Annotated in this window: 47 protein-coding genes, 1 tRNA gene and 2 riboswitches; of the genes, 30 read left to right on the plus strand and 18 right to left on the minus strand. The window is 71.5% G+C overall.

The window, feature by feature from the left end:
• Positions 1–178 precede the first annotated feature (178 nt).
• The 3 genes from AB0B66_RS04565 to AB0B66_RS04575 form a co-directional block, all read right to left on the minus strand.
• Positions 179–1204, minus strand: a complete 1026-nt coding sequence (locus AB0B66_RS04565; RefSeq protein WP_360522782.1) for a lactonase family protein — start codon at positions 1202–1204, stop codon at positions 179–181.
• 148 nt (positions 1205–1352) lie between these two features.
• Positions 1353–2357 (minus strand): ATP-binding protein, encoded by a 1005-nt coding sequence (locus AB0B66_RS04570; protein WP_360522973.1) that lies wholly within the window; start codon positions 2355–2357, stop codon positions 1353–1355.
• A 1-nt stretch (position 2358) separates the two neighbouring features.
• Positions 2359–3063: a response regulator transcription factor gene (locus AB0B66_RS04575; protein ID WP_360522785.1), complete on the minus strand. Its 705-nt coding sequence runs from the start codon at positions 3061–3063 to the stop codon at positions 2359–2361.
• A 113-nt stretch (positions 3064–3176) separates the two neighbouring features.
• Between AB0B66_RS04575 and AB0B66_RS04580 the strand changes: the two genes are divergently transcribed.
• On the plus strand, positions 3177–3734 hold the full coding sequence (locus AB0B66_RS04580) for a DM13 domain-containing protein (protein WP_360522788.1): 558 nt from the start codon (positions 3177–3179) through the stop codon (positions 3732–3734).
• Positions 3735–3746: 12 nt separating this feature from the next.
• Here the strand turns inward: AB0B66_RS04580 and AB0B66_RS04585 are convergent, their stop codons facing one another.
• Positions 3747–4670 (minus strand): DUF1835 domain-containing protein, encoded by a 924-nt coding sequence (locus tag AB0B66_RS04585; protein WP_360522791.1) that lies wholly within the window; start codon positions 4668–4670, stop codon positions 3747–3749.
• Between the two features lie 159 nt (positions 4671–4829).
• Between AB0B66_RS04585 and AB0B66_RS04590 the strand changes: the two genes are divergently transcribed.
• The 9 genes from AB0B66_RS04590 (at position 4830) to AB0B66_RS04630 (ending at position 15454) form a co-directional block, all read left to right on the plus strand.
• Complete coding sequence (locus tag AB0B66_RS04590) at positions 4830–5267, plus strand: hypothetical protein (protein WP_360522794.1); 438 nt, start codon at positions 4830–4832, stop codon at positions 5265–5267.
• Positions 5268–5384: 117 nt separating this feature from the next.
• Complete coding sequence (locus tag AB0B66_RS04595) at positions 5385–5882, plus strand: helix-turn-helix domain-containing protein (protein WP_360522797.1); 498 nt, start codon at positions 5385–5387, stop codon at positions 5880–5882.
• Between the two features lie 734 nt (positions 5883–6616).
• On the plus strand, positions 6617–7804 hold the full coding sequence (locus AB0B66_RS04600) for an ROK family transcriptional regulator (protein WP_360522800.1): 1188 nt from the start codon (positions 6617–6619) through the stop codon (positions 7802–7804).
• A 25-nt stretch (positions 7805–7829) separates the two neighbouring features.
• A complete protein-coding gene (locus AB0B66_RS04605; RefSeq protein ID WP_360522803.1) occupies positions 7830–9392 on the plus strand; it encodes a sugar ABC transporter ATP-binding protein in 1563 nt (520 codons plus the stop codon).
• 169 nt (positions 9393–9561) lie between these two features.
• Entirely contained in the window at positions 9562–10542 is a 981-nt protein-coding gene (locus AB0B66_RS04610) for an ABC transporter permease (RefSeq protein ID WP_360522976.1), read from the plus strand.
• Positions 10543–10677: 135 nt separating this feature from the next.
• The gene (locus AB0B66_RS04615) at positions 10678–11733 is read left to right on the plus strand and encodes a substrate-binding domain-containing protein (protein ID WP_360522806.1); all 1056 of its coding nucleotides are present in this window, start codon (positions 10678–10680) and stop codon (positions 11731–11733) included.
• A gap of 53 nt (positions 11734–11786) precedes the next feature.
• On the plus strand, positions 11787–12992 hold the full coding sequence (locus AB0B66_RS04620; RefSeq protein ID WP_360522809.1) for a Gfo/Idh/MocA family oxidoreductase: 1206 nt from the start codon (positions 11787–11789) through the stop codon (positions 12990–12992).
• Positions 12993–13108: 116 nt separating this feature from the next.
• Positions 13109–14113: a sugar phosphate isomerase/epimerase family protein gene (locus AB0B66_RS04625; protein WP_360522812.1), complete on the plus strand. Its 1005-nt coding sequence runs from the start codon at positions 13109–13111 to the stop codon at positions 14111–14113.
• 456 nt (positions 14114–14569) lie between these two features.
• Positions 14570–15454 (plus strand): phytoene/squalene synthase family protein, encoded by an 885-nt coding sequence (locus AB0B66_RS04630; RefSeq protein ID WP_360522979.1) that lies wholly within the window; start codon positions 14570–14572, stop codon positions 15452–15454.
• Here AB0B66_RS04630 and AB0B66_RS04635 read toward each other — a convergent pair.
• The 3 genes from AB0B66_RS04635 to AB0B66_RS04645 all read right to left on the minus strand — a co-directional run bounded on the left by AB0B66_RS04635 (position 15436) and on the right by AB0B66_RS04645 (position 17749).
• A complete protein-coding gene (locus AB0B66_RS04635; RefSeq protein ID WP_360522815.1) occupies positions 15436–15915 on the minus strand; it encodes a hypothetical protein in 480 nt (159 codons plus the stop codon). The genes AB0B66_RS04630 and AB0B66_RS04635 overlap by 19 nt on opposite strands.
• A gap of 140 nt (positions 15916–16055) precedes the next feature.
• Positions 16056–16835 carry a peptidoglycan DD-metalloendopeptidase family protein gene (locus AB0B66_RS04640; protein WP_360522818.1) on the minus strand — a complete coding sequence of 260 codons (780 nt, stop codon included), beginning with the start codon at positions 16833–16835 and terminating at the stop codon, positions 16056–16058.
• A gap of 41 nt (positions 16836–16876) precedes the next feature.
• Entirely contained in the window at positions 16877–17749 is an 873-nt protein-coding gene (locus AB0B66_RS04645; protein WP_360522821.1) for a M23 family metallopeptidase, read from the minus strand.
• A 189-nt stretch (positions 17750–17938) separates the two neighbouring features.
• On the opposite strand from AB0B66_RS04645, the gene AB0B66_RS04650 reads away from it, so the two are divergent.
• On the plus strand, positions 17939–19969 hold the full coding sequence (locus AB0B66_RS04650; protein WP_360522824.1) for a BTAD domain-containing putative transcriptional regulator: 2031 nt from the start codon (positions 17939–17941) through the stop codon (positions 19967–19969).
• Positions 19970–20174: 205 nt separating this feature from the next.
• On the opposite strand, the gene ftrA is transcribed toward AB0B66_RS04650, so the two are convergent.
• Positions 20175–21158, minus strand: a complete 984-nt coding sequence (gene ftrA, locus AB0B66_RS04655; protein ID WP_360522827.1) for a transcriptional regulator FtrA — start codon at positions 21156–21158, stop codon at positions 20175–20177.
• Between the two features lie 95 nt (positions 21159–21253).
• Here ftrA and AB0B66_RS04660 point away from each other — a divergent pair, with 95 nt between their 5' ends.
• From AB0B66_RS04660 to AB0B66_RS04670, 3 genes are all read left to right on the plus strand, one after another.
• Positions 21254–21730 carry a rhodanese-like domain-containing protein gene (locus tag AB0B66_RS04660; protein WP_360522982.1) on the plus strand — a complete coding sequence of 159 codons (477 nt, stop codon included), beginning with the start codon at positions 21254–21256 and terminating at the stop codon, positions 21728–21730.
• Between the two features lie 176 nt (positions 21731–21906).
• Positions 21907–22097, plus strand: a riboswitch (cobalamin riboswitch).
• Between the two features lie 297 nt (positions 22098–22394).
• Entirely contained in the window at positions 22395–24812 is a 2418-nt protein-coding gene (locus AB0B66_RS04665) for a ribonucleoside-diphosphate reductase subunit alpha (protein ID WP_360522984.1), read from the plus strand.
• 17 nt (positions 24813–24829) lie between these two features.
• Positions 24830–25825 carry a ribonucleotide-diphosphate reductase subunit beta gene (locus AB0B66_RS04670; protein WP_360522986.1) on the plus strand — a complete coding sequence of 332 codons (996 nt, stop codon included), beginning with the start codon at positions 24830–24832 and terminating at the stop codon, positions 25823–25825.
• 35 nt (positions 25826–25860) lie between these two features.
• On the opposite strand, the gene AB0B66_RS04675 is transcribed toward AB0B66_RS04670, so the two are convergent.
• Both AB0B66_RS04675 and AB0B66_RS04680 read right to left on the minus strand, forming a co-directional pair.
• On the minus strand, positions 25861–26583 hold the full coding sequence (locus tag AB0B66_RS04675; protein ID WP_360522830.1) for an HD domain-containing protein: 723 nt from the start codon (positions 26581–26583) through the stop codon (positions 25861–25863).
• A gap of 124 nt (positions 26584–26707) precedes the next feature.
• Positions 26708–27598, minus strand: coding sequence for an MHYT domain-containing protein (locus tag AB0B66_RS04680; protein ID WP_360522833.1), 891 nt, complete (start codon positions 27596–27598; stop codon positions 26708–26710).
• Between the two features lie 144 nt (positions 27599–27742).
• Between AB0B66_RS04680 and AB0B66_RS04685 the strand changes: the two genes are divergently transcribed.
• From AB0B66_RS04685 to AB0B66_RS04700, 4 genes are all read left to right on the plus strand, one after another.
• A complete protein-coding gene (locus tag AB0B66_RS04685; protein ID WP_360522836.1) occupies positions 27743–28357 on the plus strand; it encodes a thymidylate kinase in 615 nt (204 codons plus the stop codon).
• An 84-nt stretch (positions 28358–28441) separates the two neighbouring features.
• A complete protein-coding gene (locus AB0B66_RS04690; protein ID WP_360522989.1) occupies positions 28442–29320 on the plus strand; it encodes a MurR/RpiR family transcriptional regulator in 879 nt (292 codons plus the stop codon).
• Positions 29313–30239 carry an N-acetylmuramic acid 6-phosphate etherase gene (locus AB0B66_RS04695; protein WP_360522839.1) on the plus strand — a complete coding sequence of 309 codons (927 nt, stop codon included), beginning with the start codon at positions 29313–29315 and terminating at the stop codon, positions 30237–30239. Before AB0B66_RS04690 ends, AB0B66_RS04695 begins: the two co-directional genes overlap by 8 nt.
• Before the next feature lie 666 nt (positions 30240–30905).
• Positions 30906–31838 (plus strand): sigma-70 family RNA polymerase sigma factor, encoded by a 933-nt coding sequence (locus AB0B66_RS04700; RefSeq protein ID WP_203698535.1) that lies wholly within the window; start codon positions 30906–30908, stop codon positions 31836–31838.
• Between the two features lie 162 nt (positions 31839–32000).
• Here AB0B66_RS04700 and AB0B66_RS04705 read toward each other — a convergent pair whose 3' ends face one another.
• Positions 32001–32981: an NlpC/P60 family protein gene (locus tag AB0B66_RS04705; RefSeq protein WP_360522842.1), complete on the minus strand. Its 981-nt coding sequence runs from the start codon at positions 32979–32981 to the stop codon at positions 32001–32003.
• A 9-nt stretch (positions 32982–32990) separates the two neighbouring features.
• Positions 32991–33163: riboswitch (cyclic di-AMP (ydaO/yuaA leader) on the minus strand.
• 461 nt (positions 33164–33624) lie between these two features.
• On the opposite strand from AB0B66_RS04705, the gene AB0B66_RS04710 reads away from it, so the two are divergent.
• Positions 33625–34128, plus strand: a complete 504-nt coding sequence (locus AB0B66_RS04710) for a DUF6232 family protein (RefSeq protein WP_360522845.1) — start codon at positions 33625–33627, stop codon at positions 34126–34128.
• A 67-nt stretch (positions 34129–34195) separates the two neighbouring features.
• On the opposite strand, the gene AB0B66_RS04715 is transcribed toward AB0B66_RS04710, so the two are convergent.
• Positions 34196–34930, minus strand: coding sequence for a PIG-L deacetylase family protein (locus tag AB0B66_RS04715; RefSeq protein WP_360522848.1), 735 nt, complete (start codon positions 34928–34930; stop codon positions 34196–34198).
• A 46-nt stretch (positions 34931–34976) separates the two neighbouring features.
• Entirely contained in the window at positions 34977–35855 is an 879-nt protein-coding gene (locus tag AB0B66_RS04720; RefSeq protein ID WP_360522851.1) for a helix-turn-helix transcriptional regulator, read from the minus strand.
• A 176-nt stretch (positions 35856–36031) separates the two neighbouring features.
• Here AB0B66_RS04720 and AB0B66_RS04725 point away from each other — a divergent pair, with 176 nt between their 5' ends.
• Together AB0B66_RS04725 and AB0B66_RS04730 are read left to right on the plus strand one after the other, a co-directional pair.
• Positions 36032–36229, plus strand: coding sequence for a DUF397 domain-containing protein (locus AB0B66_RS04725; RefSeq protein WP_360522854.1), 198 nt, complete (start codon positions 36032–36034; stop codon positions 36227–36229).
• Between the two features lie 187 nt (positions 36230–36416).
• Positions 36417–36614 carry a DUF397 domain-containing protein gene (locus AB0B66_RS04730; protein WP_360522857.1) on the plus strand — a complete coding sequence of 66 codons (198 nt, stop codon included), beginning with the start codon at positions 36417–36419 and terminating at the stop codon, positions 36612–36614.
• A 6-nt stretch (positions 36615–36620) separates the two neighbouring features.
• Here AB0B66_RS04730 and AB0B66_RS04735 read toward each other — a convergent pair whose 3' ends face one another.
• Entirely contained in the window at positions 36621–37388 is a 768-nt protein-coding gene (locus AB0B66_RS04735) for a serine/threonine-protein kinase (RefSeq protein WP_360522860.1), read from the minus strand.
• 66 nt (positions 37389–37454) lie between these two features.
• On the minus strand, positions 37455–38075 hold the full coding sequence (locus tag AB0B66_RS04740; RefSeq protein ID WP_360522863.1) for a thermonuclease family protein: 621 nt from the start codon (positions 38073–38075) through the stop codon (positions 37455–37457).
• Positions 38076–38329: 254 nt separating this feature from the next.
• Here AB0B66_RS04740 and AB0B66_RS04745 point away from each other — a divergent pair, with 254 nt between their 5' ends.
• Genes AB0B66_RS04745 through AB0B66_RS04765 form a run of 5 tightly spaced genes read left to right on the plus strand, consistent with a single transcriptional unit; the run spans position 38330 to position 42906 of the window.
• Positions 38330–38743: an organic hydroperoxide resistance protein gene (locus AB0B66_RS04745; protein WP_360522866.1), complete on the plus strand. Its 414-nt coding sequence runs from the start codon at positions 38330–38332 to the stop codon at positions 38741–38743.
• A gap of 4 nt (positions 38744–38747) precedes the next feature.
• Positions 38748–39218, plus strand: coding sequence for a MarR family transcriptional regulator (locus AB0B66_RS04750; protein ID WP_360522869.1), 471 nt, complete (start codon positions 38748–38750; stop codon positions 39216–39218).
• On the plus strand, positions 39215–40207 hold the full coding sequence (locus tag AB0B66_RS04755) for an NADP-dependent oxidoreductase (protein ID WP_360522872.1): 993 nt from the start codon (positions 39215–39217) through the stop codon (positions 40205–40207). The genes AB0B66_RS04750 and AB0B66_RS04755 overlap by 4 nt, the downstream gene beginning before the upstream one ends.
• A 59-nt stretch (positions 40208–40266) precedes the next feature.
• The gene (locus tag AB0B66_RS04760; protein ID WP_360522875.1) at positions 40267–41214 is read left to right on the plus strand and encodes a hypothetical protein; all 948 of its coding nucleotides are present in this window, start codon (positions 40267–40269) and stop codon (positions 41212–41214) included.
• Between the two features lie 3 nt (positions 41215–41217).
• Entirely contained in the window at positions 41218–42906 is a 1689-nt protein-coding gene (locus AB0B66_RS04765) for an insulinase family protein (RefSeq protein ID WP_360522878.1), read from the plus strand.
• 48 nt (positions 42907–42954) lie between these two features.
• Here AB0B66_RS04765 and AB0B66_RS04770 read toward each other — a convergent pair whose 3' ends face one another.
• The 3 genes from AB0B66_RS04770 to AB0B66_RS04780 all read right to left on the minus strand — a co-directional run bounded on the left by AB0B66_RS04770 (position 42955) and on the right by AB0B66_RS04780 (position 45053).
• Positions 42955–43812: a DUF4190 domain-containing protein gene (locus tag AB0B66_RS04770; RefSeq protein ID WP_360522881.1), complete on the minus strand. Its 858-nt coding sequence runs from the start codon at positions 43810–43812 to the stop codon at positions 42955–42957.
• Between the two features lie 92 nt (positions 43813–43904).
• A tRNA-Arg gene (locus AB0B66_RS04775) sits at positions 43905–43981 on the minus strand.
• 127 nt (positions 43982–44108) lie between these two features.
• Positions 44109–45053, minus strand: a complete 945-nt coding sequence (locus AB0B66_RS04780; RefSeq protein ID WP_360522884.1) for an alpha/beta hydrolase — start codon at positions 45051–45053, stop codon at positions 44109–44111.
• 166 nt (positions 45054–45219) lie between these two features.
• Here AB0B66_RS04780 and ssb point away from each other — a divergent pair, with 166 nt between their 5' ends.
• The 4 genes from ssb to AB0B66_RS04800 all read left to right on the plus strand — a co-directional run bounded on the left by ssb (position 45220) and on the right by AB0B66_RS04800 (position 49700).
• Complete coding sequence (gene ssb, locus AB0B66_RS04785; RefSeq protein WP_360522887.1) at positions 45220–45873, plus strand: single-stranded DNA-binding protein; 654 nt, start codon at positions 45220–45222, stop codon at positions 45871–45873.
• A 97-nt stretch (positions 45874–45970) separates the two neighbouring features.
• Entirely contained in the window at positions 45971–47509 is a 1539-nt protein-coding gene (locus AB0B66_RS04790; protein WP_360522890.1) for a cobyric acid synthase, read from the plus strand.
• A gap of 142 nt (positions 47510–47651) precedes the next feature.
• Positions 47652–48200 carry a hypothetical protein gene (locus tag AB0B66_RS04795; protein WP_360522893.1) on the plus strand — a complete coding sequence of 183 codons (549 nt, stop codon included), beginning with the start codon at positions 47652–47654 and terminating at the stop codon, positions 48198–48200.
• 126 nt (positions 48201–48326) lie between these two features.
• The gene (locus tag AB0B66_RS04800; protein ID WP_360522896.1) at positions 48327–49700 is read left to right on the plus strand and encodes a dipeptidase; all 1374 of its coding nucleotides are present in this window, start codon (positions 48327–48329) and stop codon (positions 49698–49700) included.
• Positions 49701–49873 lie beyond the last annotated feature (173 nt).

Consider the following 49873-nt stretch of genomic DNA (forward strand, 5'->3'; position numbering starts at 1 on the left):
TGGGTTTATTGGTCGGGGTTACACCCCGCGGAGTGTACCCTGGCTCATCTCATCGGAGGACGCTACCCCCACCCCGCCCTTCATCGACGTTGGCCTATCACATCGAATCGGAGTACCGGAAATTCGATGTGATAGGCCAACGTCGATGCCAATCCCCGGGCCGGGACGGCCCACGTGGTCAGGCGCGGCGCGGGGCGGGCAGGACGCAGGACGGGTTCGGCACCGAGACGGTGTCGCCGGTCGGCGACGGCAGGCCGGTGGCCGGGTCGCGGCGGTACCCGCGCACCGTGTCGCCGTCCTGGTCGGCGACGTACACGAAGTCCCCGAGCAGCGCGAAGTGCCGCGGCCAGCGGCCGGTGGGCACGTCCGCGACCGGCCGCAGCGCGGTTCCCTCCACCGCGAACACGGTGAGGCAGTCCGCACCCCGGTTCGCGACGTAGAGGAAGCGCCCGTCGGGCGAGCACTCCAGGTGGCTCGGGTAGTTGCGCTCAGCCGGCTCGCCGGCCGTCGCCGCGACACTCGACACCGGCCGCAGCAGCCCGTCGGCGACCTCGCAGACCACGACCGTCGAGTCCAGCTCACCCGCGACGAACACCAGCCCGGAAGGGTGCACGGCCAAGTGGCGCGGCCCCATCCCGGCGACCAGCGGCGAGGTCGCCACGGGCCGCAGCCCGGCGGGCTCGACGGCGTAGCTGCGCACCTCGTCGGTGCCTAGGTCGGTGACGTGCAGCAGCCCGTCGGGGGCGAGCACCGCCATGTGCGCGTGCGGTCCCTCCTGGCGCTCCGGGTCCGGGCCGCTGCCCTCGTGCGTGATCAGATGGTGGTACGGCAGCAGCGCGCCGTCGGCGCCGATCGCGAACACGGCGACGGAGCCGCCGCTGTAGTTGGCCGCCACCACGAACCGGCCCTGCGGGTCGACGGCCAGGTGGCAGGGGTCCGCGCCGCCACTGGGCTGCGCGCCGAGCAGTTCGAGCCCGTCTGCGGTCACGGCGTACGACAGCACCTGCGCGGCGGATTCGCTGGCCGCGTACAGGTGGGTGCCTTCGGGGTGCCAGGCGAGCCACGACGGGTCGACCGCCGCGACGGGCGGACCCGCCGGTTCCAGCCGCCCGGTGTCCGGGTCCTGCCGCCAAACGGTGATCGCCTGCGCGGTGCCGGCCTTCGCCGTGTAGGAGCCGATGTGAACCAAGGAAACCGAAGGCATGCCAGGCAGCCTAATGCGCGATCCACCACCCGAATCGGGCCCGTCCCGCAGACCGGACGCCACGCCCTGCCCTGCAGTTTCGGGGAAACTGCCGGAACGGCGGGCTCCATTCGTGCAGTTTCCCCGAAACTGCAGCGACCGGCGGTCGTCAGGCCGCCACGGCCGGCAGGTGGACCTCGAACCGGCAGCCGGCGGCGGTGTTCGCCACGTCCACTCGGCCGCCGTGCGCGTCGACGAGTCCCGCGACGATGGCCAGGCCGAGCCCGCCCCCGCCGCCGTCGGCGTCCGGGGTGCGTGCCTTCGCGCCGCGGAACGCCACGTCGAACACGCGGGGAAGGTCGGGCTCGGCGATGCCGCCGCAGGTGTCGTCGACGGCCAGCCAGCCGCCCTCGGCGTCGCGGCCGCCGGTGACCGTCACGGTGCCGTCCGGGGGTGTGTAGCGCACCGCGTTGAGCACCAGGTTCGCCACGATCCGGGACAGTTCACGCTCGCCCGCCCGCACCACGGGCCACTCGCCCTCGGCGAGCAGGCGTACGCCCCGCGCGGCGGCGACCGGCGCGGCCGCGGCGACCGCGTCGGAGACGACCTCACCCAGTGGCACGTCCACGGGGGACAGCTGCAGCGCCCCGGCATTGATCCGCGACAGCTCGAACAGGTCGTCGACCAGCGCCGCCATCCGGTCGGTGCCGGTACGGATCCGGCGGTGGTATTCGGCGACCGTGGCCGGATCGCTGACCACCCCGTCCTCCAGCGCCTCGGCCATGGCCCGCATACCCGCCAACGGGGTGCGCAGGTCGTGCGACACCCAGGCGACCAGGTCGCGGCGGCTCGCCTCGACCTGGCGCTCGCGCTCGCGGGCATCGGCCGCCCACATCGCCGAGCGGGCCAGCCGCCACGCCACCCAGCCGCCGATCCCCAGGCTGACCAGCCCGGACAGCGGCACCACGACGAGCAGCACGTGCAGGTCGTGCGGGGAGATGAACATGCCCTCGGCGACCGCCAGCACCCCGGCCAGCATCGCCAGCACCGTGGCCACCAGCAGCACGCACACGTTCAGCGTGATCGAGCGGCGGTGCAGCAGGCGCAGCAGCAGGGCCGCGGGCAGCCAGACGACCGCCGCGCCGGCCAGCGCGGCGAGCAGGATCAGCAGCAGGTCACGCACCGGCGTCCGCCCGCACCGGCTCGTACCGGTAGCCCACGCCCCAGACGGTGTGGATGCGCCGCGGCGCGGCCGGGTCGGGTTCGATCTTCTCGCGCAGCCGTCGCACGTGGACGGTGACCGTCGACTGGTCGCCGAAGGTCCAGCCCCACACGGACTCCAGCAGCTGCGCCCGGCGCAGCGCCTCGTTCGGGTGCGCCATCAGGAACGCCAGCAGGTCGAATTCGCGTACGGTCAGCGCCAGTTCGCGGCCGGCGAGGTGCGCGGTGCGGCGTACCGGGTCGACGACGAGGTCCCCGTCGGTCAGCACGGCCACCGGGGCGGTCTGCGGGCCGGTGCGGCGCAGCACGGACTGGGCGCGCAGCACCAGTTCCCGCGGAGAGAACGGCTTGGTCACGTAGTCGTCCGCGCCGACCTGCAGCCCGGCGATGCGGTCGACCTCCTCGCCGAGCGCGGTCAGCATGATGATCGGCACGCCGGGGCCGGGCTTGGCGCGCAGCCGCCGGGCCACCTCCAGCCCGTCGAGCACGGGCAGCATCAGGTCCAGGATGATCAGGTCGGGCCGTTCCCGGGCGTACGCGTCGAGCGCGGCCTGCCCGTCGGCGGCCAGCACCACCCGGTGACCGGCGTGCTCCAGGTAACGGCGTACCACGTCGCTGACGGTCGGGTCGTCGTCGACGACGAGCACACTGGTGGCCATGCCGCGAGCGTACGTCGAGATCATCGTCGGTGCCCGGACGCCGCCGCCGTCGGAACCTTACGATCCGCGAACGTGGGGTCCCACCGGCGCCGTGCGGGCCTTAGCGTCAGGGCATGACGAGGATGTTCGGCAAGCCCGCCGTCTGGGCGGTGGCCGCGGTGCTGGCCGTGGGCCTGGCGTTCGGTCTGTACTGGTTCCAGCCCTGGAAACTGCTCACCTCGAAGACCGTCAACGACGCCGCCCCGGCGGTGGTGTCCGCGAGCGCGACGCCCTCGCCGGCCTCCTCCCCGGCCGCGGGCGTGCCCTCGCCGTCGGCCGTCGCGGTGCTGCTGGCGGAGGGCAAGCTGGTCACGCACGAGCACGACAGCTCCGGGACCGCGCAGCTGGTCAGGCTGCCTGACGGCCGCCACCAGGTGATCCTGCGCGACCTGGCCACATCGGACGGCCCCGACCTGCGGGTATGGCTGACCGATCAGCCCGTGCTGCCCGGCCGTGCCGGTTGGCACGTCTTCGACGACGGCAAGCACGTCGAGCTGGGCCGCCTCAAGGGCACCCACGGCACCCAGGTCTACGCCGTGCCCGCCGACGTCGACCCGACCGCGCTGCGCAGCGTCACCATCTGGTGCGCCCGCTTCAAGGTCTCCTTCGCCGCCGCCCCGCTGGAGGCGTGAACCTGTCAGGCCTCAGGCCGGGACGGGCCGGGCCGCGTCGGGGTCCCACCGCCAGCCGGGCAGCAGCACCCCGCCGACCCAGCGGGGGAAGGTCTGCCAGCTCGCGTCGCCGTGCAGGATCCGCTGGCCGTACGCGGTGAGCTGGTACTCGCCGCCGCGCAGCGCCAGCGCCGGGCGCTCGGCGTCGTGCAGCCGCCGCAGCACCGGCAGCAGCATCACGTCACCGAGGTACGGCAGCGGGTCGGCGTCCTGGTGCGCCCGGTAGACGGCCGCGAACGGCAGCGGCCCGGGGCTGACCGCGCGCAGGCACAGCCGCTCGGACAGCGACAGCCCGTCCGTGGTCCACGGCAGCTCGACGAGGTGCCGCCGGACCGCCCGGGACAGGTACGGCAGCGCCTCGTCCGTGATCCCGGCCAGGGTGAGAGGGTCCGGCACGGCGAGCGCGGCCCAGGCCCGCTCGGCCGCGGCGAACTGCTCGGCGGTGACCGGCCGCTCCCGCCCGGCGAGTGTCGCCAGCTGCGGTGCGGACAGCTGCCCGAACCCGATGAACGGGTCCTCGCCGGGGAACGCGTCGATCGACATCAGGCGCAGCCGCCCGTGCAGCGCGGGCCGGTGGGCGAGCAGTGCGAGCAGCCGGATCAGGATCGCCTGGTCGAACCAGTCGTGCTCGAACCACAGCAGCACCCGGTCGTACGCGTCCAGGGTGTCGAGGGCGGCCCGCTCCTGCGACAGGCGCTCGCGCACGGGTCCGGCGTCGAGGTCGTACGCCCCGGCGAGCCAGTCGGCGCGGATCGCGTCGAACTCGGCCGGGTCAGCCGTGCGGGGGACGGGACCCTGGCACACCGGGTCCGTGAACGGCACGAAATCACCGGGGAAGCCGGCCGGTCCGAGGGTCTCCCGGAGGTCGTCGCCGCAGCGTACGTGGACGGTGCGCATGGCCGTCAGTCTAGGTGCGACAGCGGCCGGTGACCGGTCGACCGGCGGGACAGCCAGGTGTTACCAGCGGTATGACCCATCGACATATGCGCGCTTAGGAAACTATCATTAGTCATGGCGCGAACTCGTACGGTGACAGGTGCCGGGATCATCGCAACCGTGGCGCTCGTCCTTCTGTTCGGTAATCAGCCCTTCGTGGAGTGGGTGTCGAGGCACACCAGCTCCGACAGTGCCTGGGGCTGGTTCCTGCGTGTGCTGACCTGGCCCCGGTGGGCCTTCGGTCCCGTCGACGGATCCAGCAGCGCGATGCGCCGGCTGCTCGCCGACGATCTGCGTGCGCTGTTGCTGATCCTCTTCGTGGCACTCATCCTCGGAGTGGTCAGCAAGGCGGTCACCGGTGGCGCCGGCGGCTTCCTGCTCGGCTGGTCGGCTCTGATCTTCGGATCGGCGCTGGCGGCCTTCATCACCGCGTTCATCATCAGCGACCCGACGTTCGTGGGTGCGCTCCAGGCCGCCGCGGCGGGCTCGGCCTACGGGCTGTTCGTCGGCTGGGTGGTCGGCGCGCTGACCGGCACCGCCAAGGGCGCCGGCTCCTAGCGTCCTGCTCCACCGTGTGGTGCCCGCGGCCGAGGCGGGCACCGCACGGGACGGCCGGGAACGTGCACGTTGTTCATAAAATTGTGAATACTCCTAAGCTTGTTATGATCGTCCTTGATGAGCGACAAGGTTGACGCGGTCGCGCCGCGTGATGAGGACGGTGTGCGCCGGTCGGTGGAGCACATGGCGATGATGCTGGCCGACATGGGCTTCCCCAGGATGCCGTCCCGGGTGCTGATGACCATGATGAGCGCCGAGGAGACCTCGCTGACCGCCGGTGACCTGGCCGAGCGCCTGGGCGTCAGCGCCGCCGCCATCTCCGGTGCGGTCCGATACCTGATGCAGATGGGCTTCGTCGTACGCGAGCCCGCGCCCGGTTCCCGCCGCGACCGCTACCGCCTGCCCGACCAGCCCTGGTACGGCGTGACCACCGCCAAGCGCGGCTTCTACGGCCAGTTCTCCGACGAGGCCGACGTCGTCATCGAGGCAGCCGGCGGCGCGCGGACGCTGGCCGGCGAACGCATGGCCGACCTGCGCGACTTCTTCCGCTTCGTGGAGGAGCAGGTAGGCGGCGCGATGCAGCGCTGGCAGGAGCAGCGCCTCCCACGCGCCTGACCCGAATCCCCGCCCCACCTGCGCCGCGCGCGGATTCGCGCCGCCGGCACATACTCCATGATCGCTCGACTTGCCAGGCAGGTGGGCGAAAGGGCGCTCAAGATACGCACAGGTGCCTGGCAAGTCGAACGGTCATGGTAGGGAGCGCGTCCTCATAAAAGGTTCGCACCGTGAGGGCGGGCGACTTTTCTCGGTGACGGACGTGAATCCGGCTCGTTCACCCGCGCGGTCGGCCGGTCCGGCGGGGTCGGACGGGCCTCCGTCGGTCGAGCGCATCGACTGTTCCGGCTAAGCGCGAACGCTCCCGCGAGGCCGTCGCTGCAGACCTCCCTTCCGCCCGCCTCCGACGCCTTCGAGGCGGAATCCGCCGAGCGCGACCGTGTACGACGCCGAACACGGTAGCGGTCGTGGTACGCCGATCCGCTGCCGTGCGGCCCGCCACGGTCCTGGCCGGATGGCATCCCACCTGCGACGACGCCACCTTTCGCCGGCCGTGCCCAGATCGGGGCCGCAAGTCTGACGGACTCGCGGTCCGGAGACCGTTATGAGACCGCGACTTTTTAAGACTTGCGCAGTAGAGGAGGGGGTGTTCTGGATGGTCATGGCTAACTTCTGCTAGATCAAACAAAAGTTTCGCGGATTCGGCGAGAAGCTATGGACACGATTGTCGAAAGCTCGTAACCTGTGCGACACACCACATCGGTGGAGTCCTATCAGGTCGGAGGAACGAGCGGATGAGCCTCGCGCGGACGCTCTGGGACCCGCTGCACGTCAGAGTGCTGCGGCTGCTGCGAGACGAGGGTGCGCTGTCGCGCGCCGAACTCGCCGACCGGCTGGACATCCCCCGTCCGCGACTGCTCGGCGAACTCGACCGCCTCGTCGCCGGCGGCCACGTCGCCGAGGCGGGCCCGGCCGAGTCGCGCGGCGGCCGCCGGTCCACACTCGTGGAACTGAACCCGGGCATGCGCTTCGCGGGTGTCGACCTCGGCGCGACGTCGATCGACGTCGAGGTGACCAACGGCCGGCTGGAGCCGGTCGCGCACTACAGCGAGCCCGCCGACATCCGCAGCGGTCCGAAGGTCACCCTGCAGCGGGTCAACGAGCTGCTCGCCAAGGCCAAGGTGGAGGGTGCGTTCGCGCACCTCGACGGCATCGGCATCGGCGTGCCCGGCCCGGTCAGCTTCCGCGACGGCGTGCCCGTCTCGCCGCCGATAATGCCCGGCTGGGACCGCTTCCCGGTGCGCGAGCTGCTCACGCGGGAACACGGGTGCCCGGCCGTGGTGGACAACGACGTGAACATCATGGCCGTGGGCGAGCGCAACGCGGGCGTGGCGCACTCCGTCGACAACTTCCTCTTCGTGAAGATCGGCACCGGCATCGGCTGCGGCGTCTTCCTCGGCGGCGAGGTCTACCGGGGCACCGACGGCTGCGCCGGCGACATCGGCCACATCCAGGTCGACAGCCACGGCCCGGTCTGCACCTGCGGCAACGTCGGCTGCCTGGAGGCCGTGTTCAGCGGGGCCGCGCTGGCCCGCGAGGCCACGGCCGCCGCACGCTCGGGCACCTCGCCCGCGCTGGCCGAGCGGCTGGCGACCAACGGCGCGGTGACCGCGATGGACGTGGCGATCGCCGCGGTCGAGGGCGACGTGGTCTGCGTGCAGCTGATCCGCGACGGCGGCCGCCGCATCGGCACCGTGCTGGCCGGGCTGGTCAGCTTCGTGAACCCTTCGATGATCGTCATCGGTGGCGGGCTGGCCCAGTTGGGCCACATCATGCTCGCCGAGATCCGCAGCGTGGTGTACCGGCGGTCGCTGCCGCTGGCCACCGGCAACCTCCCCCTGGTGCTGTCCGAGCTTGGCCCCCGCGCAGGCGTCGCCGGCGCCGCGGTGCTGGCCAGCGAGATCGCCTTCGAGCAGGCCTGAGCCCGAGATGAGCGAGGAGTCGAGCATGAGCGAGCAGGCGGCGACCGCTGCGGAGGCCGCGGGCGAGGTGGTTCTGCGGCTGTCCGGTGTGGTCAAGACCTTCCCCGGCGTACGCGCCCTCGACGGCGTCGAGCTGGAGGTGCGCGCGGGCGAGGTGCACTGCCTGCTGGGGCAGAACGGCGCGGGCAAGTCCACCCTGATCAAGGTGCTGGCCGGCGTGCACCGCCCCGACGCGGGCGACGTGCAGTGGCTGGGCGAGCAGGTCTCGTTCAGCGGGCCGCAGGCCGCGATGAAGGCCGGCATCGCCACCATCTACCAGGAGCTCGACCTCGTCGACTACCTGTCGGTGGCGGAGAACATCTACCTCGGCCACGAGCCGCGCAGTCTCGGCTTCGTGCACAAGGGCCAGGCCGCGCGCCAGGCCCGGGAGCTGCTGGGCCGGCTGGGCCACGGCGAGATCCCGGCGCAGCGGCTGGTCAAGTCGCTGCCCGCCGCGGGCAAGCAGATCGTCAGCATGGCCCGCGCGCTGTCGCACTCGGCCAAGCTGATCATCATGGACGAGCCCAGCGCGGTGCTGGCGCACGACGAGGTCGGCAACCTGTTCCGGATCATCCGGGAGCTGACCGCGCAGGGCATCGCGGTGGTCTACATCTCGCACCGGCTGGAGGAGATCCGCGAGATCGGTGACCGGGTCACCGTGCTCAAGGACGGGCGCACCTCGGCGGTCAACCTGCCGGCCCGCACCACGCCGACCCGTGACCTGGTGAGCCGGATGACCGGCCGCTCCATCGAGTACGTCTTCCCGCCGCGGCCGGACACCGCGCCCGGCGAGAAGCTGCTGGAGGTGCGCGGGCTGGGCCGCTCCGGAGAGTTCACCGGCGTCGACCTCGACGTGCACGCCGGCGAGATCGTCGGCATCGCGGGCCTGGTCGGCTCGGGCCGTTCCGAGCTGCTGGAGACGGTGTTCGGGGCGCGCCAGGCCGAGGCCGGCACGGTGGTGATGGACGGGCGGGCGCTGCCGCCGGGCAACGTCGCCGCGGCGGTGCGGGCCGGGCTGGGCATGGCCCCCGAGGAGCGCAAGAGCCAGGCGCTGCTGCTCGGCCAGCCGATCTACCGCAACATGACGCTGACCAACTTCAGCTCGTACGCCACCGCCGGGTTCACCGACACCGGCAAGGAGCAGGACGAGGCCATGCGCGTGGCCAACCAGCTGGAACTGCGCCCGCGTGACGTGCGCCGGGCCGTGCGCACGCTCTCGGGCGGCAACCAGCAGAAGGTGGTCGTCGGCCGATGGCTGCTCGGCGGCACCCGGCTGCTGCTGCTCGACGAGCCCACCCGCGGCGTCGACGTCGGCGCGCGGGCCGAGCTCTACCAGGTGATCCGCGACCTCGCCGCGAACGGCGTCGGGGTGCTGCTGGTCTCCAGCGAGGTGCCCGAGGTGCTCGGCCTGGCCGACCGGGTCCTCGTCATGCGCGAGGGCCGGGTGGTGCGCGAAGCGCCCGCGGCCGACATCAACGAGGAAGACGTACTCGATCTGGTTATGGCGGGATCGCTGACCGCCGCGACGACTGAAGAGGTGGCCGCGTGAGCGAGCGAACCAGCTGGCTCGGCAGACATGCCGTTGACGAGCGAAGCGAGGAAATGGCATGAGCGTGTCCAGCGAACATAAAGTAGAGGAACAGGTGGGGAGTCCCGCGCCCCATGCCGCCCCGGCCGTCGCCAAGACGAGCTGGTGGAAGGACGAGGCGCAGGAGCCGATGCGGCGCAACCTGGGCCTGGTCGGGGTGCTGCTGGCGCTGTTCGCGATCGGCGCGTACATCCGGCCCGACCTCTACAGCGACGTCGACTGGGTCGTCAACAACATCATGGTCATCCTGACCCAGGCGGCCGCGATCGGCGTGGTCACCGTCGGCATGACCTTCGTGATCATCGGCGGCGGCATCGACCTGTCCGTCGGCGCGCTGATCGCGCTGTCGGGTGTGTGGGCCACGACGCTGGCCACGCAGAGCTTCGGCCCGGTCGGCATGATCTTCACGGCGGTCGCCGTCGGCATCGGCGCGGGCCTGGTCAACGGCGTGCTCATCGCGTACGGCAAGCTGGTGCCCTTCATCGCCACCCTGGCGATGCTGGTCGCCGCACGCGGTCTGGCCGCGCAGATCTCCGGCAAGCAGACCCAGATCTCCGGCGACCAGTTCATCAACAGCATCGCCACCACCCGGATCGTCGGCATCCCGCTGCTGGTCATCATCCTGCTGGCGGTCGCCGGGCTCGGCTGGGTGCTACTCAACCGCACCACCTTCGGCCGGCGCACCGTCGCCATCGGCGGCAACGCCGAGGCGGCCCGCCTGGCCGGCATCAACGTCCGCGGCCACACCATGCTGCTGTACGCGCTCTCGGGCCTGTGCTGCGGCATCGCCGCGATCATGCTCACCTCGCTCGCCACCTCGTCCCAGGCGGCCGCGGCCGAACTCTACGAACTCGATGCGATCGCCGCGGCGATCATCGGCGGCACGCTGCTGTCCGGCGGCCGTGGCACCATCATCGGCTCGCTGTTCGGCGTGATCGTGTTCTCCGCGATCACCAACCTGTTCGCCATCGCCAACCTGCCCACCGAGGTCCAGAACATGGTCAAGGGCGCGATCATCGTGGTCGCGGTCCTTCTCCAGCAGGTGCGGTTCTCGTCCGTCACGCAGTTCGCCCGGAGGCACGGTCTCACCCGGGCGAAACCGCAGACCTGACCGCCGCGGGGCGGGCGCCCGATCGGCCCGCCCCGGCTTGGGTTCCATCACCGCACAGCCCGCTCCACCTGGGGTGACCGTCGAACGCGACGGTCGCCAGACCGAACACACCCTCGCGACGACCAGGAGGTCGTGATGACCAACTCGATTCCGGACACGTCCCGCCGCCGGCTCCTCTTCGGCGGCACGGCGATCGCCGCCGGCGCTCTGCTCACCGCCTGCACCAGCAACGAGCAGACGCCGACCCCGGCGCAGACCAAGGGCGCCGACACCGAAAACCCGAACGCCGCCGCCGGCAAGGCGGTCACGATCGGCTTCTCCGCCCCGGCCGCCGACCACGGCTGGATCGCGGCGATCACCAACAACGCCAAGGCGCAGGCCGGGGCGTACAAGGACGTCACGTTCAAGCAGGTCGAGGCGGGCAAGGACGCCGCGGCGCAGCGTGCCGCGCTGGACACCCTGATCGCCGAGAAGCCTGACGTGATCGTGCTGCTGCCGCACGACGGCAAGGAGCTCAACGCGTTCGGCCTCAAGGCGATGGAGGCGGGCATCCCGGTCGTGAACCTGGACCGTGCCTTCCCCGACGCGCTGGCGTACCGCCTGCAGATCAAGGGCGACAACTACGGCATGGGCGTGGCCGCCGGTCACTACATCGGCAAGGCGCTCAAGGCGAAGAACGTCGCCAGCCCGATCATCGGCGAGATCGCCGGCATGGACGAGCTGGAGCTGACCCAGGAACGCAGCGCGGGCTTCAAGGCCGCGCTGGCCACCTACGGCTTCACCGTGGCCAACCGCCGCGCGGCGCGCTTCACCGCCGACTCGGGTCAGAAGGAGGCGCAAAACCTCCTGCAGGCGCTGCCGAAGATCGACGCCATCTGGAACCACGACGACGACCAGGGCATCGGCGTGCTGGCCGCGATCACGGCCGCCAACCGCAGCGAGTTCTTCATGGTCGGCGGCGCCGGCTCGAAGAAGGCGATCGAGGACATCGCCGCCGACAAGACCGTGCTCAAGGCCACGGTCACCTACAGCCCGTCCATGGCGTCGTCGGCGATCTCGCTGGCCCGCCTGATCGCCCAGGGCCGGGGCATGTCCGACCTGGTCGAGCTGCAGGTGCCCAAGGAGGTCATCCTGGCCTCCGAGACGATCACGAAAGAGAACGCGAGCACGTACCTGAAGCTCGGTTTCTAAGCCCGACATGGTTCGCCCGCACCAGCGGGCTCGGTAACGGAGGAGCCCACCCCGTGTCCACAAACGACAACAAGGAACTGCGGGTCGGCATGGTCGGCTACGCGTTCATGGGCGCCGCGCACTCACAGGCGTGGCGCACCGTGAACCGCGCATTCGACCTGCCCCTGCGGGTCCGGATGGCGGCGGTCTGCGGCCGTGACGAGGCCAAGGTGTCCGAGGCGGCTGACAAGCTCGGCTGGGACGGCTACGTCACGGACTGGCGGGAGCTGATCGCCCGGGACGACATCGACGTGATCGACGTCTGCACGCCCGGCGACAGCCACGCGGAGATCACCATCGCCGCGCTCGCCGCGGGCAAGCACGTCATGTGCGAGAAACCGCTGGCGAACTCCGTGGCGGAAGCCCGGGCGATGGTCGATGCCGCAGCCGCGGCGCGGGAGTCGGGTATTCGTACGCTGTGCGGGTTCAACTACCGGCGCGTGCCGGCGGCGGCGCTGATGCGTCAGATGATCGCCGCCGGCAGGCTCGGGGTGATCCGCCACGTGCGTGCCGTGTACCTGCAGGACTGGATCACCGATCCGCAGTTCCCGCTGGTCTGGCGGCTCCAGCAGGAGCGGGCCGGGTCGGGCGCGCTCGGCGACATCGGCGCGCACATCATCGACCTGACCCAGTACGTCACGGGCCAGCGCATCACCGGGGTGAGCGCGCTGACCGAGACGTTCATCAAGGAGCGGCCGATCCCGAGCGAGACCAGCGGCCTGTCCGCCACGGGCAACGGCCAGGCCGTCGGGCAGGTGACCGTCGACGACGCCGCGCTGTTCACGGCGCGGCTGTCCGGCGGGGCCATCGCCACGTACGAGGCCAGCCGCTTCGCGATGGGGCGCAAGAACGGCCTCCGCGTGGAGATCAACGGTTCGCTCGGCTCGCTCGTGTTCGACCTGGAGCGCCTCAACGAGCTGGAGTTCTACGACGCGACCAGGCCGACCGCCGAGCAGGGCTTCAACCGGATCCTGGTCACCGAGCCGGAGCACCCGTACCTGTCCGCGTGGTGGCCGCCCGGCCACATCATCGGGTACGAGCACTCCTTCACCCACCAGATGCGCGACTTCGTGCAGGCCGTGGCGGAGGGCACCGACCCTCACCCCTCCTTCGAGGAGGCGCTCGGCGTGCAGCTCGTGCTCGACGCGGTGCAGCACTCCGCCGAGTCCGGGTCCGCCTGGACCGAGGTGGCGCAGCCCGCTTTCCCGGTCGCGGCCTGACCGCACCGGCACTGAACGTGGGAGGGCCGGTCGGACGCCGACCGACCGGCCCTCTCACCCATCCGACTTCCGCTCGACGCACCAGGCACTCCCGCACACGATCGGAGAGCGAACACATGCCTCGACCCATCACCCTGTTCACCGGCCAATGGGCAGACCTCCCGTTCGAGGAGGTCTGCCGACTGGCGTCCGAGTGGGGCTACGACGGCCTCGAGATCGCCTGCTGGGGCGACCACTTCGAGGTCGACAAGGCGCTGTCGGACGAGACCTACATCCCGCGCAAGCGCGCCCAGCTCGACAAGTACGGGCTGAGCGTCTACGCGATCTCCAACCACCTGGTCGGCCAGGCGGTCTGCGACAACCCGATCGACGAGCGGCACAAGGGGATCCTGCCCGCCCGCATCTGGGGCGACGGCGAGCCCGAGGGCGTACGCCAGCGTGCCGCCGCCGAGATGGCCGACACCGCCCGCGCCGCCGCCAAGCTCGGCGTGGACGTCGTCGTCGGCTTCACCGGCTCGCCGATCTGGCACTTCGTGGCCATGTTCCCGCCGGTGCCGCAGTCGATGATCGACGCCGGGTACGAGGAGTTCGCCCGCCGCTGGCACCCGATCCTCGACGTATACGACGAGGTCGGCGTGCGCTTCGCGCACGAGGTGCACCCCAGCGAGATCGCGTACGACTACCACACCACCCGCCGCACCCTGGACGCGCTGGGCAACCGGCCCGCGTTCGGCCTGAACTGGGACCCGTCGCACATGGTGTGGCAGGGCTGCGACCCGGTCGGCTTCATCCTCGACTTCGCCGAGCGCATCTACCACGTGGACTGCAAGGACACCAAGGTGCGCATGGGCGACGGCCGCCGGGGCATCCTGTCGTCCCACCTGCCCTGGGCGGACCTGCGCCGGGGCTGGGACTTCGTGTCCACCGGCCACGGCGACGTGCCGTGGGAGGACTGCTTCCGCGCCCTGAACTCGATCGGCTACACCGGCCCGATCTCGATCGAGTGGGAGGACGCGGGCATGGACCGCCTCATCGGCGCCCCCCAGGCTCTGGAGTTCGTGCGCGGTCTGCTCTTCGACCCGCCCACCGCCTCGTTCGACGCGGCCTTCAGCTCGGACTGAGCCCCGCCCCTCGCCGGCCGCTGCTCCCTCGGGGCGCTGGTGAGGCAATGGAAGGGCACCTTCTTAACGCTATGCGTTGAAGAAGGTGCCCTTCTTAACGAGGTAGAGCCGCTGCCTGCGGTGATCTGGCAGTGGGTCTGTGGCGGTTCGGCGGCGGTCCGGGGCCGGTCCGGCAGCGCGTGTGCGGAAGCCGGGCCTGCCGGGGCGGCGCTGCGGCAAGATCGCTGTTTCCGGTCAAGATCTGCAGTCCGACCTCACCGTTTGACCCGAGACAGCGATCTTCCAAGGCCGCCCGGTGCCGGGCCGGCGGCGTCTCGTGCCTAGGATGGCCGTGGCCTGTGCGAATGCGCGGGCGGCAGGGTGTGGGGAGCAGCGGCGGTGCGGCAGGTGGGTATGGCGGCCGACCGCACCCCGGCCGGCGCCGTTCCGCGACGCGTCCCGGCGGGTGCCGCCCCGATCCCGGCCGAGCTGGCGCAGGCGTACCGCCGTTGCCGTGACCTGCACCGCCGCCACGGCCGCAGCTACTTCCTCGCGACCCGCCTGCTGCCCGCCTGGAAGCGGCCGCATGTGCACGCGCTGTACGGCTTCGCCCGGTACGCCGACGAGATCGTCGACCGCACCGACACGGGCACCCCCGAGGATCGTGCCGAGCGGCTGCGCGACTGGTCCGGCCGCTTCCTGGCCGGGCTGCGCGGCGCGCCCGTGGCCGATCCGCTGCTGCCCGCCGTGCTGCACACCGTCGAGGTCTTCGACCTGGACCCGGCCGACTTCGCCGCGTTCGGACACAGCATGGCGATGGACCTGACCGTGCGCGAATACGCCGACTATCCGGCGCTGCTGTCGTACATGGAGGGTTCGGCGGCCGTCATCGGCACCCTGATGCTGCCGATCCTCGGCCCCGCCGACCCGGTGGCGGCCCGGGAGCCCGCGCGGCAGCTCGGCCTGGCGTTCCAGCTCACCAACTTCCTGCGCGACGTCGCCGAGGACCTCGCCCGCGACCGCGTCTACCTGCCCCAGGACGACCTGGCCCGGTTCGGCGTCAGCTCGGCCGACCTGCGCGCGGCGGCGGCGGCCCGCCGGGCCACTCCGCAGATCAAGAGCCTCATCGCGTACGAGGTCGACCGCGCCCGCGCCCACTACACCGCCGCCCTGCCCGGCCTCGACCTGCTACCCGGCGCGTCCCGCACCTGCGTGCGCACGGCCTACCTGGTCTACGGCGCGATCCTCGACGAGATCGAGCGCGCCGACCACGATGTCTTCGTCCGCAGGGCCGTGGTGGGGCGGGGCAGGCGGATCGCTTTGCTGGCCCGCGGCCTGATCGGTCAGGCCGCGGGTAGGTAGCCGAACCGGGTGCATTCGGACCTGACCAGGTTCTGCGTGTCGGGCAGCTGCCCGGAGGGCTCGGTTTTGACCATGTCGTCGGCCAGGTCGGCGAAGAAGTGCTGGAGCCGCGGATCGATGTCGCGGGCGGCGTACTCGCGGTAGACGGCGGCCCAGGGCGCGACGGCGTCGCGCACGGCCCGCTCCCGGCGGCGCTGCTCCGCCTCGTCACCGCCGGTCAGGCTGTCGGTGTACGCGAGCAGGGCCTCGATGTAAGGCGTGAAGTACGGGACGGCCGACAGCTGAGCGCTGTCGCAGGTGATGCGGGAGAGGTCGGCCACGGGGTCCCGGGTCGCCGCCGGTTGTGCCGCGGTGGCCGTCGTACCGGCCGGTGCGGGCACGGCCGCGTCGCATCCGGCGAGGGCGGCCAGGGTGAACACGGCGAACACGGCGGCGAGGAGGGCTCCGGGTCGGTGCGGCATCGGCAGACGTTAGCAACGCCGCGGCCGCCACGCTGCCCCTGCGCAATCCACGGCCCTCCGCCGCAGGTCAAAGCCGGTCAGGCGTTAAGAAGGGCACCTTCTATAACGCGGAGCGTTAAGAAGGTGCCCTTCCTTTGGTCTCAGCAGCGGGGGACGCCGGGGATGAAGCCGTCGTAGCCCGTGTAGACGTAGGCGTCGGAGATGAAGCGGCCCGAGCCGATGCGGTCCCAGATGTTGCTGGTGCCGTAGGTGCCGGTGACCGTGGTGCCGGTGGTCTGGCACTGGATGGAGACGGTCGCGCCGTCGTTGACGGTGCCCACCGACGCGTAGCCGGTGCCGGGGCCGGAGCGCACCGTCAGCGGGGAGCCCGCGGTGTTGACGGTGCCCTGCGCCGCGCCGCCGCCGCAGCCGTTGTCGCTGGTGTAGTTCTTGGTGCCCCAGTAGAGCGCGGTCACGCCGTTGAACTTGATCTGGATGGCGGAGCCGCCGGAGCGCTGCTCGTAGTGCAGGTGGGGGCCGGTCGAGCCGCCGGTGGTGCCGACGTACCCGATCACGGTGCCGTACTTGACGGTCTGGCCCACGGACACGTTGAACGAGTTCAGGTGCGCGTAGTACGTCGTGTAGCCGCTGCCGTGGTTGATGCGCACGTACTTGCCGTAGCTGGTGTCGCCGAGGTTGGTGACCACGTCCACGGTGCCGGGCGCGCTGGCCACGACCGGGTCGCCCTGGTCGTCGGTGCGGTTGAAGTCGATGGCGTTGGCGGGGCTGTGGTTGGTGCGGGTCTGGCCCGACCACACCTGGTTGCAGGGGAAGGGGACCTTGAAGGTCGGGGCGGCCATCGCCGGCGAGGCCTCGACCAGGACTGCCGCGGCGACCGCCACGGCGGTCACGGCCAGCCCCAGGAAACGCTTGACGTGCACAGGGTGCTCCTCTGGTGAAGTGGGTGCGGGGGAGAAAAGGATCAGGCGCAGTGTTCGAAACCGGAGGTGTAGCTGGTGCCGCCGGCGCTGCCGCCCCACTTCACGCAGTCGGGTGCGGTGCGCACGACCGGCCCGGCGTAGTAGGAGAAGCTGCCTGAGTCGGTGGTTCTGCTGGACCCCTGCGGCTCCAGGAAGGCGCTGGTGGCGGTGGGGGTGCCGACGCCGGTCATCTTCAGGGTGATGACGCAGTTCTGGCTGGTGGAGCCCTTCCACAGCAGGTTCGCGGTGCCCGCGCTGCCGAGCTTCACCGAGTCGATGACCTGGAACCCGCTGCCGCACTCGGCCGCCGGGTCGTACGACGTGGCGCAGTTGTTGCTGGTCACGTTGGCCGAGCCGTAGCCGAAGGTGCTGCCGTTGAAGACGGCCTTGATGATGTGCGACTGCGACCGGTCCGGGTAGCGCACCTCGTAGTGCAGGTGCGGCGAGATGCCGTTGCCCGGCTTGCTGGTGTTGCCGACCGAGCCGATGGCCTGGCCGCGCAGCACCGCCTGGCCCGCGGTGACGGCGCGGGTGTCCAGGTGTGCGTAGTAGGTGAAGTAGCCGCCACCGTGGTCGATGACGATCAGGTTGCCGTAGCCGTTGACGGAGCCCTGGTGGGCGGAGACCTCGACGGTTCCCGCCGCGGCGGCGACCACGGTGTCGCCGAGGTCTGCGGTGGCGGTGGAGCCGCGGTTGAAGTCGATCTCCCAGGAGACGTGGGCGCTGCTGCCGGTGCTGTTGCCGTTCCACGTCTGGCCGCAGGGGAAGGGCAGCTGGAAGGCGGGCGCGGCCTGCGCGGGGCTGCCGAGCAGGACCGCGCCGGCCAGACCTATGACCAACGCTGCGGCGCCGGCGAACAGCCGTTTTGGTCGCATATGGACGATTCCCTTCCGTGGGGTGGTGGAACAGGAGGCCCGTGACTGCGGGGTGTGTTCACAGCGTTGCGACAAGCTCTCCAACGTTTCTCCAGAACCCCTACAGCCGTTCAGCCGAGTGCTCTGGTCCGATCAGCCGAGCGCGCGTAGGCTCAGGCGATCGATCACGGATCGTGTGGGTAGGTTGGCGTGTCGGACCGGCTGGAACTGCGCATCCTGGGCTCCTTCGAGTTGACCCTGGGCGGCCTCGACGCACCTGTCGGCGGTGTGAAGCCGCGCCAGCTGCTGGCCACCCTCGCTCTCAACCACGGCCGCACCGTGTCGGTGGACCAGCTGATCGAGGTGCTGTGGGGGCAGGACCCGCCCCGGTCGGCGCTGGCCAACGTGCAGACGTACGTCAGCGCGCTGCGCACCCGGCTGGGCGAGGACCGGCTGCGCCGCCAGGCGCCCGGATACCGGCTGGAGCTGGACTGCGGCGAGCTGGACCTGCTGCGCTTCGAGGAGTACGCCCGCGGCGGTGACCCGGACAGCCTCGACGCGGCCCTGGGCCTGTGGCGCGGCGAGCCGGTCGAGAACCTGCCCGCCTCACCGCTGTGGCGTGCGGAGATCGACCGGTTGGTGGAGCAGCGGCGGGCGGTCCGGCAGACCCGGGCCCGGCTGCGCATCGAGGCCGGGCAGCCCGCCGCGGCAGTGGACGAGCTGCGCCGACTGGTCGCCGAGGAGCCGCTGCGCGAAGAGGCGTGGTCGCTGCTGGTGACCGCGTTGCGGGACGCGGGGCACCGGGCCGAGGCGCTGTCGGCGTACGCCACCGCGCGCCGCACCCTGACCGAGGAGCTGGGCGTGGAGCCTGGCGAGCCGCTGCGCCGCCTGCACCGCGCCCTGCTCGTCGAACAGGAGGGCCCGGCGGTGCTGGGCACCCGGCTGGACGGCGCGGCCGCGCTGGTGCTGCGAGGGCTGGCCCGGCTGGGCATCCCCGCCGCGCCGGGCTGGGTGCCGGCCGCGCTGCTGGACCGGCCGGATGCGACGGAGGTGCTCGACGCGCTCGACCGGGCCCGGCTGCTGCGGTCCACCGGCACCGACGATCTGAACCAGCCGCGCTACGGCCTGCCGGTGCTGGTCGGCCTGCTGGCACCGGACCTGCCCGGGGAGGCGATCGGCGCGGCGCTGACCCGCGCGCTCGGCGGCTATCTCACCCTGGCCGAACGCGCCGCCGCCGGGCTGCCGCGGCAGGTGTTCGGCCCCGGCGTCACCGTCGCGGCACGCTGGCCGGTGCCGGGCGCGGCGGAACTGGCCGGCGATCCGGTGCGCTGGTTCGCGACCGAACGCGACGCGCTGCTCGGCGCGGTCGAGGCGGCCGCCGCCAACGGGCTGTCCGATCTGGCCTGGGAGCTGGCCCACGCCATGGTGGCCTGGTGCGACATGGGCGGGCACACCGCCGAGTGGGAGCAGACGCACCGCACCGCGCTGTCGGCCTGCCGGGCGCAGGGCAACCTGCTCGGTGAGGCGGTGACCCTGCGCGGGCTGGGGCAGCTGCACCTCTACCGGGACCGCTACGAGGAGGCGGCGGAGGCGTTCAGCCGGTCGCGGCTGCTGTTCGCCCGGCTGGGCAACCTGTGCGGGCAGGCGGCGGCGCTGGCCGGGCTGGGCACGGGGCACCGGATCCGGGCCGAGCACGACGAGGCGCTGGACTGCTACCGGCAGGCGCTGGAGGCATACCGGCTGCTCGGGCACCGGCACGGCGAGGCGTACTCTCGCGGCGCGCTGGGCATGGTGTGGCTCGCCAAGGGCGATCTCGCCGAGGCGTACCGCGACTTCACCGCGGGGCTGGCGCTGGCCGAGGAGATCGGTGACGAGCATCGGGCCGCGCTGCTGACCCGCCAGCTGGGCCTGCTCCGGCTGCGCAGCGGCGAGCCGGCCCTCGCGCGGGCGGACCTGATCGCGGCGCTGGACCGGTTCGCGGTGCTCGGCGACGCCCACTGCGAGGCCTACTGCCTGACCGACCTGGCCTCGCTGGAAGCGCCCGAGGTGGCCGTGCAGCGGCTCACCCAGGCTCTGGAGATCTTCGAGCGGATCGGCGACCGCCGCGCCCAGGCGCAGACCGCGCGCCGGCTGGGCGAACTGCACCGCGGCGACGAGCGATTCGGCCTGTCCGACGCGTACCTGGCCGAGGCCCGACGGCTGCAGTCCACGGTGGAGATGGCACGCGTCCATCCGATGTGAGCACCCACCTGACGGGGGGCCTGGTCGGTATTGACCGGTGAAGGGATCCATCAGGTGAAGGGAGTCGCACCATGCGCAAGACCATCGTCACTCTGATCGCGGCCTTGCTGGCCGTAGCCGCCACGGGCATCGGCCTCGCGGCGGCCGGACCGGCGTCGGCCGCGCCGAATTACTCGATCGAGTGCTGCTGACCGACTGACCCGGCTCACCGGCCACGGAACGTCCGCCGGTACGACGACGGCGAGGTGCGCATGCACCGGCTGAAGTGGTGCCGGAACGTGGCCGGTGAATCGAACCCGACCGCGGCGGCGACCTGCTCCACGGGTGAGTCCGAGGTTTCCAGCAGGGGCAGGCTGGCCGCCACCCGCTGGTCGATGAGCCAGCGGATCGGGCTGGTGCCGGTGTGCCGGGCGAAGTGGCGCAGGAAGCTGCGCGGGGACATGCGCGCGTGCGCGGCCAGCAGGTTCACCGTGAGCGGCTCGGTCAGGTGGTCCAGTGCCCAGGCCATCGCGCGGGCCACGCCGTCGTCGTCGATGACGTCGCGCACGGGCAATTCGATGAACTGCGCCTGGCCGCCGTCGCGGTGCGGCGGCAGCACCAGCCGCCGGGCGACCGTGTTGGCGATCTGCGCGCCGTGGTCGCGGCGCACCAGGTGCAGGCACAGATCCAGCCCGGCCGCGCTGCCCGCGCTGGTGATCACCTGCCCGCTGTCGACGTAGAGCACGTCGGGGGTCACCTCGACCAGCGGGTGGCGCTCGCGCAGCAGCGGGGCGTACTTCCAGTGCGTGGTGGCCGCCCGGCCGTCCAGCAGGCCCGCCGCGGCCAGCGCGAACGCGCCGGAGCAGATGGAGACGATCCGAGCGCCCCGGTCGGCGGCCGTGCGCAGGGCCTCGACCAGCGCGGGGGAGACCTCGGCGCGGACGTCGGCAACCCCCGGAACGATCACGGTGTCGGCGGCGGCCAGCACGTCCAGGCCGTGCCGGGCGGTGATCGAGAAGCCGCCGACGGCCGGCATCGGCTCCGGCGTCTCGGCGCAGACGTCGAGGTCGTACCAGGCGACGTCGAGTTCGGGGCGGGGCAGGCCGAACACCTCCACCACGCAGCCCAGCTCGAAGGGCGCCATCCCGGCGTAGGCCAGCACCGCGATCCGGTGCCGGGCGCGGGTCTCCAGTGTCACGGGCGTACCCATGGCGAGATCTTAGCGGACAGCGGCGTTCTCGCCACTTCTGGTGGCCCGGCCGGCTCGACAGGATGGAACCAGTGACCGACCAGAAGGAGCCGACCATGCCCGCCGTTGTCACCACCTCCGCAGTGCTCAGCACGCCCCCGGCCGCCGCCGACGTCGCCGCCGCGCACTTCGCCGGCCGCCTGTCGTTCGAGGCCGACGTGTCCGACGTGTCCGCCGACCTGGCGTCCAGCGCACCCGGCTTCGTGCTCGTCGACTCCCGCTCGCTGGAGGCGTGGGAGCAGGGGCACCTGCCCGGCGCGGTGCACCTGCCCACCGCCGAGATCGCGGCACGGGCGGCCGAGGTCGTGCCGGCCGGCAGCGTCGTGGTCACCTACTGCTGGGGGCCTGGCTGCAACGGTGCGACCCGGGCCGCACTGGCCTTCGCCCGTCTGGGCTACCAGGTCAAGGAGATGCTCGGCGGGTACGAGTACTGGGTGCGCGAGGGCTTCGACACGCAGACCTTCCTCGGGCTGCGCAAGAACGACGTGGACCCGCTGACGGCCCCCGCGAGCGGCACGGCCTGCGCCTGCTGACCGCCCGCATCGACGCCGGTGAGGGTGGGCCATCGACGACACGCCGAGCCTATATGGGGCCGCTGTTGTCTGCGTGCCACTAGATGTAGTGTGAGGGCATCGCTGGTCCACCCCTCCGGCCCCCTCGGGGCCGGGTTTCGGGGTGCGCGCGAGCCGCCGCAGGGCGGTCCGCGCTGAGGGAATCCGGTGCGATTCCGGAGCTGCCCCGCAGCGGTGAGTGGGAACGAAGCCGTCCCGCCCTCCTCCCGCGAAGAGGGGAGCGGACAGCACTGGGCCGGTCCGGCCTGGGAAGCGACGGCGTAGGGGGTCCACGGCAGCACGGTGTCCGCACCGCGCCGCCCGGCCGCGCCCACGAGCCCGAAGACCTGCCGGCGTGCGTGCCGCGGACGGTTCCGCGACGCGCCCGCGACCCACTGTGCCGACTGCGCCGTTGCGCGGCAGGGCCAGGGGCCGCGACACCGGACCGCGCGGGATGGTCCTCGGTGGATGGCGTAGGCCCGGATCAGCCGGGTCGGTGCCGTTCGCGTGCCCTCCCGCGCTTCGACGAGGGGGAGCGCACACTTTGACCAGCACCACCTTCCGCAACACCGCCGACTCCGGCACCGCCGACGCAGAGCCGCTCACCGCGTCGCTCGCGACACTGCTCGCCGAGGCGGCGCAAGGGCTGCCCGATGTGGACCACACGGCCGTGCTGACCCCGGTGGCGGCCGGCGTCTGGCCCGGCGCGACCGAGGCCGACTTGCGCTTGCGGGCCGTCGAGACGGCCGCCGCCCTGGTGGCCCAGGAGCCGTCGTACAGCCGGCTCGCGGCGCGGCTGCTCACCGTGCACATCACCGCGGAGGCGGCCGCCCAGGGCGTCACCGACTTCCCGAGCTCCGTGCGCGCCGCGCACGCGGCCGGGCTGCTCGCCGACGACCTGGCCGCCTTCGTCGCGGCCCACGTGGCCGAGCTGGCCGAGCTCGTCGACCCGGCCGCCGACGACCGCTTCGAGTACTTCGGGCTGCGTACCGTCTACGACCGCTACCTGCTGCGGCACCCGGTGACCCGCAAGGTGCTGGAGACACCCCAGCAGTTCCTGCTCCGGGTCGCCTGCGGCCTGATGGGCGAGGTCGGCGACGCGGGCACCGCCGGGCGGCGGCTGCCGGGCAGCGTCACCGAGGTCGCGCGGCTGTACGCCATCCTCAGCCGGCTGGCGTACCTGCCCAGCTCGCCGACGCTGTTCAACGCCGGCGCCCGGCGTCCGCAGCTGAGCAGCTGCTTCCTGCTGGACTCGCCGCGCGACGAGCTGGAGTCGATCTACGAGCGCTACGGCCAGATCGCGCGGCTGTCCAAGTACGCCGGGGGCATCGGGGTGGCGTGGAGCCGGATCCGGTCCCGGGGCTCGCTGATCCGCGGCACGAACGGGCTGTCCAACGGCATCGTGCCGTGGCTGCGCACGCTGGACTCCAGCGTCGCCGCCGTCAACCAGGGCGGCCGGCGCAAGGGCGCGGCCTGCGTCTACCTGGAGACCTGGCACGCCGACCTGGACGAGTTCCTGCAGTTGCGCGACTCGACCGGCGAGGAGAGCCGGCGCACCCACAACCTGCACCTGGCCAACTGGGTGCCGGACGAGTTCATGCGCCGGGTCGAGGCCGACGCGAGCTGGTCGCTGTTCGACCCGAAGGACGTGCCGGAACTGGTCGACCTGTGGGGCGAGGAGTTCGACACGGCCTACCGGGCCGCCGAGTCCGCCGGGCGCGCGGTGCGCACGGTCCAGGCCCGCGAGCTGTACGGCCGCATGATGCGCACCCTGGCGCAGACCGGCAACGGCTGGATGACGTTCAAGGACGCCGCCAACCGCGCCTGCAACCAGACCGCGGTCGCCGGCAACACGGTGCACCTGTCCAACCTGTGCACCGAGATCCTGGAGGTGACCAGCGACGGCGAGACGGCGGTGTGCAATCTCGGCTCGATCAACCTGGCCGCGCACCTCGGCGGCGACGGCGTCGACTGGGACGCGCTGCGTGACACGGTGCGCACCGCCGTACGCGTGCTCGACCGCACCATCGACCTGTCCTACTACCCGACCGGCGAGGCGGCCGGGGCCAACAACCGGTGGCGGCCGATCGGCCTGGGCGTGATGGGCCTGGCCGACGTCTTCTTCGCGCAGCACCTGGACTTCGACTCGCCCGAGGCGCTGGCGCTGTCCACCCGCATCGCCGAGGAGATCGCGCTCGCGGCGTACGACACCAGCGCCGACCTGGCCGCCGAGCTGGGCACGCACCCGTCGTACGCGGACACCCGCGCCGCCCGCGGCGTCCTGCACCCCGATCACTACCCGGACGCGACCCGCACCCGCTCCTGGGCCTGGGACGAGCTGGCCGCCAAGGTGGCCCGCACCGGCCTGCGCAACTCGCTGCTCATCGCGATCGCGCCCACGGCCACCATCGCCTCGATCGCCGGCTGCGCCGAGTGCATCGAGCCGCCGGTCGCCAACGTCTTCAAGCGCGAGACCCTGTCCGGCGAGTTCCTCCAGGTCAACCGCTACCTCGTCGACGAACTCAAGGCCCACGGCCTGTGGAGCGCCACCCTGCGCGAACGCATCCTCGCCGCCGAAGGCTCCATCGCCGCTATCCCGGAGATCCCCGCCGAACTGCGCACCCGCTTCCGCACCGCCTGGGAGCTCCCGCAACGCGCCCTCATCGACCTGGCCGCCGCCCGCACCCCCTTCATCGACCAGTCCCAGTCCCTCAACCTCTTCATGGCCTCCCCCGACATCGGCAAACTCTCCTCGATGTACGCCTACGCCTGGCGAAAAGGCCTAAAAACCACCTACTACCTCCGCTCCCGCCCCGCCACCACCATCACCCCCACCACCGTAAGGAAGGGCACCTTCCCATCGGTTTCCGTAGCGGAAGGGCACCTTCTTGACGCCGCAGCGGGCGCGGGCAGCGCCGATGTGGCGCTGCCGGAGGCGGTCCGGGTCGGCGGCTCTGCGGCAGCCGGCGGCGTGCCCGGACTTCCGGCGCAGCCGCTGCGGACCGCGACCAGCCTGATCAACCTGAACCTGGAAAACCCTGAGATCTGCGAGGCCTGCCAGTGACCACCGACGGCAAGAAGATGCTGCTCGACCCGGGCCTCGACCTGACCCTGCGGCCGATGCGCTACCCGGACTTCTACGAGCGCTACCGCGCCGCCATCCGCAACACCTGGACGGTCGAGGAGGTGGACCTCGGCAACGACCTGCCCGACCTGGCCACGCTCAGCGACGGCGAGCGGCACCTGGTCAACCGGCTGGTCGCGTTCTTCGCCACCGGCGACACCATCGTCGCCAACAACCTCGTGCTGAACCTCTACCGGCACATCAACGCCCCCGAGGCCCGGCTCTACCTGAGCCGCCAGCTGTTCGAGGAGGCGGTGCACGTCCAGTTCTACCTGACCCTGCTGGACACGTATCTGCCCGACGACGAGGAGCGGGCGCAGGCGTTCGCCGCCGTGGAGAACATCCCGTCGATCGCCCGCAAGGCGAGGTTCTGCTTCGAGTGGATCGACTCGGTCTTCGACCTGCCCGAGCTGGTCACCGCCGACGACCGGCGGCGCTTCCTGCTCAACCTGATCTGCTTCGCGGCCTGCATCGAGGGCCTGTTCTTCTACGGCGCCTTCGCCTACGTCTACTGGCTGCGCTCGCGCGGCCTGCTGGACGGGCTGGCCGCGGGCACCAACTGGGTGTTCCGCGACGAGTCCATGCACATGGACTTCGCGTTCGCGGTCGTCGACACGGTCCGCGCCGAGGAGCCGGAGCTGTTCGACGACGAGCTGGGCAAGGCGGTGACCCGGATGCTGGAGGACGCCGTCGACGCCGAACTGGCCTTCGCGGAGGACCTGTGCGGTGCGGGGCTGCCCGGCATGACCCTGGCCGACATGCGGGAATACCTGCAGTACGTCGCCGACCAGCGGCTGGCGCGGCTGGGCCTGCCGGCACGGTTCGGGTCGAGCAACCCGTTCCCGTTCATGGCCCTGCAGGACGTGCAGGAGCTGGCCAACTTCTTCGAGCGCCGGGTCACCGCCTACCAGGTGGCGGTCCCGGGCACGGTCAGCCTCGACGAGGACTTCTGAGCCTCAACTCCCGGCCAGAATGGCCGAACTGAGCCTCAATTTCCGGCCAGAATGGCCGAAAACCGCTTCTCGGCGAGGTCGAACTGGGCGAAGATGTGCGCCTTGACCTCGCCGAGAAGCGGCGTGTCCGGCCGGGCCACCAGCTCCCGCAGCAGCGGGACCAGGGGCTGGTACTTGGTGGCGGCGCGCAGCACCTTCGGGCCGATGGTGTGGATGACGCCGACCCCGTTGTCGGTGAAGTCGGAGACCTTGATGATCCGCGCCCACGGGTCCACGTCCAGCGATTCGACCACGTGCTCGCGATACTGCTCGTCCTTGTCGCGGTCGAGGTCGTACTCCGGGTTGGTGACCGCGTTGACGAGTTGCGCGACGCGGGGGCCGAAGCGTTCGGCGAGCACCGCCAGCGCCTGCTCCCGGGGCGGCGGCCCGCTGCGGTGTGCCTGGCCGACGATGCCCCACGGCTGGTCCTCGACCGAGTCGTGCAGCAGGGCGGCGACCAGCACGTCCCGGTCGGTGATCCGGTAGTAGGTGATGATCCGGATGGTGACCCGCAGCAGGTGGTTGAGGTACGGCTCGCGTACCCGCCGCTGCTCGGCGTGCAGCCGGCCGGCCAGCTCGAGCGCCTCGGCGAGCACGGCCTGGTCGGCCGCGGGCAGGCGCTGGATCTCCAGGGCGAACCGGTCCCGCAGGCCCTGCTCGCCGAGCACCTCCGTGATGGCGTGCAGCGGCATGGTCATGAGGTAAGCCGGGGCGTCCATGCCGCCGTTTATATCGGATCAACGCCGTCCGCGCTTCCCTCTGATATGGACATACGCGGATACCGTGTGCCCGGTGTCGGGGTGCCGACTCGGGGCGCGCGGTATCCGCGCACGGGCGGTGCGGTCAGCGCGGGATCTTCGTGCGGTTGCGGTCGGCCAGTGACCTGGCCAGGCTGAACGGCGGGTTGACCAGGGGCGGGGCATCGGCGCCGCGCGGCGCGGGGATGACGGTGGCGGGGACCTGCGCACGGTGCTTCACCCGGCTCGCGTCCGCGCCGTCGAACTCCTCCTGCGTCATCGCCTGCAGGGCGTTGAACGTCACACCGATCAGGCACAGCGCCGACAACAGCACGATCGGCACGATGAGCACGAACGGGCTGAGGCCCTCGACCTGGCCGGTGCCGCCGACGTCCAGCGTGATCCGGATCGCGGCCATCGCGGTGTAGTGCATGCCGCACACCGCGACGCCCATCACCGCCGCGGCGGCCGTGATGGCACGCATGCCGGAGACGGTCACGGTGAACCACAGCGCGACGGTCGCGGCCACGACGGCGATCAGCACGGACGCGGCCACCAGGCCGAAGTCGTAGCTGACCCGCCCGGCGACCCGCATCGCGGCCATGCCGCTGTAGTGCATCGCGACGACGCCGAGGCCGGTGAAGCCGCCGCCGGCCACGATGCGCAGCGCGGACCGCCGGCCCTGGCCCGCGATGAACAGGCCGATGCCCACGGTGAGCACGGCGAGCGCGAGGCTGATGAAGGTGACGACCGGGTCGTAGCGGACCGGGCTGTTCGGCACGTCGAAGCCGATCATCGCCATGAAGTGCATGAGCCAGATGCCGGTGCCGCCGATGGAGAGCGCGGCGATCACCAGCCAACGGGCTCGCCGGCCGGCGGTGGGCGCGCGGCGGGCGCGGGCTGTGCAGACCAGGCCGAGCATCGAGCCGATGAAGGCCATCACGTACGCGGTCACCGGGTTGAACCAGCCGTACGCGAAATGGTGCACTTCTGCCATGGGAGTGCCTCCGGGAGGTTAGGAGGATGCCATTGGCCCATGAATGAGGCTCACTCAATCGCACAGCGTGTCCGTGTCCGCACTGTCGATCACCGCTGGCGTGCGCCGGGTAGCGTCAGCGGCATGGCAGGCACGAGTGCGTCGGTGGTCGCCCTGGTCGGCATCGACGGCTCAGGCAAGACCACCCAGGCGGTACGGCTGGCCGCGGCGCTCTGTGCGGCCGGGGTCACGGCCCGGTACGGCCGCAACGCCGGCGGCCGGCGCTTCCTGGGGCGGGTCGCCCGCAAGCTGGGCCGCGACGACGCGGTCTCGCTGCTCGGCCGCCGGGGCCTGCTCACGATCGAGGCGGTGCTGCGCTGGCTGGCCATCGCCCGCTCGCTGGTGACGGCGCGGCTGACGGGTGCGGTGGCGGTGATGGACCGCTACACCCCCTGCCAGCTGGTGAGCATTCGGGCACATGAGGGCGGCGAGTGGCTGGCCCGGACGGTACGCGCGGCTTATGCCCCGTTCCCCCGCCCGGCTGTCATCATCTTTCTCGACGTCCCGCCCGAGGTGGCCTATCACCGGGTGGAGCAGCGTGGCGACGACTACGAGGACATCGAATATCTGAACGCGAGCTACGCGGCCTACAAAGACGTACTGTCGGATGCGGTACACGTCGACGGCAGTGGCGATCCCGATGCGGTCGCCCAAGCCGTCTGGGCGGTTGTTTGGCCGGTCGTGAAACGTGGTTTGGCAGTTGACGTGGGGCGGTCCTGAAAGTAAGTTTCAATCGTGGCGAAGAAGTCGAAAGTTTCCGAGGAGAATGACAGCGTCTCGCGCGCGGGTCAGGAACCTGTCGGGCTGATCGTTCAGATCAATGGTCTGCTGCCCGCGCTCTCCCCGGCCGAACAGCGCGTGGCACGGCTCGTGCTCGCCGATCCGGCCGCCTCGGCCCGCCGCACCATCACCGACCTGTCCGCCGCCGCGGAGACCTCCGAGGCGACGGTCATCCGGTTCTGCCGCTCCATCGGCATGTCGGGCTACCCGCAGCTGCGCATCCGGCTCGCCGCGGAGGCCGCGCGCCGGGTCGAGCCGGCCGACTCGCGGGTGGTCGGCGGGGACATCCCGCCCGGCGCCGACATGGCGCAGATCATCGCCACCATCGCCTTCAACGACGCCCGCGCCGTCGAGGAGACCGCCGAGCAGCTCGACCCCGAGGTCTGCGACAAGATCGTGGATCTGCTGGTGAAAGCCTCCCGGGTCGAGGTCTTCGGGGCGGGGGCGAGCGGCTTCGTCGCCGCCGACTTCCAGGCCAAGCTGCACCGCATAGGCCGCGTCGCGTACTACTGGCCCGACCTGCACACCTCGCTCACCTCGGCGGCCCTGCTCGGCCCCGGTGACGTGGCGCTGGGCATCTCGCACACCGGCACCACCGCCGACACCATCGACGTGCTGGAGCGGGCCAAGGCGGCGGGCGCGGTGACCGTCGCGCTGACCAACTTCCCCCGCTCGCCGATCTGCGACGTCGCCGACTTCGTGCTGACCACGGCGGCTCGCGAGACCACCTACCGGTCCGGTGCGATGGCCAGCCGGCTCGCCCAGCTCACCGTCGTGGACTGCTTGTTCGTCGGGGTGGCCGCGCGCACCCGCAGCAAGGCACGCAAGGCGCTGGAGGTCACCGCCGAGGCGGTGCGCGGACGTCGCATCGGAACTGCCCGCCGCCGGTCCGGCGATGCCTGAGCTGCCCACCGGCTCCCTCCCGGTCCGTGTCGACGCCCCCACCGAGCAGCGCTACGCCCCGAGTGCCGACCTCGACCTGCTGGGCACGCGCCAGATCCTGCAAGTGATCAACGAGGCCGACCGCACCGTCGCCGAGGCGGTCGGCGCGGTGCTGGACCCGCTGGCCGTGGTGGTCGAGGACGCCGTGGCCGCGCTGCAGCGCGGCAATCGCGTGCACTACGTCGGCGCGGGCACCTCCGGCCGGCTCGGCGTGCTCGACGCCGCCGAGCTGCCGCCGACCTTCAACGCCCCGCGGACCTGGTTCTGCGCCCACATCGCGGGCGGCCCGGGCGCGCTGCTGGCCGCGGTCGAGGACGCGGAGGACGACACCGCGGGCGGGGCCGACGAGATCGCCCGGTGCGCCCGCACCGGCGACGTGGTCGTGGGCATCGCCGCCAGCGGCCGCACGCCGTACGTGCTCGGCGCGCTGCAGGCCGCGGCGGAGCTGGGCTGCCGGACCGCACTGATCGCGGCCAACCCGCACGCCGCCGCCGCGGCCTGGGTGGACGTGTTCATCGGCGTCGACACCGGCCCTGAGGTGATCACCGGATCGACCCGGATGAAGGCCGCCACCGCGCAGAAGCTGCTGCTCAACGCGTTCTCCAGCGCGGTGATGGTGCGCCTGGGGCGGGTGTTCTCCAATTTCATGATCGACATGGTGCCGACCAACGCGAAGCTGCGCGGCCGCATGCTGAACATCCTCGTCGAGGCGACCGGCCACAGCGAGGACGAGTGCCACCGCACCCTGGACGCGGCCGGGGGAGACCTGCGGGCCGCCCTGGTCGCGCTGCTGGCCGACCGCGAGGTGGCCGCCGCCCGAGGCGCGCTGGCCGGCCACGGCAACCGGGTCCGCGACGCCGTCGCCGCCCTCGCCGACTGACCGCGTTCGCCCGTCATCAGGGTCCGGCCAGGCCCAGGGGCCCGTTCCGATCGGTGTCCGGGCAGGCCCGACGGCCCCGTTCCGATCAGTGTCCGCCGCCCATGATCGTCCGCCGGGCCCGGATGGACCCGGCGGTGCCGTGCTGGTGCGGCCGGTCACCCATGATCGTCCGACTTGCCAGGCACCTGTGCGTATCTTGAGCCCGCTTTCGCCCCTGTGCCTGGCAAGTCGAATGACCTTGGTGCGTGCTGCGCCCGGCTTGCGCGACTACCCCGAAAGCCGGACCCCATTCGTGGGGAGTTCATGGCCGAATGGGTGTGCATTCCCCTCGCTGGGGTATACGTGTCCTGCGTTCGGGTGGGACAGGTGTGGAACCGTGCAATAGCGCGCGGGCTCGAGCGTCACAATAAATGGCGACGCAGGTCACAGCGTTGTAGTGAGGTGGATCGCTGTACCCTGGGCAGCTCCGTGGTGTCATAAATGGGGCATTGCGGACCGGTTGGCTCGCTTCCAGTGAGTCGCCAAGTCGGTATCAGCGAGTTCACAGCTTTTCGTGACAGTTTCGATGGGCAACGCGGAATCATCTCCGGGCGTCATCTGTTGTGAAGGTGTCAGTACCGCAAGGCCCTGCGGCGATTACGTGGGAGGGACCCGAACGTGGAGAACATGACCATGCTGCGCACCGACCAGGTGGCTGAGGAGCGAGACCTCGTCGGTGTATACCTGCACGAGATCTCGCGTACTCCGCTGCTGGACGCGGCGCAGGAGGTCGACCTCTCTAAGGCGATCGAGGCAGGACTATATGCTGAGCATCTGCTGGAGGCCGACAAGCTCAAGCGCGGACTGAAGCGCGACGAGCTGGAGAAGCTGGTCGCCGAGGGCGAGCACGCCAAGGACCTGTTCATCCGCGCGAACCTGCGCCTGGTGGTCTCGATCGCCCGGCGTTACGTGCGCTCGGGCATGCCGATGCTGGACCTGATCCAGGAGGGCAACACGGGCCTGGTCCGGGCCGTCGAGAAGTTCGACTACGTGAAGGGCTACAAGTTCTCCACGTACGCGACCTGGTGGATCCGGCAGGCGATCAGCCGGGCCATCGCCCAGCAGGAGCGCACCGTGCGGCTGCCCGTCCACCTGGTGGAGGACGTCAACCGGATGCGCAACGTGACCCGCCAGCTCACCCGTGAGCTGGGCAGCGACCCCGAGCCGGACCAGATCGCGGCCGCGCTGGGCGTCACCGTCGAGCGGGTGACCGAGCTGATCCGCTGGTCGCAGGACACCGTGTCGCTGGACACGCCCGTGGGCGACGACGGCGACACCAACCTGGGTGACCTGGTCGCCGACCGCGACACGCCCAGCCCGGAGGAGATCGTCCTCTCGGCGCTGGAGCGTCAGCGGATCGAGGGCCTGCTCAACCACCTCGACGACCGTTCCGCCGGCATCATGCGCGCGCGGTACGGCCTGGAGGACGGTCGCGAGCACTCGCTGACCGAGGTGGCGTCGCGCTTCTCGCTGTCCCGTGAGCGCATCCGCCAGCTGGAGATCCAGGCGCTGGGCCGGCTGCGCGAGCTGGCCCGCGCGGAGGGCCTGCAGTCCGTCTGACCTTCCTCTCCCACTGACGAAGAAGCCCTCCCCCGGACTAGGGGGAGGGCTTCTCCTTGCATGTACGTTGGCCTATCACGTCGAATTTCCGTGACCCGGATTCGATGAGATAGGCCAACGTCAGTGAACGGGGCGGTGGTGGGGCCGCCGGACGGATCGCCGCTACACGCGTACCCGGCCGTAGCCGTAGGGACTCATCATGTCGACGCTGGCGACCTTGACCACCTCGCCGGTGGTCGGTGCGTGGATCACCTTGCCGCTGCCGACGTAGATCGCCACGTGCCCCAGGCCCGAGTAGAAGACCAGGTCACCAGGCAGCAACTGGGACCGGCTGATGTGGGCGACCTCACGCCACTGCGTGGCTGCCTGGTGGTACAGGCTGATGCCCGCGGCTTTCCATGCGGCCATCGTGAGGCCGGAGCAGTCGTACCCGCCCGGCCCGTCGGCACCCCACACGTACGGCTTGCCCAGCTGCTTGTACGCGAAAGACACGGCGACGCCGGCCTTGCCCTTGTACTTGGGGATGGAACCGGTGTAGGTGGACGACTTCTCGTCGACCAGGCCCGCCTGACGGCGCAGTTCCTTGAGCTTGGCCAGGTCGCGTTCGATGCCCTTGCGCTGGGTCTCGACCGCCGTGAACCGGGTGGTCTGCTCCGTCAGCCGCGCGTCCAGCGCCGCCTTGACCTCGAACCGGTCGCCGGCCGCCCGGTGCGCTTCGTCGATCTGCGCCCGCTGGCTCGTCGCGAGCTGGTCCAGGGCACTCAGCCGGGCCAGCAGCTTGCCGTCGCCCGACGAGTCCAGCAGCGCGTTCAGGCCGCTGAACGACCCGGTGCGGTACGCGGTCGCCGCGATCCGGGCCACGTTGCCCTTCGCCTGGTCGGCCTTGACCTCCAGCGGGCCGAGTTCGCGCTCCAGCGCGGCGGCCTCGGCGCGGGTCTCCTTGAGCTGGGTGTTGAGCTTGTTGTACTGCTCGACGACCTTCTCCAGCTGGTCGGACTTCTCCGTGATCTGCTTGCGCAGCTCGGCGGCGCTGGGCGCAGCGTGCGCGGGGGAGCCGAATCCGAGCAGTGCGATGGTCAGTGCTCCGGCGGGGGCGAGCAGGCGCGCGGCAGCGCGCCAGCCCCTGCCATGGGGTGATGACAAGGTATGGGTGGCCCTTCTCCGCAGCCGCCTACCGAGTTAGCTGACGGGTTCGGGCGAAGGGCGCCCTACCGCGGTCACTGTCGGTGACCACTGATTCACCCCGATAACCTGGGTCCCCGGTTCGCGCGCACCCGCAGGGGATTGATCTTCGCGAGCGTGCGGCGATTCGGCGGCGCTGGTCCGGTGCCGCCCGGGGGTGGGCGGCGGACAACCGGCCAGTGTCAGTCACGGTAGTCCCGGAATCGGCGAAGCCCAAGGGCGAGATAGGCGATGTGCCCGACCTGATCCAGGTATGTAGAAAAAGTTCCGTCACATTAGGTGATGCCTGAACGCACATTAGGTTCAGGGAACGTGCCAACTTGCCACCTGGCTGATTGAGAGGCTTCACAACGACGGCTGTCTCGGTCACACTGAGGTCACGAGGCAGCCGGGAAGTCCACCGACGGACGGCTCGCGCGGCGGCTCGAAGAAACGAAAAAGACCGACACCCGGCGGCCACCGGATGTCGGTCCACAAGCTCCACCACATGCCAGGCGTCGCCACCTCTGCGGGCACCACCACCAGCCGGGCCCGCGTGTCGAGCAGTTGGGAGACTTCCATGGAGCCTACACGGGCACTGGAACGGCCACCAGAACAAGCCATCGTGACCATCCGCCCGGGGCTGCACATCTCGGCGACATGTTTCCAGGTGGGAGCACGTCACTTCACCCTCGGCGCCATCGAGAACGTCCACACCCGACAGGCCGGACACGACCCGCTGACGCGTCGCGTCGGCGCGATGGCCGTGGGCGGCATGGTCCTGCTCGGGGCGTTCGCACCGCTGCTGCAGCCGACCGGCATCGTCGCCGCCGTCGCCGTGCTCAGCGGACTGGCCGTGGCCACGCTGATCAGCGCGCGGCGGCGGCCGCGGCGGCTGGAGCTGTGGGCCGACTACCACGGTCACCCCACCCAGCTGTTCGTCAGCGACGACTGGTGGCTGTTCCACGCCGTGGAGCGCTACCTGCGGCGCAGCCTCGTCGAGAAGCGGCTGGGCCACCTGAACCTCCCGCGGCCCCGGCAGCCCCGGGGGGTGCCGCACCCCTCGAACATGCACCCCTCGCGGCTGGTTCCCGGTGGGAGCCGGTCCGGCTGGGAGCGCGCGGCCTGACCACCCCCGCCTCAAAAACAGGGCGTTGCCGCAGCTTGCGGCAACGCCCTCGCTGTGCGGCGGGACTTCACTCGGTCCTGATGATCGTGAACGCCTCGGCCAGCCGGCCGGGCAGGCCGAGCGCCTCCGCCAGGCCGCCCAGCCGCTCGCGCAGCATCACGTCGAGTTCGTGCAGGTGGGCCGTTTGCGAGACGTGCGCCCGCAGGGCGGCGAGCTTGCGGTCGAAGGTGTCGGTGACGTCGACCGCATGGTCGGGGTCGGGCCCGCCCGAGTACCAGATCTCGCGGACCGTCCAGGCGGCCAGACCCGCCGCGCCCAGGTCGGGGTGCGCGAACGGGTTGCGGGCATCGGGGTAGACCGCGCAGGTCAACGCCTCGCCCACGGCCAGGTGGTCGGGGTGGCTCGGCCCGGCGACGCGGTCCCAGCGGCGCAGCGGGGAGCTGGTCAGGATGCGGTCGGGCCGGGCCCGCCGGATCGCCGCCACGAGGTCCTTGCGCAGGGCCAGGCTCGGCGTGACCGAGCCGTCGGAATACCCCTCCAGGAAGTCCACCTGCTTGACCCCGACGGCGGCCGCGGCGGCCCGCTGCTCGGCCTCTCGCAGGCCCGGCATCTCGTCGCGCGGGGTCTCGTCGAAGCCGCCCGCGTCACCCCTGGTGACCAGCAGATACGACACCTCCAGGCCCTCGTCCACCCAGCGGGCCACCGTGCCGGCCGAGCCGAAGTCGACGTCGTCGGGATGTGCGAACACGCACAGCACCCGCTGCACGTCGTCGCAGGGCGCTGCGGAGGGAGGAAAGCTCATGCCGCGGAGCATATGCCGCACGCTGCGACAAGCCACTGCGTGGTGATCAGCGGAGCTCCCCGGCGACTTTGGCGATGAAGGCCAGCGAGTCGGCCTCGCTCAGCGCCGTGCCGGTGAGCATCGTGAAGGTGTCCCGGTACGGCGCGGCGACCTCGCCGCGGTCGAGGAACTGGCCCCGGTCGGGGTCGCCCGCGAGGGCGCTGTTCAGCTCCAGGTAGACGACGTCCTCGCCGAACGGGAAGGACAGCAGCACGAACGTCGACTCCATGGTGTGGATGCCGCTGGACAGCGGCAGCACCCGCAGGTGGATGTGCGGTGCCGCGCCCAGGGCGACCAGGTGCAGCAGCTGGTCGCGCTGCACGCCGACGCCGCCGTTGATGCGGCGCAGCACGGCCTCGTCGAGCACCGCGTGGATCTGCGGCGGGTCCTTGCGCTGGAGCACGTTCTCCTGCCGGCGCAGCCGGATGTCGAGGTAGGTCTCGTGGTTGCGGCTGTCCTGCTCGGGCATGCGCAGCCCGGCGATGACCGCGCGGGCGTACGCCTCGGTCTGCAGCAGCCCCGGCACCACCAGCGACTGGTACATCGACAGCGCCGACGCGCCGTCCTCCAGCCCGATGTAGGTGGCGAAGCGGCCGGACATGACCTCGCTGCCGTACTGCGTCCACCAGGAGCGCTGGCGCGAGGCGCGAACCAGGCTCTCCATCTCGGACATCTCCGAGGCGTCGTCGATGCCGTAGAGCTGCATCAGCGCCCGCACGTCGGTGACGGTCATCCGGACGGTGCCGTTCTCGATCCTGATCACCTTGGAGAGTGACCAATCAAGCTCGGAGGCGACCTGTTCCTGGGTGTAGTCGGAACTCTCCCGGGCGGAGCGGAGCGCGTGTCGAAGCCTGAGACGGGCGACCGCCGGGCTCTGCGCGCTCACGTGGATCTCCGCCTTCCGTTCCCGCCACGGACTGAGCCGCTGGCGAAACGCCGTATGGCTACTTGCGACCAATCTTTCGGACGAGTTTACTGGGGGCGCAGCCCTGCGCGCCAACGACCGGCATGCCAGTAACCGCGCGGGCGTATCTCTTACCCATCGTGACCTGGAGTGAACCTATGACGTCTGTGCTGGGCGCAGCATGGCGCAAGAGCGGCCGCTGCGAATCGGCCCACTGCGTGGAGGTCGCCGACCTCGGCACCACCGGAGTGGGTCTTCGAGACTCGGTGAGCCCGGCGCAGCATCTGGTCGTGTCGACGGAGGCGTTCCGAGCTTTCGTGGCCGGCGTGAAAACCGGAGAGTTCGACCTGCGCTGACCCCGTACGGATGAACGGGCTCCGGCCGGCACGCGACGACGACGTGCCGGCCTTTTGTCTGCCCGAGCCGCAGACGTGAATGTGCGTGCGGGAGTGCCGGTCGTTCACGACTCATGGCATGTTCGTGAATTCGCGGATATGCCACAGTGATGAACGGGAACCGGAACTAGGCGTAAGGCGGTAGGCCATGTCCGAGAACCAACGCGACCGTCACTGGCGGCGGTCTTCCCGGTGCGAGTCCGGGCACTGTGTGGAAGTGTCCTTCGACGGTGAACTGGTCCTCGTGCGCAACTCGCGCGAGCCGAACGGCCCGTGGCTGACCTTCGACGCCGACGAGTGGCGGGCCTTCACGGCCGGGCTCGTGGCCGGAGAGCTGCGCGGCTGAGCAGCATCAATGCATGGCGTTGCCGACGATGGTCCACAGTCGCAGCGACGCCTCCCGGGCGCTGGGCCGCGCCTGCGAGTTCTTGTCCATGCAGGCGCGGCACAGGTCGGACACGGCCTGCGGCAGGCCGGGCACGGCCAGCACCGGAGTCGGCGCCAGCCAGCGCAGCGCTGCCGGGCTCTGCGGGCTGCGGTTGCCGCCTGCGTACGGCGATTTGCCGGTGAGCGCCTGGTAGAGCAGCGCGCCCAGGGCGTACACGTCGTCGGAGGGGCTGGCGAACTCCGGGGTGGCCTTGCTGCCGATGAGCTCGGCCAGTCCGAAGTCGACCACCTTCGGCCCGGTGGTGGTGATCATGACGTTGCCGGGGGTCAGGTCACGGTGCACGACGCCGCGGCGGTGGGCCACCGCGAGCACGTCGGCGGCGGTGGCGGCGACCCGCACCGCGCCGGCCCAGGGCAGCGGCCCGTCCAGCAGCACGCTGTTCAGCGCCTCGCCCTTCAGCAGCTCCAGGGCCAGGTAACCGATGTCGCGGCCGTCCGGCCCGGTCTCCACGCCCACGTCGAGCACCTTGGGCACGTGCGGATGGCGCAGCCGGTCGGTCATCGCGGCCTCGTGCCGGATCAGGCCGGAGTAGCGGTCGTCGACCACCTTCACCGCGAGCCGGCGGCCCGCCGTCGCATCGACGGCCTGGTACACAGTGGATACTCCGCCGCGCGCCAGAGGCCTGGTCAGCACGTATCGCCCTGCCAGCGCCGTACCGATCGGGACCTCCACGGGCGGGATTCTTCCGCAATCAACGACACAAAGCCATTGGACGTACTTGAAATCTTCGCTAAATGATTATCTGCCGACGCAGCTTCCCCACAGGCCGCGCCGCTCGGTCCGAGCCTGCTCGACGGCGTCGTGCAGGTCTTGCTGAAACGCCAGGTTGGGCCGGATCGCGAGCTCGCGTACCGCCCCGCGGGCGGCCAGCTCCCCGTTGACGAAACGGCCGTCGGTGGTCCACGCGTAGACCAGACGGCGGCCGTACGGGTCGAGGCGCTGCTCGTCGGGCAGCAGCCACAGCCGGGAGCCGTTCGGGGCGAGTCGCCGCAGCTCGGCGCGGGCGGTGTCGGCCCAGCACTGGGGGCTGCCGTCGGCGCCGTGCAGTTCGGGGGCGTCGATGCCGAGCAGCCGCACCTGGACCGGTTCGGTGACGTCGATCACCGGACCCGGCTGATCGGCCGTGACCTGCAGCGAGTCGCCGTCCAGCGGGAAGTCCACGCGCACCGGCTGCGCTCCGGCGGGCGGGCCGGTGGGGCGGGCCGACGGGCTGGGCGAGGCCGTCGCGGCTGACGGCGGTGTGCCGGGGCGGCCGTAGGCGTACCAGAGCCAGCCGCCCGCGGCGAGCACGAGCACGACCAGCCAGAACAACGTCGCGCGGTACTCGCGCTTACGCCCGGTTTGTCGCGTTCGCGCCATTGCTCCATCGTCGCACCCGGGTTCTGTCACGCGTCTTGGCGCCGCCTCGCTCGTGGGCGTGGGCGAACCGAGGGGCGACTATCGACGTTGGCCTATTACGTCGACTTTCCGGGCCTCGGAATCGACGTGATAGGCCAACGTCGATGGCGGGCGCTCGCTGGACGTGGCGGTGCACCCACGTGCGTCGGCGGGTGGTGACTTAGGTCGCGCGCTGTTTGGTTGTGCACAACCTAAATAGTCGTTAGGTTCGGGGCATGACTCCTCTTTACACGGCCGTCGCGACGGCCACCGGTGACGGACGTGACGGCAAGGTGCGCAGCTCGGACGGGCTGCTGGAGACGGCCGTGGCGACGCCCGCCGAGCTCGGCGGGGCCGGCGGGGCGACCAACCCGGAGCAGCTGTTCGCGGCCGGATACGCGGCTTGCTTCCACTCCGCGCTGCGGCTGGTCGCCCGGCGGGCCAAGGCCGACGTCGACGGCTCCGAGGTGACCGCACACGTCGGGCTGGGCCGGGACGGCGCCGGGTTCGGCCTGTCCGTCACCCTGGAGATCGCGCTGCCGGGTGTGCCCGCCGACGCGGCGCGGCAGCTCGTGGACACCGCGCACCAGGTCTGCCCGTACTCGAACGCCACCCGTGGCAACATCGACGTCCAGCTCGTGCTTCGCTGAGACCATGACCCGCGCCGACCGCCCCGACCCCGGTGACCTGGACCTGCAGAAGCAGGTCTGCTTCGCGCTGTACGCCGCCAGCCGCGCGCTGACCGCGGTCTACCGCCCGGTGCTGGAACGGCTCGGCCTGACCTACCCGCAGTACCTGGTGATGCTGGTGCTCTGGGAGCGGGGGCAGACGTCGGTCAAGGCGCTGGGGGAGTCCCTCCAGCTTGACTCGGGCACGCTGTCCCCGCTGCTCAAGCGGCTGGAGGCGGCCGGTCTGGTGGACCGGGCCCGCGATCCGCGCGACGAGCGCTCCGTCGTGGTCAGCCTCACCGCCTCCGGCGACCGCTTGCGTGAGCAGGCCACCGGCATCCCGCGGGCCATCGCCGAGGCGACCGGCGTGCCCGCTTCCGAACTCGCCTACCTGCGTGACACGCTGCGCAAGATCACTGAGGCGGCCACGGCCGCCCCGGACAAGGAGACGACGTGACCGTCGGACGTGAGATCCACCTGGCTTCGCGCCCCGTGGCGATGCCCACCCCGGACAACTTCCGCCTGGTGGAGGTGGAGGTGCCGGAACCCGCCGAGGGCCAGGTCAAGGTGCGCAACCTGGTGATGTCGGTGGACCCGTACATGCGCGGGCGGATGAACGACGTGAAGTCGTACGTGCCGCCGTTCGCGCTGGACGCGGTGCTCGACGGCGGGGCCGTCGGCGAGGTCGTCGAGTCGCGCTCACCCGACCTGAAGCCCGGTGACCTGGTGCTGCACGGCTACGGCTGGCGCGAGTGGGCCGTCGACGACGCGCGCCGCTTCCGCAAGCTCGACCCTGTCGCCCCGCCCAGCGCGTTCCTCGGCGTGCTCGGCATGCCCGGGCTCACCGCGTACGTCGGACTGCTCGACATCGCCGCGATGAAGCCCGGTGACACCGTGTTCGTGTCGGGCGCGGCCGGCGCGGTCGGCAGCCTGGTGGGCCAGCTCGCCCGGCTCAAGGGCGCCGCGCGGGTGATCGGCAGCGCCGGCAGCGCGGCGAAGGTCGCCCACCTCACCGGCGACCTCGGCTTCGACGCGGCGTTCAACTACCGCGACGGCGACGTGTCCCAGCTGCTCAAGCAGGCCGCGCCGGACGGGATCGACGTCTACTTCGACAACGTCGGCGGCGACCACCTCACCGCGGCCATCGCGCGGGCCAAGGTGTTCGCGCGGTTCGCGCTGTGCGGCGCGATCTCGGCGTACAACGAGCCGGTGCCGGGGCCGGACAACATGACCCTGATGATCGGCAAGCGGCTCACCATGCGCGGCTTCATCGTCAGCGACCACAACGACCGCATGCCGGACCTGATCCGCGAGGTCGGCGCCTGGTACGCGGCCGGCGAGATCAAGGCCGAGGAGACCGTGGTCGAGGGGCTGGAGAACGCGCCGGAGGCGTTCACGGGCCTGCTGCGCGGGGCGAACACCGGCAAGATGGTGGTGAAACTCTAGCTGTACGGCGGGTCGTCACGGGGCATCGCACAGCGTGACAGGTCACCTAGGATGCCCCGGTGACGATCATCCCGGCCGCCGCGGTCCCCTCGTTCGACCGCGCCGCGCCCTTCCCCGAGGTGCAGGCCGTTCAGGCCTTTTGCCGCCAGGGCGACTGGGACTCGGTGGCCCGCCACTTCGCGCAGCTGCCGACGGCCGATGCCGTCTACTTCAACGCGCGGGCCGTCGCCGAGGTGCCCGGCGTGACGACCTTCGTCGGCGAGGTGTCGCAGGCGCAGCCCAGCGCGATCCTGCCGAAGCTGCTGCTCGGGGCGCGGGCCATCGAGCTGGCCTGGGAGGCGCGCACCGGGGCCCAGGCGCAGTACGTCAGCCAGGAGCAGTTCGCCGAGATGCACGAATTCCTGCGCTTCGGTGAGGAGAGGCTGCTGGAGGTCACCGCCCGGGAGCCCGGCAACGGCGCGGCATGGGCCATGCGCATCGTCAACGCGCGCGGCCTGGAGCTGGGCCAGGCCGAGGCGCGCCGGCGGTACGACCGGCTGGCCATGCACCACCCCCACGTGTTCTTCGCACAGACGCAGCTGCTGCAGCAGCTCTGCCCCAAGTGGGGCGGCTCCTGGGAGGCGGCTTTCGGGTTCGCCCGGCAGTGCGCCGCCGCCGCTCCCGAGGGCAGTGTGAACGCGCTGCTCATCCCCGAGGTCCACATGGAGTACTGGGCCACGCTGCGCGGCGCCGACCGCGACGGTTACCTGCGCCGGCCCGAGGTGCTGCGGGAGGTCGCCGAGGCGGCGCTGCGCTCGGTGCTGCACCCGTCGTTCCGGCCGGTGTACGGCTGGGTCAGCGCGCACAGCCACTTCGCCTGGGTGTTCAGCCTCGCCGGGGACCACCGGCGGGCCGCCGTGCACTTCCGCGCCCTGGGCGGGTTCGCGAGCGAGTTCCCCTGGACCTACCTCGGCGACGCTGGGCAGCAGTTCGCCAAGCACCGCGACCTCGCGTTGAAGGAGGGCTGACCGGTGGTCGAGGCGATCGAGGTCGACGGGGTCCCCACACTGTTCGCGCCGTCCGCGGGGCGGACCGCGGCCGGGCTGATCTTCCGGGTGGGCCAGGCCGACGAGACGCTGCCGCTGCACGGCATCACGCACCTGGTCGAGCATCTGGCGCTGCACGACAGCGGGCTGTCCGACTACCACTACAACGGCGAGACGGCGTCCGTGTACACCCACTTCCACCTGCGCGGCAGTGAGTCCGATGTGGTGGGTTACCTGGGCAAGGTGTGCGACGGCCTCGCCGACCTGCCGATGCACCGGCTGGAGACCGAGAAGGAGATCCTGCGCACCGAGAGCCGCACCCGCGGCGGCACCTCCGCACTGCCGCTGTGGCGATACGGCGCGCAGGGTTACGGCCTGCCCAGCTACCCGGAGTGGGGACTGGCCCGGCTGCGCCCGGAGGATCTGCGCTGGTGGGTGGAGAACTACTTCACCCGGGAGAACGCCGTGCTGTGGATCGCGGGCGAGCGGGTCCCGGCCGGGCTGCGCCTGCGGCTGCGGCCGGGGGCGCGCCGCCCGGTGCCCCAGCCGACCTCGGCCCTGCCGCAGACCCCCGCCTGGTACACCGGTGACGACACCAGTGTCGTGTTCAGCGCGGTGGTCCGCCGCAGCACCGCGGCCAGCGTCTACTCCGGAGTGCTGGAGCGGGAGCTGTTCCGCGACCTGCGCCAGGAGGGCGGCTACTCCTACACCGCGTCCACGTCGTACGACCCCCGCGGCGACGGCTACGCGACGATCACCGCGTACGCGGACGCGCTGCCCGAGAAGCAAGGAGCGGTGCTGGGCGGGTTCGTCGACGTGCTGGCCCGGCTGCGTTACGGGACCATCGACCCGGCGAGCGTCACCGCCGTACGCAACAAGTCCCTGGAGAACCTGAACCACCCGGAGATCGAGGCAGCCCGCCTGCCCGGACACGCGCTCAACCTGCTGACCGGCCAGCGCAACCTGACCGTGGACGAGCTGCGCGCCGAACTGGCGGTGGTCACCGCCGAGCAGGTGTACGCCGTCGCGGTCGAGGCCGCCGACACCACGCTGCTGCAGACGCCGCACCGCACCACGGCCGACTGGGCCGGGTTCGCCGCCGCGCCGACCTCGTCGGAGTGCGAGGCCGACGGCCGCCGCTACGCCCACCGCGAGGACGGCGAGGTGGCGCTGGTGATCGGGCCGGAGGCGGTGAGCATCGTGCGCGAGCACTCCTGCTCCACGGTCCACTACGCCGACTGCGCGGCCATGATGAGCTGGCCGGACGGCGCGCGCCGGCTCATCGGCAACGACGGCATCGTGCTGCACCTGGAACCCGGCATGTGGGCCATGCCGTACCAGGAGATCGGCGCGCTCGACGCAGGGGTCGGCCCGGCCCGGCACCTCCCGCAACCCGCGCGCGACCCGGCCTCGATCCCGCGGCCCGCCGCCGCACCCGCTGTCGCCCCGCCCGCCCCCGACGGCGGGAACGTCGGCGAGATCATCGCGATGGTGCTGCTCGGGCTCGTGGCCCTCGGTCTCGGCCTGGTCACCCTGCCGCTGACGATCGTCGCGATCGTCTCCGGCGGCGCCGATTCGATCGACTGGGCGTTCCTCGGCTGCCTGGCCGTCCTCACCGGCCTGTTCGCGACACCCGTCGTGATGCTGCTGCGCCGCCGGAGGCGGCGGCGATGACGAAGGGCGCCGTCCGGGATCCCGGACAGCGCCCCTCGTGCGGACCGGTCAGCCCTTGAGCTTGCCCGTGCGGGCCGGCTCGAAGCTGGCGATGCAGGTGATCGCGCGGTCGCCGCGCGCCCAGCTCTCGGCGGTCGGGTAGAGGAAGTACGTGTCCACGTCCGGGTCGTCCACGGCGTCGGGGGCGTACGACTTGAGCAGGTCCGCGCAGCGCGGGTCGGCCTTCTTCTCGATCGCGTCGACACCCGGGAACGTGGCGTCGGTCAGTTTGAACTCGGCGTAGACCTCACCGTCGTGCGGCTGGCTGCACGGCACGACCGGCAGCTCCTCGATCTCCTCCTCGGTGCTCAGGTCGTTGAGGCAGTCGCCGATGCGCAGCGAGTACACGGAGGTGTCGTCGCCCGTGCCGCTGGTGCCGGTCGTGCTGTCGTCGTTGGCGGCGATGATCGCGACGCCGATCACGCCGCAGATGACCAGCGACCAGAGCGTGCTCAGGACCAGGCCGGCCACGGCCATGCCCTTGCCGCCCTGGTTGCGCTTCTTGATCTGCGACAGCGCGACGAAGCCGAAGATGAAGCCGAGCAGGACGCCGCCCATCACGCCGAAGATCAGCGAGGCGATGGCGAAGCCGTTGGTGCCCGACTTCGGCGGCGGCAGCTGCTGGTAGGGCACGCCGTAGCCGCCGGGAGGCGTCTGCTGCGGGGGAGCGCTGTAGGGCTGGCTCGCGGCGTACTGCGAGCCGGTGCCGTACTGCTGTCCGGTGCCGTACTGGGGGGCGGCGCCGTAGGGCGCGTAGGGGTCCGCGGGCGGACCGGACTGCGGCGCGGCCGGCGGCGGCGCCGGCACCTGCGGGTATGGCGGCTGTCCGTATGGCGGCGGAGTCGGTTCAGGTGAGGGGTAGTTCACCGAGGGAAGCTATCACTGACGGGCGACACCGTGTGGACAGGTTTTCGCAGACCACAGGGCACCTGAGTGCCCGCTGCGGGGTGGAGCGGAGATGGTGCGCCCGGCAGGACTCGAACCTGCGACCTGAGGATTAGAAGGCCCCTGCTCTATCCAGCTGAGCTACGAGCGCGCGATTGAAGGCTACCGCGAGCGACGACCGGCGTGATCGGCTACCCGGCGGAAGTTGACCACGATCCTAGGGCAGCGACACGCCCGCCGAACAGCGACTTGTATTCATGCTCGAACTGATGCGCCGATCAGCCCAGCTGGGTCCGGAGCCACTGGCCGGACTCGGCGAAGAAGCGGTCGCGAGCGGGCTGTCGGGACAGGGACAGGTCGTGCTTGCCGCCCTCGATGCGCGCCAGCGTGACATCGCGGCCCAGCGCGGGCGCCCACCGCACGATGTGGTCCACGTTGAGCACCGCGTCGGCTTCGTGCGCCTGCTCCGACCACGTGCGCTGCCGGTACGAGGCCGTGGAGCAGCCGACGAACACCGGCACCCGCAGGTCGAGCCCGGCGTGCAGGCGGCGCTGGCCGCTGCGGATCGCCTTGAGCCAGGCCACCCGGACCGGGAAGCCGTTGACGGGTTTCCAGTCGACCCGGTAGTCCCACTCGCCGTCGTGGTCGCGGTGCAGGCTGCGGCCGTACAGGCCGGGCAGCTTCAACGGCACCACCCGGTACGGCGCGCGCTGCGCCAGCGAGCCGACCGCCGACACCGCCGGGCGGCGCAGCAGCCAGGGCGCGTTGAAGTCGAAGAACGGACTGTTCAGCAGCAGCCCGTCGACGAGCCCCGCGTCGGCGCGGGCGTGCGCCCACAGCGAGGAGATCAGCCCGCCGGTGGAGTGCGCGGCGACCACCAGCGTGTCGTGGCCGTCCTCCGCACGGATGATCCGTGCCGCCTCGTCCAGCTCGGGGAAGTACTCGTCCATGCTGCGGGTGAAGTTCGGCGTCTGGTGCGCCAGCAGGCTGCGGCCGTACTTGCGCAGGTCGAGGGCGTAGAAGTCGTAGCCGCGTGCGACGAAGAAGTCGGCGACGTGGGTCTGGAAGAAGTAGTCGGTGAAGCCGTGCAGGTGCAGCACCGCGCGGCGGCTGGTCCCGGGGGCGCGGCGGCTGACCAGCGTGGCGACGACCCTGCCCTGGTCGTCGTCGGGCAGTTCGATGACCCGTTGCCGGTAGGGCTCGCCCAGGATGTCCGTCTGCACGCGCCTATGTTACCGCGAAGTAGGGGTCGCCCTAACAGATCAACTTCATGATCAGGCGGTTATCCCCAAGCGGCCCGCCGTCCACAGCGCACGACGGCGGTCGATGGCCCGGACCGCCGGTCCTGGCGCACCCTCGGTGGCATCGGATGCCGAGAGGAGAAAAGCAGTGTTCGACACGAACGTCACGATCGTCGGCAATGTTCTCACCGCGCCGGAGTGGCGGCGCACCAGCCAGTCCGGGCAGCTCGTGGCCAACTTCAAGGTGGCCTCCACGGCCCGCCGGCTGGACCGGGCCAACAACCGCTGGGTCGACGGGAACAGCCTGCGGGTGCGCGTCAACTGCTGGCGCCGGCTCGCCGAGGGCGTCGCCAGCTCGGTCATGGTCGGCGACCCCGTCGTGGTCGTCGGCCGGCTCTACACCCGGGACTGGATCGACGAGGACGGCCAGCGCCGCGTGATGTACGAGCTGGAGGCGGCGGCGGTCGGCCACGACCTGTCCCGGGGCCGGGGCAAGTTCGCCCGGACCAAGCCGAGCACCGCGACCAGCGCGCTCGACGACGGCACGGGCGAGGACCGGGTGGGCGGCGAGCAGACCGAGGCCGCGCCGGACATGCGGATCGGCCCGGACCCGAACGACCCGCTGTTCGCCGATGGCGACGACGCGTCCTTCGGCGGGGCGTTCGACCTCGACGCGATCTCCTCGCTGCGCGGCGGCGGCCTGCAGGCCGAGCTCGTCACCGGCGAGCAGGACGCCGAAGAGGAGGACGACCTCGACGATGACGAGGCGGCGGCCCGCTCGCGCGTGCCCGTCGCGGCGTAGACCCGGGGGAGGGGAGGGGCGACCGGCGGGCATGCGAGGGGGAGGCCGGTCGCCCCGCTCCGGAGGGAGGACCACCGCGTTCCCCTAGGCTGGGAGCATGAGCGGGATCTTGATCGCCGGCACGACCTCCGACGCCGGTAAGAGCGTGCTGACCGCCGGAGTGTGCCGCTGGCTGCACCGTCGCGGTGTGCGGGTCGCCCCGTTCAAGGCGCAGAACATGTCGAACAACTCGGCGGTGGTCGTCGACGCGTCGGGCCGCGGCGGCGAGATCGGGCGGGCGCAGGCGCTGCAGGCCGTCGCCAGCGGGCTGGAGCCGCAGGTGCGGTTCAACCCGGTGCTGCTCAAGCCCGGCAGCGATCACACCAGCCAGGTCGTGCTGCTGGGGCAGGCGGTGGACACCATCGACGCGGCGAACTTCCGGCGGCTGAAGTCGGCCATGTCCGGAGCCGCGTTCGCCGCCTACGACGAATTGCGCGCCGAGTACGACGTGGTGGTCTGCGAGGGCGCGGGCAGCCCGGCGGAGATCAACCTACGGGACCACGATTACGTGAACATGGGGCTGGCCCGGCACGGGCGCATGCCGACGATCGTGGTCGGCGACATCGACCGCGGCGGCGTGTTCGCGGCCATGTTCGGCACCGTCGCCCTGCTCGACGCCGAGGACCAGGCGCTGATCGCCGGATTCGTGGTCAACAAGTTCCGGGGCTCGCGAAGCCTGCTGCAGCCCGGCGTGGACATGATCGAGGCGGCCACCGGCCGGACCGTGTACGGCGTGCTGCCGTTCGATGTGGACCTGTGGCTCGACGCCGAGGACGCGCTCGCGTACGGGCGGGTGCTCGGCAGGCCCGGCCCGGCCCGGGGGCAGGAGTGGCTGCGGGTCGCCGTGGTGCGGCTGCCGCACATCTCCAACGCCACCGACGCCGAAGCCCTGGCCTGCGAACCCGGAGTGAGCGTCCGGCTGACCGTCGAACCGGGCGAGATCGCCGACGCCGACCTGGTCGTGCTGCCCGGCACCAAGGCGACCGTGGACGACCTGCGCTGGCTGCGCGAGACCGGCCTGGACCGGGCGGTGCTCGCGCACGCCCGCGCCGGGCGGCCGCTGCTGGGCATCTGCGGCGGCTTCCAGATGCTGTCCGAGCAGATCGCCGACGAGGTGGAGAGCCGCCGGGGCGAGGTGGCCGGGCTCGGGCTGCTGCCGGTGCGCATCGTGTTCGCGCCCGACAAGACGCTGTCCCGGCCGGCCGGGCAGGCGCTCGGCGCGGACGTGCGCGGCTACGAGATCCATCACGGGCGGGTGGCGTACCGCGATCCGGCGCTGGCGTCGCTGATCACCCTGTCCGACGGCGAGACCGAGGGGGTGGCCGCGGACAACGTGTTCGGCACGCACTGGCACGGCGCGTTCGAGTCCGACGAGTTCCGCCGCCGCTTCCTCACCCTGGCCGCGGGCCTGGCCGGGCGGCACGGGTTCGAGGTCGCGCCGGGCACGAGCTTCGCCGCGATGCGCGAGGCCACCGTCGACCGCCTCGGCGACCTGGTCGAGGAGCACCTGGACACCGAGGCCCTCTGGCAGCTCATCGAGAAGGGAGCGCCGGTGGGCCTGCCGTTCCTCCCGCCCGGCGCACCCTCCCTCGCGTGACCCGCCCGCCCCTCGCTCCGCCCCGCCCGGGTCCCGCCTTGCACTTTCGGGGAAACTGCATGAATTCCGGTGCCGATACCTGCAGTTTCCACGAATCTGTCGAGTGGCCGAGCCGGACAGTGAGCCGGGGAGGAGGGGTGTGGTGACCAGTGAAGAGGTGGCGCGGGTGTTGGCGGCGGAGCCGCGGCTCGGGCGTAGCCGGTTGGTGCTGGTAGACGGGCCGAGTGGGGCCGGGAAGACCTTTTATGCGGCGCGGCTGACGCAGGCGCTGGGCGAGCGGTCCGTCGCCGTGGTGCACACCGACGACCTGCTCGACGGCTGGGACGACCAGTTCACCTACTGGGCGCGGCTGGAGCGGCAGGTGCTCGCGCCGATCCGGCTCGGCGCGCCGGGCGGCTACCACCCGTACGACTGGCACCTGCGGCGCTTCGGCACCGAGTGGATCACCGTGTGGCCCGCCGAGATCGTGATCGTCGAGGGGGTCGGCAGCGCCCGCGCGGAGGGTCGGGCCTGGGCCAGCCTCACCGTGTACGTCGACGCCCCGGCCCGGGTGCGCCGGGCCCGCAGCGTGCTGCGCGACGGTCCGGCGATGCAGCCGGTGCTGCGCGCGTGGCGGCGGCGGGAGGCGATCCACTTCGCCGCCGACGGCACCGCGGCGCTCGCCGACGTGCGGATTGACGGCGCGGGCTGACCGGCGGCACCGGCCCCGCCCGCCCGCGGCCGCGCGGGCCCGGAGCTGCGGTGGGCGCGCGTCGGCCACGACGCAACAGGCCGATCGCCGTGCAGGTCGTCCCAGGGCCGTGACAGGATCATCCTCATGACGACCCTCACTGTTGATGAGCTGCGCGCTGCGATCGAGCGCGAGCTCCCGGGGGTACGGGCCGACCTCGAGACGCTCGTACGCATCCCCGGCATCGCCTTCGACGGCTTCGACTTCGCCCCGCTGGAGCGTTCCGCCCAGGCGGTCGCCGAACTCATGCGCGGCGTAGGCCTCGACGTGCAGGTCAGCCGGATCGGCGACGGGCACCCCGCGGTCATCGGCCGCCGCCCCGCCCCGGCCGGAGCCCCGACCGTCCTGCTCTACGCCCACCACGACGTCCAGCCGGTCGGCGACCTGAGCAAGTGGGAGTCCGACCCGTTCGAGCCGACCGAGCGCGACGGCCGCCTCTACGGCCGCGGCGCCGCCGACGACAAGGCCGGCGTCATGGCGCACATCGCGGCGCTGCGCGCGTTCGGCTGCGGCACCGACGACGACCGGCTGCCGCTGGGCGTGGTCGTGTTCGTCGAGGGTGAGGAGGAGTTCGGCTCCGACTCGCTGCCCGCGCTGCTGGAGAAGCACAAGACCGAGCTCGCCGCCGACGTCATCGTGATCGCCGACTCCGGCAACTGGGACATCGGCATGCCCGCGCTGACCACCTCGCTGCGCGGCATCGTGAACAGCTTCGTCGACGTCCAGGTGCTGGGGTCGGCCGTGCACAGCGGCATGTACGGCGGCCCGGTCCCCGACGCGCTGACCGTGCTGTGCCGGATGCTCGCGACGCTGCACGATGAGAACGGCGACGTCGCGGTGCCCGGCCTGGTCAGCGGTGAGGCCGCGCCGCTGGACTACCCGGTGGACCGTTACCGCGCCGAGGCGGGCATCCTCGACGGGGTCGAGCTGATCGGCACCGGCCGCATCGTCGACCGGATGTGGACCAAGCCGGCGCTGGCGGTGCTCGGCATCGACGCCCCGCGTACGGCCGAGGCGCCCAACGCGCTGGTCCCCGCGGCCCGCGCCAAGCTGAGCCTGCGGCTGGCCCCCGGCGACGACCCGAAGTCGGCGTACCAGGCGCTGATGGCGCACCTGGAGAAGCACACGCCGTGGGGTGCGAAGGTCAGCTTCGAGTTCGAGCACGACGGCAACCCGTGCGTGATCGACGCGACCGGCAAGTACTTCGACGCTGCCCGCTCGGCGTTCGCGACGGCCTGGGACGGCACCGAGCCGGTCGAGATCGGCGTGGGCGGCTCGATTCCGTTCATCGCGACCTTCCAGGAGATGTTCCCGGGGGCGTCGATCCTGGTCACCGGCGTGGAGGACCCGCACGCGAAGGCGCATGGGCCGAACGAGAGCCTGCACCTGGGCGAGTTCGCGCGGGTCTGCCTCGCCGAGGCGCTGCTCCTGCACAACGTGGCCGAGGCCGCCAAGTCCTGACCCGCGTCCCGCCCGCGTCCCGCATCCACGCGGGCCGTGGGCGGCTCCACGCCGCGCGCCCCGTTTCCTATCGACGTGGGGCTAAAACAAAGAGTTGGGTCGCCACGGACTAGAGGTGTTATGCCAACCTCGACGAAGGGGGGCCCCCCGCCGGGCCCGGCAGGGCGGGGCGG

The sequence above is a fragment of the Catellatospora sp. NPDC049111 genome, assembly GCF_040648615.1.
GTDB lineage: Bacteria > Actinomycetota > Actinomycetes > Mycobacteriales > Micromonosporaceae > Catellatospora > Catellatospora aurea.

Excerpts from the sequence above, each read along its gene's own strand:
- AB0B66_RS04595 (WP_360522797.1), top strand. The coding sequence starts at position 5,385 with ATGAGCGACAAGGTTGACGCGGTCGCGCCGCGTGATGAGGACGGTGTG.
- AB0B66_RS04790 (WP_360522890.1), top strand. The coding sequence starts at position 45,971 with ATGAGCGGGATCTTGATCGCCGGCACGACCTCCGACGCCGGTAAGAGC.
- AB0B66_RS04605 (WP_360522803.1), top strand. The coding sequence starts at position 7,830 with ATGAGCGAGCAGGCGGCGACCGCTGCGGAGGCCGCGGGCGAGGTGGTT.
- AB0B66_RS04625 (WP_360522812.1), top strand. The coding sequence starts at position 13,109 with ATGCCTCGACCCATCACCCTGTTCACCGGCCAATGGGCAGACCTCCCG.
- AB0B66_RS04565 (WP_360522782.1), bottom strand. The coding sequence starts at position 1,204 with ATGCCTTCGGTTTCCTTGGTTCACATCGGCTCCTACACGGCGAAGGCC.
- AB0B66_RS04635 (WP_360522815.1), bottom strand. The coding sequence starts at position 15,915 with ATGCCGCACCGACCCGGAGCCCTCCTCGCCGCCGTGTTCGCCGTGTTC.
- AB0B66_RS04660 (WP_360522982.1), top strand. The coding sequence starts at position 21,254 with ATGCCCGCCGTTGTCACCACCTCCGCAGTGCTCAGCACGCCCCCGGCC.
- AB0B66_RS04615 (WP_360522806.1), top strand. The coding sequence starts at position 10,678 with ATGACCAACTCGATTCCGGACACGTCCCGCCGCCGGCTCCTCTTCGGC.
- AB0B66_RS04610 (WP_360522976.1), top strand. The coding sequence starts at position 9,562 with ATGCGGCGCAACCTGGGCCTGGTCGGGGTGCTGCTGGCGCTGTTCGCG.
- AB0B66_RS04800 (WP_360522896.1), top strand. The coding sequence starts at position 48,327 with ATGACGACCCTCACTGTTGATGAGCTGCGCGCTGCGATCGAGCGCGAG.
- AB0B66_RS04580 (WP_360522788.1), top strand. The coding sequence starts at position 3,177 with ATGACGAGGATGTTCGGCAAGCCCGCCGTCTGGGCGGTGGCCGCGGTG.
- AB0B66_RS04700 (WP_203698535.1), top strand. The coding sequence starts at position 30,906 with ATGACCATGCTGCGCACCGACCAGGTGGCTGAGGAGCGAGACCTCGTC.
- AB0B66_RS04680 (WP_360522833.1), bottom strand. The coding sequence starts at position 27,598 with ATGGCAGAAGTGCACCATTTCGCGTACGGCTGGTTCAACCCGGTGACC.
- ftrA (WP_360522827.1), bottom strand. The coding sequence starts at position 21,158 with ATGGGTACGCCCGTGACACTGGAGACCCGCGCCCGGCACCGGATCGCG.
- AB0B66_RS04695 (WP_360522839.1), top strand. The coding sequence starts at position 29,313 with ATGCCTGAGCTGCCCACCGGCTCCCTCCCGGTCCGTGTCGACGCCCCC.
- AB0B66_RS04675 (WP_360522830.1), bottom strand. The coding sequence starts at position 26,583 with ATGGACGCCCCGGCTTACCTCATGACCATGCCGCTGCACGCCATCACG.
- AB0B66_RS04725 (WP_360522854.1), top strand. The coding sequence starts at position 36,032 with ATGACGTCTGTGCTGGGCGCAGCATGGCGCAAGAGCGGCCGCTGCGAA.
- AB0B66_RS04730 (WP_360522857.1), top strand. The coding sequence starts at position 36,417 with ATGTCCGAGAACCAACGCGACCGTCACTGGCGGCGGTCTTCCCGGTGC.
- AB0B66_RS04645 (WP_360522821.1), bottom strand. The coding sequence starts at position 17,749 with ATGCGACCAAAACGGCTGTTCGCCGGCGCCGCAGCGTTGGTCATAGGT.
- AB0B66_RS04600 (WP_360522800.1), top strand. The coding sequence starts at position 6,617 with ATGAGCCTCGCGCGGACGCTCTGGGACCCGCTGCACGTCAGAGTGCTG.
- AB0B66_RS04715 (WP_360522848.1), bottom strand. The coding sequence starts at position 34,930 with ATGAGCTTTCCTCCCTCCGCAGCGCCCTGCGACGACGTGCAGCGGGTG.
- AB0B66_RS04740 (WP_360522863.1), bottom strand. The coding sequence starts at position 38,075 with ATGGCGCGAACGCGACAAACCGGGCGTAAGCGCGAGTACCGCGCGACG.
- AB0B66_RS04670 (WP_360522986.1), top strand. The coding sequence starts at position 24,830 with ATGCTGCTCGACCCGGGCCTCGACCTGACCCTGCGGCCGATGCGCTAC.
- AB0B66_RS04750 (WP_360522869.1), top strand. The coding sequence starts at position 38,748 with ATGACCCGCGCCGACCGCCCCGACCCCGGTGACCTGGACCTGCAGAAG.
- AB0B66_RS04585 (WP_360522791.1), bottom strand. The coding sequence starts at position 4,670 with ATGCGCACCGTCCACGTACGCTGCGGCGACGACCTCCGGGAGACCCTC.
- AB0B66_RS04745 (WP_360522866.1), top strand. The coding sequence starts at position 38,330 with ATGACTCCTCTTTACACGGCCGTCGCGACGGCCACCGGTGACGGACGT.
- AB0B66_RS04575 (WP_360522785.1), bottom strand. The coding sequence starts at position 3,063 with ATGGCCACCAGTGTGCTCGTCGTCGACGACGACCCGACCGTCAGCGAC.